The following is a 46,910-nucleotide window of genomic DNA, read 5'->3' on the forward strand; positions in this document are numbered from 1 at the left end:
TCTTGCCGGGTTCCCGGGCCCGGGAACCCCGGGGGCGTCACACCTGCCGGACGGTGAACGTCTCACCGAGCGCGCCGCCCCGCCACAGGTCGTGGGCGGCCTCGGCCATCACGTCCAGGCCCTCCACGACGCTGCCCCACACGGTGCCGGGCACCCAGCCCGCGTCACCGTTGATCAGCAGGTTGTTGCGGCCGTAGAACAGCGCGAGGTCGACGACCTTGCGGTGCCCGGCGTGGCCGGTCTGCTCGCCGTAGCCGTAGCCGGGGTTGCCCAGGATGGTGTCGGTGAACGAGAAGTAGCACAGGTCGCCGGGGATCGGGGTGATCGTGGTGTTCTCCGGCGGCGGCTCCTGCTCGGCGAAGGCGGGCAGCAGGGTGTAGATCTCGTTGCGCGCGTACTTGGCGTGGTACACGTCGCCGGCGTGCGGCAGCGCGTCCCAGACGGCGGCGCAGGTGAGCGGGGCCAGGTCGTCCAGCAGCTTCACCGTGCACGAGACCGCCCGCTTGGCGAGGCCGACTTCGACGAACCGTTCGGTCATGGGATCTCCTCCGTGGGGTGAGGGGGGCCGTGCGGGGGCGGGGCGGGGGTGACGCGGGTGTCCGGCGGGGCCGGGCCCGGACGCGGTGCGGGGCGGGCGTCCCGGTCGGGCCTGCGGATCGGGCGTGCGGGTCAGGCGTCCAGCGCGACGTACTTCGTCTCCAGGAACTCCTCGATGCCGACGCGGCCGCCCTCGCGGCCGAGGCCGGACTGCTTGATGCCGCCGAAGGGCGCCGCGGGCGTGGAGACGACGCCCTTGTTGAGGCCGACCATGCCGGACTCCAGGCGCTCGGTGAACCACAGGGCGCGGCGCAGGTTCTCGGTGAAGACGTAGGAGACCAGGCCGTGCTCGGTGTCGTTGGCCAGCGCGAGCGCCTCCTCGTCGGTCTCGAACGGCACGACGGGGGCGACCGGGCCGAAGATCTCCTCGCGCAGCAGGCGGGCGGTCGCCGGCACGTCGGCCAGCACGGTCGGCGGGTAGAAGTAGCCGGGGCGGTCCTCGATCGGGGCGCCGCCGAGCACCGGCTTGGCGCCCTCGGCGACGGCGTCCTCGACGAGCCGGGCGACCTTGTCGCGGCCGGCGGCGTCGATGAGCGGGCCGACGACGACGTCCGGCTCCGTACCGCGGCCGACCTGCATGGCGCCGAGCCGGACCGCGAGGCGGGCGGTGAACTCGCCGGCCAGTGAGGCGTGCACGTACATCCGGTTCGCGGCGGTGCAGGCCTCACCGATGTTGCGCATCTTGGCGGCGGCGGCGCCGGCCACCGCCTTGTCGAGGTCGGCGTCCTCGCAGACCACGAGCGGGGCGTTGCCGCCCAGCTCCATGGAGGTGCGCAGCACCTGGTCGGCGCACTGCGCGAGCAGCAGCTTGCCGACCTTGGTGGAGCCGGTGAAGGACAGCTTGCGGATGCGGCCGTCGCGCAGCAGCGGCTCGCAGACCTCGCCGGGGCGGGTGGTGGTCAGCACGTTGAGCACGCCGGCGGGCAGGCCCGCGTCCTGAAGGATGCCGGCCAGCGCCAGCATGGACAGCGGCGTCTGGTGGGCCGGTTTGATGATCATCGTGCAGCCGGCCGCGATCGCCGGGCCGATCTTGCGGGTACCCATGGCCATCGGGAAGTTCCACGGGGTGATCAGCAGCGCCGGTCCGACCGGCTGGCGCATGGTCCAGATCCGGCCGTTGCCGTCCGGGGAGGTCTGCCAGCCGCCGTCGATCCGGACGGCCTCCTCGCAGAACCAGCGGAAGAACTCGGCGGCGTAGGCGATCTCGCCGCGCGACTCGGCGACGGGCTTGCCCATCTCCAGCGTCATCAGCAGCGCCAGGTCGTCCTGCCGGCGCATCAGCTCCTGGTAGGCGCGGTAGAGGATGTCGGCCCGCTCGCGGGGCGCGACGGCGGCCCAGCCGGGCTGGGCGGCGTGCGCGGCGTCCAGGGCGTCGAGCGCGTCGGGGGTGCCGGCGTCCGGCAGCGAGCACAGCGGTTCGGCCAGCGAGGGGTCCTCGACCTGGAACTCGCGCGGCCCGTCCCCGGGCGCCGCCTGTGGGCGCCAACTCCCACCGATCAGGAGGCCCTTGGGGACCCGCTCGACGACATCGGTCTCGTTGTGGTCGGTCACGACCCTTTCCCCTGTCTCTTGCGGACAGTACCCGGCACCGCCATGCTTGCACGCGGAAGAGGTTGTCGACAATCCTACGATTTCGAGGAGACCCATGACCGCCTTGTCCCCGCAGCTCAAACAAGCCACCCCGGTGCTGGCGGAACGCGGTGAGGGCGTCCACCTGTACGGCGCCGACGGCCGCCGGTACCTGGACTTCACCGCCGGGATCGGCGTGACCAGCACCGGGCACTGCCATCCGCGGGTGGTGGCGGCGGCCCAGCGCCAGGTGGCCACCCTCATCCACGGCCAGTACACGACCGTCATGCACCGGCCGCTGCTGGAGCTGACCGACCGGCTGGGCGAGTTCCTGCCGCCCACCCTGGATTCGGTGTTCTACCTGAATTCGGGCAGCGAGGCGGTCGAGGCCGCGGTCCGGCTGGCCCGGCACGCCACCGGGCGGCAGAACATCGTGGCCTTCCACGGCGGATTCCACGGCCGCACCATGGGCGCCGGCGCGCTGACCACCTCGGCGAACAAGTTCCGCGCCGGGATCGGGCCGATGATGCCCGGTGTGGCGCTGGCGCCGTTCCCGACCGCGTTCCGCTACGGCTGGCCGCAGGAGCAGACCGTCGACTTCGCGCTGAACGAGCTGGACTACCTGCTGGCCACCGCCACGGCGCCGGACGACACGGCCGCCTTCATCGTGGAGCCGGTGCTCGGCGAGGGCGGCTACGTGCCGGCCGACGAGCGGTTCCTGCGCGGCCTGCGGGAGCGGGCCGACCGGATCGGGGCGCTGCTGATCCTCGACGAGGTGCAGACCGGGGTGGGCCGCACCGGCAGGTTCTGGGGGCACCAGCACTTCGTGCCGCAGGGTCCGCTGGCCGACATCCTGATCACCGCGAAGGGGCTGGCCTCCGGTTTCCCGCTGTCGGCGATCGCCGCGTCGCGCGACCTGATGGCGCAGGCCCGGCCGGGTTCGCAGGGCGGCACCTACGGCGGCAACGCGGTCGCCTGCGCGGCGGCGCTGGCCACGCTGGAGGTCGTGGCGCAGGAGAAGCTGGTGGAGAACGCCGCGGAGCAGGGCGACCGGCTGATCGCCGGGCTGCGGGCGGTGGCGGAGCGGAACAAGGCGATCGGTGACGTGCGCGGGCTGGGCCTGATGTGCGCCAGCGAGTTCGTCGACGCGGCCGGCAAGCCCGACCCGGCGACCGCCGCCCGCGCCCAGCAGGAGGCGTCCGCCCGCGGTCTGCTGCTGCTGACCTGCGGCGCGACCGGCAACGTGGTGCGGATGATCCCGCCGCTGGTGGTCGACGCCGGGCAGATCGACGAGGGCCTGGCCCTGTGGGAGGAGTCGGTGGAGGCCGCGGTGGCCACCGGCGCCTGACGGACGGCTCCCGGGGCGCCCGGCGGCATCGGCCGGCGCCCCGCGTCCGCCCGACCGGCCCGGCCGGCGTGAGCCCCGGTGGACGGCGTCCGCGGCGGCGTCGACCGGCGTGGACGGGCCCGCCCGGAACGGGTGGCGTGCGGGCATACGCCGAGGTGGGGAGCCCCGCGAGGCGGGCAAGCGGATGCCGGCGAAAGTGCCCGGGGGGCGTGGCGGCGCGGCGGCCGGGCGCTATCGTTGGGCGGGCCCGACTGCCGAGGGGGACACCGTGGCGCTGGAAGACCGGATGATCCCGCCCGCCTTCGCGATCACCTACGCCATGCGCGTACTGGAGACCGTCGACCGGCACGGCTCGGGGGTGACGCTCGATCAGCTCTCGCGTGAACTCGGCGTTGCGCGGGAGTACTTGACCCCGATGATCGACATGCTCCGGCACGAGGGCTATCTCACGTGCGAGGAGGGCGGGTTCGTGCTCGGCGACTCGGCGATCGTGCTGGGCGGCGGCGGGCGGCGCCAGGCGATCGGGGCCAAACTCCAGTCGGTGCTGGAGCAGTTGCGGGACGAGGTGGACGCGGCGGTCTACTTCGGGCGCTACGACAAGGGCGAGCTGCGGGTGCCGGCGGTGGCCGACTCCGAGGCAACCCCGCGGGTCAACGAATGGGTGGACTTCCGCTCCGCGGCGCACGCCACCGCGCTGGGCAAGTGCCTGCTGGCGCAGCTGGACCTCGACGGGCGGCGCGACCACCTCACCCGGCACCGCACGCCGCGGTTCACCTCCAAGACGATCACCAGCGCGAAGACGCTGTTCGACACCCTCGACAGCCAGCCGCCGACCGCGCCCTGCCTGGACCTTCAGGAGTACGCGCTGGGCACGGTGTGCGCGGCGGTGCCGGTGACGGTCGGCAGCATGGTCGGGTGCCTGGCGGTGTCGATGCCGCTGGACCAGGTGCACCGGCTGCGCGCCGCCGCCGATCTGCTCAACAGACGCTGCGGGCCGGTCATGTTGTCGCACGCCATCCGGTGACGTGCGAACCGACCGGCCCGCTCACGTAGTCGACCTGCCGTCGGATCAGCAGGAGCCGTCGTCGGTCCACACGCCGGAGCCGCCGGTGGAGGGCGCCTCGCCCTGGGTCCACCACTTCGCGGTCCACACGTGCCCGTTGTACGACACCTGGTTGCCGGCGGTGTAGACGGCCGTCGCGCTGTAGGCGGCCACCGTGCAGGTGCCGCCGCCCGGCGGGGGGCTGGTCGGCGGAGGGGTCGGGGAGCTGGGCGGGGTGGCGCCGGCGAACTGGGTCGCGAACTTGGTGAAGTCGTAGGCGCCCTGGGTGACGCTGCTGCACGTGCCGGACGTGGTGCCGTTGTTGTCCGGCGGGCTGCACTCGCGGTCGCGGTTGACCGACCAGAAGGTGTAGCGCGCCATGTGGTTGGACTCGGCGAAGTTCAGCACCGTCTGGAAGTCGGCCTGGTAGAAGTACTCGCCGGAGTCCGAGCGGCCGTTCATGCCGGAGTAGCCCTCGTGGGCGTAGGCGGTGGCCGCGTCCCAGCCGAAGGTGGTCTGGAGGATCTGGTTGAACGCGGTCAGCGCCGCGGTCTGCGAGGCGGCGCCGGAGAAGCCGCCGTCGAACGGCATGATGGAGAAGTTGTTGGGCGTGAAGCCCAGCGACTTGGCCTCGTCCAGCATCTGGGTGCCGAACCAGCCGGTGCCGGCCGCGGTGCCCGGGGTGGTCACCGAGATGTACAGGCCCGGGTTGCTCTGCTGGAGGATCTGCGCGGCGCCGAGCTCGTTGGCGATCGCCGCGGTGTTCTCGTACTCCGGCTCTTCGAGGTCGAAGTCGATGGCGTGCAAGCCGTACTTGGTGACGACCTGCTGGTACGCGGCGGCGGTGGCCGAGGCGCTGCCGCACTCCTGGCCGAGCTTGGTGCCGCCGTAGCCGCCGACCGAGACCGACACGTCGCCGCCCTTGGCCCGGATGGCGTTGATGACGGACGTCACCTGGGTGTCGGAGGAGACCGCGTCGGTGCCGCCCCAGGTCGGCGTGCAGCCGCCGCCGGTCGGGGCGAGGATGAAGGCCAGCTGGAACGCCTTCATGCCGGTGGCGTCCATCACCGAGCCGGCGTCCGGCGGGTCGTTGTCCAGCGGCATCAGGTAGGGCGCGGCGGCGTACCAGTTGTCGCCCAGCGCGGCCGCCTTGGTGACGGTGGTGCCGGCGTGCGGTGCGGCGCCGGCGAACGCGTGCGGGGTGGCGGCGGTCGCCGAGGCGGCGCCCATGGCGGCCAGCGCGAGTGCCGCCGTGGACACCGCGGCGGCCAGCGGCCGGAGTCTGCGGAACGTTTCGCGGGACAACGGTCCTCCTGAACGGGGATCGGAGGCGGACCGGCCGAGCCGGACCACGGGAGCAAGTGGTACAGACCAATGCCCCACAGGGTGGCCGCGTGACGCGACCACGTCAATACATTGGACTGGACCAACTCCGGCCAACTTTCCGCTCCCCGGCCCGCGCGGAGCCGGCGGCCGGCCCGGGCGCCGGGCGAGAACCGGGCGGGCGGCCGGTCGGTTCCGCCCCTGCTTGAGAGACCTCCGAGCCCGACCGGTCACCGTGGTGTCAGCATCCGGTTGACGAAAGGCAGACAGCCATGACCACCACGCCCGACGTTGCGGCGGAACAGGCCGCCGCGATGCTGGAGCTGGCACGCGCCTACCACCGCACGGTCACGGCGCCGAAGCCGTTCGAACCCGGTGTCACCCCGATCAACCCGGCGGGCGCGGTCTTCGACGAGGACGACCGGGCCGCGCTGGTCGAGGCCGCGATGGAGATGCGGATCACCGCCGGCCGCAGCACCCGCTCCTTCGAGGCCGCCTTCGCCCGGCGCTTCAAGCTGCGCAAGGCCCACCTGACCAACTCCGGCTCGTCCGCCAACCTGCTGGCCGTCACCGCGCTGACCTCGCACCGCCTGGAGGACCGGCGGCTGCGCCCGGGCGACGAGGTCATCACGGTGGCGCCCGGCTTCCCCACCACCGTCAACCCGATCGTGCAGAACGGCCTGGTGCCGGTCTTCATCGACGTGGAACTCGGTACGTACAACACCACGCCGGAGCGCATCAAGGAGGCGATCGGCCCGAAGACCAAGGCCGTCGTCATCGCGCACGCGCTGGGCAACCCGTTCGCCGCCGACGAGGTCGCGCGGCTGTGCGACGAGCACGACCTGCTGTTCGTCGAGGACAACTGCGACGCGGTCGGCTCCTCCATCGGCGACCGGCTCACCGGCACCTTCGGCGACCTGTCGACCGTCAGCTTCTACCCGGCGCACCACCTGGCGATGGGTGAGGGCGGCTGCGTGCTGACCGCCAACCTGGCGCTGGCCCGGATCGTGGAGTCACTGCGCGACTGGGGCCGCGACTGCTGGTGCGAGCCGGGCGAGGACGACAAGTGCCTCAAGCGCTTCGACCAGCGGATGGGCACCCTGCCGCACGGCTACGACCACAAGTACATCTTCTCGCACGTCGGCTACAACCTGAAGGCCACCGACCTGCAGGCCGCGCTGGGCTTCAGCCAGCTCAACAAGCTGGACGCCTTCTGCGCGGCCCGCCGGGCCAACTGGCAGACGCTGCGTGAGGGTCTGGACGGCGTGCCCGGCCTGCTGCTGCCGCGCCCGACCGCCGGCACCGACCCGAGCTGGTTCGGCTTCGCCATCACCGTGCAGCCGGACTCCGCCTACACCCGCAAGGAGCTGACCGACTTCCTGGAGTCGCGGCGGATCAACACCCGGCGGCTGTTCGCCGGCAACCTCACCCGGCACCCGGCCTACCTCGACAGCGAGTTCCGGGTGGTGGGCGACCTGGCCAACAGCGACGTCATCACCGACAGCACCTTCTGGATCGGCGTGCACCCGGCGCTGACCCCGGAGATGACCCAGTACATGATCGACAGCATCCGGGACTTCGCCGCCCGCAAGCGCTGACCGCTCGGCGGGCGTTGACCGTACACGGGGTCGACGCCCGCTTCGGCATGGGGCGTCGGTCGTGCCGTATCACCGCCACCGGCTGACGGCGGGACCAACGCCCTTGGTGACGCCGGGCGTTGGCGGCCTCGACTTCGCCGGTCACCGGGTGACCATGAGCTTCTTGACGGCGTAGTTGGTGCCGTGGGTGTCCATCGGGACCTGGTCGGCGGGGACGGCCAGGCGCAGGCCGGGGAAGCGGGCCAGCAGGCGGGGCAGGACGGTCGTCAGCTCGGCGCGGGCGATGTTCTGGCCCAGGCACTGGTGGACGCCGAAGCCGAAGGCCAGGTGGCGGCTCATCCGGCGGTCGAAGTCCGGGCTGTCGGGGTCGTCGAAGGCGCGCGGGTCGCGGTTGGCGGCCGGCATCGCGACCACCACGAGGTCGCCCCGGGCGATGTGCTGCCCGGCGAACTCCAGGTCCTCCAGGGCGACCCGGCCGAGCCCGAACTGCACGATGGTCAGGTAGCGCAGCAGTTCCTCGACCGCCTGCCCGGTCTTCTCCGGGTGGGCGGCCAGGTCCGCGCGCTGCTCGGGGTGGGTGAGCAGGGTGAAGACCGACAGGCCCATCATCGCGGCGGTGGTGTCGTGCCCGGCGAACAGCAGCAGCACGCCCATGCCGATGAGTTCGTCGTCGGTCAGGAAGCCGTCCTCGCCGTCGGCGACCGCGATCAGCTCGGCCAGCAGCCCGTCGGCGGCGCCGGTGCGGCGCTTGTCGGCGACCAGCCGGGTGATGTAGTCGATCAGCCACCGGGCGCCGCGGTCGCGCTCGGCCCGGCTGTTGGCCATGTCCATCATCGCCTCGGTGGCGTGGTGGAAGCCGTCACGGTCCGCGTAGGGCACCCCGAGCAGTTCGCAGATCACCAGGCACGGCACCGGCAGCGCCATGGCCTGCACGAAGTCGAAGGTGGCGGGCCCGGCCGCGATGGCGTCCAGGTGCTCGTCGACGATCCGGTCGATGTACGGCTGGAGGGTCCGCCGCACGCTCTTCGGGGTGAACCGCCCGGCCAGCAGCCGGCGGTAACGGCCGTGGTCCGGCTCGTCCATCATCACGAAGGTCGGGTTGAACGGTGCCTCCTCACCCGCCTCGGAGACCTCGCCCTCGGGTGTGTCGTGCCGGGGGCGGCGGGCGCTCAGCCGCGGGTCGGCGAAGACCGCGCTGCCCTCCTCGAACCGGGTGACCAGCCAGCCGGAGGTGCCGTTGGGGAAACGGACCCGGGTGACCGGCTGCTCCTCGCGCAGCCGGTGGTACTCCAGCGGCGGGTCGAGCGGGGCGGCACGGTGGACGGGCATCGCCGGAAGCGTCTCGGTCATCGTTGCTCCGTGGGGGTGGTGGGGGCGGTGTCGGTGTTCGGGTCGGTGGCGGTGCTGGCGGCGGTGTCGGTGCTGGCGGTGCTGGGAGCGGCGTCAGCGGTGGTGGCCGCGTCGGCGGTGCCGGTGCCGGTGCCGGCTGCGTCGGGCGTGGCCGCGGCGTGGTCGGCCAGGGCGGCGGTGACACCCTGGTGAGTGGCGGTGGCGTCGCACCAGCCGACGTACAGGGCGAGGTGCAGCACCGCCTCCCGCAGCTGCGGGGCGGTCAACTCCCCGCTGTCCAGGGCGCCGGCGGCCTGGATACGGATCAGGTCGGCGCGGCCGGTGGCGGCGGCCACGCCCAGGGTGAGCAGCCGCCGGTCGCGCACCGACAGGTCCGGGCGGCTCCAGACGTCGGCGAACAGGTAGTCCACGGTCTGGGTGGTGAAGGGGTCGGCCGGCTCCCCGAGGCCGCCGAGACCGGGGTAGACCCGGTCCATCATCGCCAGACCGCGCTCGCGCCGGTCCGCCGGCAGGGCGGAGGAGGGCTCCGCGGGCCCGGGTGCGGTCGGCGGTGCGGTCGGGTCGACGGACCCGGGCGCGGTCGGCGGTGCGGCCGGGCCGGCGGACTGGGGCGTGGCTGGCGGTGCGGCCGGGGCGACGGACCCGGGCGTGGTCGGCGGTGCGGCCGGGCCGGCGGACTGGGGCGTGGCTGGCGGTGCGGCCGGGGCGACGGACCCGGGCGTGGTCGGCGGTGCGGACCCGGGCGCGGCTGGCGGTGTCGCCGGGTCGGCGGCGGCGTCCGGCAGGCCGAGGGTGTGCCGGACGCGGTCGCGGGTGACGTCCACCAGGGGGACGCCGACGCCCAGGTCACCGGCGAGTTCGCGGGCCGCGTCGAGGTCCTTGCGCATCAACACCTCGATGCGCCCCGCGAGTTCGGCGGGCAGGCCGTCGCGCCGCATGCGCAGCAGCTGGAGCAGCGTGGCACCCTCGGGGTCGGCGGCGTCGATGACGCCGGCCAGCGTGCCGGGGTCCACCCCGGCCGCCCGCACCAGGGCGGCCGCCTCGGCGACGGTGCGCCAGCCGCCGTAGGTGATGACGTTGCGGGCGATCTTGGTGGCCATGCCGGCGCCGGTCGGACCGCAGTGCACGATCTTCCTGGCCCAGCCGTCGAGGACCGGCCGCGCCGCCTCGACGACGCGCTCGTCGCCGCCGACGATGGCGACCATGCCGTGCTCGGCGGCCCGGTCGCCCGGGGTGACGCCGCAGTCCAGGAACCCGGCGCCCGACGCGGCGCAGGCGGCGGCCAGTTCCCGCACCACGGGCAGCGCGACGGTGCTCAGCAGCACCACCGTCAGGCCGGGATGGGCGGCGGACAGCAGGCCGTCGGCACCGGTGATCACCTGCCGCGCCTGGTCGGCGTCGAGCACGGCGACCATGACCACGTCACTGCTCCGGGCGACCTCGGCCGGCGAGGCCAGTGGCCCGGGCACTCCGGCGAGCGCCCCTGCGGCGTCCGGGCGGATGTCGTACACCTGCGGCACCAGCCCGCCGCGCGCCAGGCTGACGGCGACCCCGCCCCCGATCGCGCCCAGACCGACGACCCCGGCCCGCGGGACGGCGGTTGCGGGGTGCGGGTCGCCGGCGCCGGCGCCGGCTGCGGGGTGCGGGCCGTCGGCTGCGGCACCGGATTCGGCTGCGGCTGCGGCTGCGGCTGCGGGGTGCGGAAGGCCGGCTCCGGCGGCGGCTCCGGCTCCGGGACGCGGACCGTCCCCTCCGGGACGCGGGCGATCGGCTCCGGGCCCTGCCTCACCGGCCGCGAGGCCGCCGGCTCCGGCCCCTGGTGGGTTGCCTTCGGACATCACGCGGTGCCTCCCGGAAGCGAGGGGATGTAGTTGCCTCAGTCACCTAACTAAGTTCACTGATGACGTTAGACCTCCGCCGTTCACGTCGTCCACCCGGTGGGGAACCGGATCAAGCCACGCTGCGGGCGCCCCGAATCACCGCATAACGGCGGGAGTTGACGCATGGTCGGCGCCGGCCGGGCCACGGCGGGCGGCCGGAGGTCAGCGTTCCGCGGCCGGAACCGGCGCTTGCGGGTCGAGGACCGTGGCGTGGATGACCCGGAGCACGCCGGGGTCGCCGTGCTCGGCCAGCGCGGCCCTGGCGGCGGCGTCGCCCGGCAGCAGGGAGCCGAGGAGTCCGTCGGCCAGCCCGAGGAGGAGCCGCTCCTCCTCCAGGTCGGGCGAGAGCGTGTGGCTGAGCGAGACGATGCCGTGCAGGCCGGCCCACAGGGTGTGCGCAGCCTGCTCGACCGGCAGCGACACCGTGAGCCCGGCGTCCCGGCAGCACGCCAGCGCCTGGCGCAGGCTGCCCGACACCAGCCGGGCCGGGTGGCGGCGGATGCGTTCCGCGTCGACGGCGGGCTGGCGCACCTCGTACATCAGCCGGTAGTGGCCCGGGTCGACCAGCGCGAACCGGCAGTAGGCGTGCACCTGGGCCCGCAGCCGGCCGGCCGGTCCGCCGGCCTCCGCCGCCGCGTCGGCGGCCCGCATCAGGGCGGCCAGTTCGGCGTACTTGCCCTCCAGTGCCGCCCACACCAGCTCGGCCTTGTCCGGGAAGTGCAGGTAGATGCTGGGGGCCGCGACGCCGGCCTCCCGGGCGACCGCGCGGATCGTCAGCTTCTCGGCGCTGCCCCACTCCACCAGCAGCCGGTCCACCGCCGCGAGGATCTCGGTCCGCAACCGCTCGCCCTGGCCCCGGCGGCTGCGGGGCCGCCCGGCGGCGGACGGTGTCGGCTGCTCACCCATGACCGGTCCCCCATCGCTTTGGCGACGATGCTAGCCGCCGGCCCGCGGTGCCGTCGGCACGGCGGCGGGGGTACGGCGGCGGCACCGGGAGCGACGGGCCCGCGGGGGCCACGGCTCCGCGGGTCTGCGGGGCCGCGGGTCTGCGGGGCTACGGGCCGGCGGACTCACGGGGCCACGGGCGGCGGGTCAACGGCCCGCGGACTCACGGGTCCACGGGCTCACCGGCTCACCGGCTCGCCGGCTCACCGGCTCAGGAAGTCCGCCGGCTCACGGCGCGGAGTCGGGGACATCGGGGCTGATGGCGTAGGCGTGTTCGGGCGACATGCCGTAAGGCGTCGGCGCGGTGGTGATCCGGCCGGTGGCCGTCGCACCGATGAGGGTGTCCGCCGTGCCGACCTGCGCGCACTTCCCGGTGTCGCCGCCGTTCTGCTGGCTGGCGCCGCCGAGGGCCGCCGCGGTGTCGACCGGCGCCGGGGTGCCCCGGTGGCCGGGGAAGGCGGTGCCGGTGGGCCAGTCGGCGCCGACCAGCAGGGTGAACCCGGCGCCGGTGCCCTGCTTGAGGGCGGCGGACGGCAGGCCGAGGGCGCCGGCCACGGCCTTGGCCTGCGGCTGCTGTCCGGCCGGGTAGGTCAGCGTGGTGGTGGACGCCGAGGGGCCGTTGCCGGCGGTGGACGCCGGGCTGAAGCCGTCGGCGACCAGGGCCGTGCGGATGCCGCCCGCGCGGCCGGGTGCCAACGTGCCGTTCTCCACGTGGACCGCGATGCCGCCGGTGGGTATCGCGGTGGCGGACGCGGCGGCGGCGGACTTGCCGCCGCCGGCGGTGGTCAGCGACTGGTCGTCGGCGATGGCCTTGAACAGCGTCTGCGCGTTGGGAGCGGCGAGCAGCCGGCCGCTCTCATCGGGGTCCGGGTCGTCGTAGGTCTGCATGGTGGTGAACGTGATGCGGTCGGCCGGCACCTTGTTGACGTCCTGGGCCAGGCCGGTCAGCTTGCCGATGCTGCCGATGCCGTTCGGCCCGCCGTCCACCGTCAGCGACTTGGTGGCGGCGGTCGCCAGCTTCCACACGGCGGCGGGGTCGGTCAGGGTGCCGGCGCTCTTGAGCTTGTTGATCAGGCTGGTGAGGTACCGGTGCTGCGCCACCGTGCGGCCGGTGTCCGTACCGCCGCCGAACCCGTGCCGGGTCCGCAGGAACTCCAGGGCCGCGACGCCCTGGAGGGTGTGGCCGCCGCTCTTGAGCTTCAGGTGCGAGTAGGGGTCGTAGATGTTGTGGTCGACGCAGATGTGCACCCCGCCGACCGCGTCGGCCATGTTCACCACGCCGGAGAAGTCGACCATCATGAAGTGGTCGATGGGGATGCCGGTCAGCTGCTGGACCGCAAGCACGCTGCATCCGGGGCTGTAGCCGAGCGCCGAGTTGATCATGTCGGTGCGCGGGCCGACGCTGGTGTGGTTGTCGTCGTCGGTGCAGGCCGGCAGCGCCGTCTCCAGGTCGCGCGGGATGCTGAGCACCGTCGCGTTGGAGCGGTCGGCGGAGATGTGCAGGACCATCTCGACGTCCGCGCGGGCCCCGCCGTCGCCGCCCTGGCAGGCGCCGCCGATCGCGCAGTCGGCCTTGTCGGTGCGGGAGTCCGAGCCGATCACCAGGATGTTGATCGGGGTACGGCCGAAGGCGTCGGCCTTCTCGTGGAGCGTGTCGCCGCCCTTGCCCGCGTACAGGTCGTCGGACTTGATGTTGCCGTTGAGCTTCTCGTACGCCCACACGCCGCCGACGCCGGCCACCACGACCACGAAGCCGGTGACCAGCCCGGCGATCTTCAGCCCCCGGCGGCGACCCCGGCGGCCCCGGCGCCCGGGGGCGAAGTCGCGCTGGTCGCCCGGCGCGCCGCTCCCGCGTGACGCGGACCGGTCCCGCGGGGTGTGGGACGGCTTCGCCATGGTCACTTCCTCGGAACACGAGCCCGGGGGCTCCCTGACGACAAAAGTCAGGGCCTAGGACTTCGCGGACGGTGATTCGGTTGCACGACACACGCACATGCCGACCATTTCTCCATGCGACCTTCACGCCGTGAAGGTTTCATCCCCGCCCGGCGCGTCGGCGCGGCGCGGCTCCGTCACGGCGTCGGATCCGACCGCGTCGGCGTCACGACGTCACTTCGTCAGGTACGTCCGCGGTCTCGGCGTCACGACGTCACGGCGTCAGGTACGTCCGCGGTCTCGGCGCGAACCCCGCCGCCCGGTACGCGGCGTCGATCAGCTCCATGGTGGCCACCGCGTCGTCGGCGCCGGTCGGCAGTGCGGCGCCGTCGCGCAAGTGGGCGGTGAGGGCGGCCAGTTGGTGGGCGAAGGACGCGGTCCGGCCCAGGTGTTCGGTGCGTTCGCCGGCGGCGGTGCGGATCGTGAGGCGGTCGTCACGCTGCGGGAGGACGAAGTTGTGGACGAACGCCTCGCCCAGGGAGCCGGTGACCCGCAAGGTCATCAGGTCGTCGGGGGCGGCCATGTGGCAGCGGACGGCGGCCGTCGCGCCGCCGGGGTAGACCAGGTCGGCCGCCAGCCACTCGTCGACACCGGGGGCGCCGGCCCGTTCGCCACCCCGGGCCGCGGCGACCGCCGGCTCACCGCCGCCGAACCGGGCCAGCGAACGGGCCGCGTGCAGGCCGTAGCAGCCCACGTCCATCACCGCGCCGCCGGCCAGCTCCAGCGACCAGCGCGGGTCACCGTCCGGGCAGCGACCGCTGAGCACGGCCTCGACGTGCCGCAGTCCGCCCAGTTCACCGCTGTCCAGCACGGCGCGCAGCCGCTCGTTGACCGGGTGGTAGTACGAGTGCAGCGCCTCCATCACCACCACCCCGGCCCGCGCGGCGGCGTCGCGGACCTCGGCGGCCTCGGCGGCGTCGCTCGCCGACGGCTTCTCGGTCAGCACGTGCTTGCCGGCGGCGATCGCGGCGAGGTTCCACGGGCCGTGCAGGCCGTTGGGCAGCGGGTTGTAGACGACCTCGACGTCCGGGTCGGCCAGCACGCCGGCGTAGGAGTCGTGGACCCGTGCCACGCCGTACTCGGCCGCGAACGCCTCGGCCCGGCGGCGGTCCCGGGCCGCGACCGCGACCAGCCGGTGCCCGGCGTCACGGGCCGGGCCGGCGAGCGCGGCACCGGTGATCCGGGCGGCTCCCAGCACTCCGAAACGCAGCGGCCGCTCCACCGTGGTCATCTCCTCACGTCCGGGACGCCCTGCGGGGACGTCCTGCGCCGAGCAGCCTGGCAGACGGGGGCCGGGCACCGCGAGGCGGCCGGGCCGAGTCCGGGGCGATCGGTTCGACGGGGCCGGTGACGTTCCTACCGGGCCGGCGTCGGAAGCGGTGACCGTTCCGAGCGGGCCGGTGACGGGGGTCGGGGTGCGGGGTTCGGGGCGCGGAGGTCGGGGCGCGGGGTGCGGTCGTCCGGCCAACGCGCGTGCACCGGGGCGCTGTTGGAGGGGCGGGCGGGGACGGACGCGCCGCCCGGGCTCGTCGGCGTACCGAAGTCAGGCTGTCGGCAGGCCCGTTGCGTACGCCGCGCGGCACGACGGCCCGCGGCGGCCGTCGTTCAGGCGCCGCGTCCCGCCGGGCCGCTCCACTCGTCCTCCAGCACCGAGTACGTCACCGAGTCCCGCCACGCACCGTTGACGAACACGTGCTCACGGATGCGGCCCTCCTGCGTCATGCCCGCCCGCAGCAGCGTCCTGGCCGACGCGGTGTTCAGCGGCGCCCGCGCGGCCCACAGCCGGTGCAGGCCCAACTCGTCGAAGGCCAGGGCGCACAGCAGGTGCACCGTCTCCGTGCCGAGGCCGGCGCCCCAGGTGTCGGGGCGCAGCGCGAAGCCGATCGTCGCCGCGCGCTGCTGGTGCGGGTCCAGCGCCAGCCGGGCGAACCCCACCACGTCGGCGGCGGCGCCGGCCCGCGTGACGGCGACGGCGTACTCCGAACGCGGCCGGGCCGCCGCCGAGGCGATCGACCGCGCGACGATCTCCTCGACCTGCCGCGGCGTGCGCGGTGCGAAACTCAGGTGCCGGGTCGCCTCGGCGTCGCCGTATATCGCGAGCACGGCCGCCGCGTCCTCGTCGGTGAACTCGCGCAACTGGAGCCGGGGTCCGGCGATGTCGACGGGATGCATGCGCCGGACCCTACCCGCCGCGGCGGCTACCTCGGCAGGGCGGCGGCCGGGGTCGCGGTGAACGCCTCGATCTCGCCGCGGACCGCGCGCGCCTCGGCCGCGTCGAGCCAGCGGGGGTCGCGCAGGGCGGTGTGGATCTGGCGGACCGAGGCGACGACACCGTTGATGCGCTGCTCGGCGGGCAGGTCCAGCACCGGCCGCAGCGCGTCCGCCACCCCGTCGAGCGTGCCGGCCCTGACCCGGGCGAGCGCGAGGTCGGTCTGGGAGCCGGCCTGGTCGCCGAAGGCCCACTCCTGCGGGGTGGCCTGCTCGTAGGCGGTCACCGCGGCCCGGGCGGCCCGCTCGGCGTCGGGCGCGTGCGGCAGCCAGGCCAGGGTGTCGGCGGCGTAGTACAGCCGGCGCGGTTCGGAGAACGTCATGATGCCGCTGAAGTCGTCGAGGTCGTCGCGGGTGACGGCGGCGCGGGCCTCCTCGGCGCGGTGGATCGAGGCGCGGGCGGTGTCGGCGTCCCCGAGGGCGGCGCTGGCGCGGGCGTGCAGGCCGGCCAGCCAGACGGCGGTCGTGCCGGTGGTGGGCATGCCGGTGCCCAGCGCCGCGTAGTGCGCGGCGTCCTGGTGGCGGCCGGCCCAGTAGGTGATGAGCGACTGGAGTCCGCGCACCCAGGCGCGCATCGCGGGGTGGTCGGCGTTGTCGGCGCAGACGTAGGCGGTCCTGGCCTGCGTCATGGCGGAGTAGGTGTCGCCCAGGTCGTGACTGGCCTTGGCGAGCATGCCGGAGGTGATCGCGGACAGCAGGTACAACTCCCGTGCCTGGCGCGGCTGGACGCGGCCCTGTTCCAGCAGCCGGAAGGACAGGTCCTGCATCTCGACCAGGTCACCGAGCAGGGTGGTCAGCGGTGTGCACGGGTAGGCGACGGTCAACCGCCGTACCTCCTGCTGGAGTTGGTCCAGCGTCTCGCGTCCGACACTGCTGCCTTCCGTCATCGCGCTGAATCGGAACGCACGACGAGCCGCCATGACGACCTGCCTTTCTATGGTGTCCCGGCCGGCGGCCTCGCCGGCCCGGGGACGGGCGGTGAACTCGGCACTGGACAGGGCGCGTCGGTCCACCGGCGGAACGACGTGCCGTAACGGTGTGACGGGTCGGGGCCGTGGTGGCGCCCGCCGGGCGGCGGGCGCCAGGAGCGCGTCGACCGGTTCGCCGAACATCGCCTCCAGCACCCGGCACAGCGCCGGATACGGCCGGGTCTTGATCTCACCGCCGTACCAGCGCTCGAACTGCCGCTTGGAGACGGTCAGTCCCTCCAGCGCGGGGTCGCCCTCGCGCTCGGCCAGTTCGTTCGCCGCGCGCTCGAACTGGCGCCGGAAGGTCTCGAACACCTGCCAGTGACGGCTGGTGACCAACGCCCGGAGCATGGTGGGTGGTTGAGCCATCGCGTCCCCCACAGTGGGTTGTGGATCAACTCGTCGAGCCCGACCGTAGTGCGAACCGCCCAGGTCAGGGCAGGTGATTCACCCTTCCGGCGGCAGACGGCGGTGCAGACGGCGTCACCATGACGGTACCCACGGCGGGCGGTCGTCCACCCCGGACGAAGACGTCGGCATCCGCGTCGTTGCGCCGCCCCTGACGAACCGTCACGCTCGAATCCGCATCTCCACGAAGCGATGAGGCGGTGATCCACCGTGCCGGACGAGGCCATCAGGACACGGCAGTCGAGCGGCACGCGGGCCGGCACGGGGCCCGCGCCGGCCGCCGCCCCCCGGCACCGCCGGCGCTCCTTCGCCCACCGCGGGGAGTCGGTCGCCGAGGCGCGGCGCTTCGCCGACGAGACGCTGGCCGGCTGGGGCGTGACCGACCGGCTGGACGACATGCGGCTGTGCCTGTCGGAGATCGCCACGAACGCGGTGGTCCACGTGGCGCCTCCGGCGGTCGGGGGGACTTCGGCGGTCGGGGCGGTCCCGGCGGTCGGGGGAGGCGGGGCGTCTTCAGTGGTCGGGGCGATCGGGGCGGGCGGGGTGGCCGGCTTCACCGTCACGTTGATCCGCGACGCCGCCGGCGTGCTGGTCGAGGTGCGCGACGCCGGTGACGGCCGACCGGTCCGGCACCGCCCCGGCGCGCAGGACACCTGCGGCCGCGGCCTGCTCCTGGTCGGCGCGCTCGCCGACGGCTGGGGCGTACGGCAGGACCCCGCCGGCAAGACGGTCTGGCTCCGCTTCGCGCTCGCTCCGGAGGGGTGAGCCTCCGGCGGGGTGGTCCTCCGGCGGGGTGGTCCTTCGGCGGGGTGGTCCTTCGGCGGGGTGGTCCTCCGGCGGAGGAACGGTTGGCGGCGGAGGCGGCGCGGTCGACGGAGGCATGTGGGCGGCACCGCGATCCCGGAGGCAGGCACGGTCGGCGGAGGAACGGTCGGCGGCGCGATCCGCGAGGATGGCGGTCATGGACGACCGCCCCGCTCCCGCACCGCCCGCCACCGCCGCCATGACGCTGCTCGTCGGCGCCGTCATCGTGCACGACCGGGAGCGCGAGCGCGTCCTGCTGCTGCGGCGGGGCGCCGGTGCGCGGTTCGCGGCCGGGCTGTGGGACCTGCCGTCCGGCAAGAGCGATCCCGGCGAACCGGTCACGACGACGGCCGTGCGGGAGCTGTACGAGGAGACCGGCGTCGTCGTGGCGCCGGAGTCGCTGCGGCTGGCGCACGTCATCCACGGCGCGTGGGGCGTGGAGTCGCCGAACGGCTTCCTGACCGTCGTCCTCGCCACCGACACGTGGACCGGCGAACCGGTCAACCGCGAACCGGGGAAACACGCACGGGTCGCATGGGTGCGCACCGACTCCGTCCCGGAGGAGTTCGTCCCCTCGACGGGCGCGGTCCTGCGGGAGTACCTCACCGGTGCGGACCCGGGGGTGCGTTTGCAGGGGTGGGACCGGCGGGGGTGAGGACCGCGGGGGTGGGACCGGCCGGGGTGACGTCGGCCGGGGTGACGTCGGCCGGGGTGACGTCGGCCGGGGTGACGTCGGCCGGGGTGGCCCGGGCCGGCAAGCACGGCGGCTACCGGCGCGGTCCGGCACCCGTGACGGTGCCGGGCGGCCGGTAGGCTCCGCGGCGAGCCGCCCGTACCGACCCCAAAAGGATCGTCCCTGTGCGCGACATCGCCGTCTTCAGTGGCAGTGCCCATCCGGAACTCGCGGCGGAGGTCTGCTCCCATCTGGGGGTGCCGCTGCACCCGGTGCGGGTCAGCCGGTTCGCCAACGACTGCCTGGAGGTGCAGCTCCAGGCGAACTGCCGCGAGCGCGACGTCTACCTGATCCAGCCGCTGGTCGCCCCGGTGCAGGAGAACCTCGTCGAGCTGCTGCTCATGCTGGACGCCGCGCGCGGCGCCTCCGCGGCCCGCACCACGGTCGTCATGCCGCACTACGCCTACGCCCGGTCCGACAAGAAGGACGCGCCGCGCATCTCCATCGGCGGCCGGCTGGTGGCCGACCTGATGGTGGCGGCGGGGGCCAGCCGGGTACTGGCGATGACGCTGCACTCCCCGCAGGTGCACGGCTTCTTCAGCGTCCCCGTCGACCACCTGCACGCGCTGCGCGAACTGGCGGCGCACTTCCGGCACTCCGACCTGTCCAACGCGGTCGTCGTCTCCCCCGACCTGGGCAACGCCAAGGAGGCCGCCGCGTTCGCCCGCATGCTGGGGGTGCCGGTGGCGGCCGGCGCCAAGCAGCGGTTCAGCGACGACCGGGTCAGCATCGCCTCGGTCATCGGCGAGGTCGCCGGGCGGGACGTCATCGTGCTGGACGACGAGATCGCCAAGGGCAGCACGGTCCTCGAACTCCTGGAACGCCTGCGGGAGTTGGGCGTCGCCTCGGTACGGGTGGCCTGCACGCACGGGTTGTTCTCCTCCGGTGCGCTGGGCCGGCTCGGCGCGCAGCCGGAGGTGCGGGAGATCGTCTGCACCAACACCGTGCCGGTGCCCGCCGACGACCGCACCGACAAGCTGACCGTGCTGTCGATCGCGCCGGCGCTGGCCGAGGCGATGCGCCGCATCCACAACGGCGAGTCGGTCAGCGCGCTGTTCGACGAGAACTGACCGGGCGATCCGGCCGCCCGGCGACCCGCGTTCGTCGCGTGGGCCTCCGGCGGGGACGAATCGTAGATGCCGCCCGGTGTGACCGGCCTCCACGAAGCAGCCCCGCACGGCCGTCCCCATCGCCGCCCCCGATCACCACTGTCAGCGTTCCGACCCCCGCCGCCCTCACCCCCGCCGCACCGGCCACCATCAGCACCCTCACCCCCGCCGCACCGGCCACCGGTGCCGTCGCCCTGCTCCGGCCCACCCGGCGCACCGCTCGGCGCGCGCCGGCCTCCGCCCGGTCCTGAGCACCCCTGACCATGGGATAAACTTCTTCTCGTCGGTGAGCGCCGCTAGCTCAACAGGCAGAGCAGCTGACTCTTAATCAGCGGGTTCGGGGTTCAAGTCCCTGGCGGCGCACCACACGGAAGGCCCCCCGGTTCACCGGGGGGCCTTCGTGCTGCCCGGTCCCTGCCCGGCCCGTCACCGCGCCAGCCGGCCCAGCAGGCTGGACGCCGCGGTGATGCCGGCGAGGGCGGCCACAAGCAGGACGCCGAAGTCGAGCAGCAGGTGGGCGTGGGTGCCCAGCAGCAGGCCGCGCAGCGCGTCGACCTCGTAGCTGAGCGGGTTGATGCGGCTGAGGACCTGGAGCCAGCCGGGCATCACCGCGACCGGGTAGAGGGCGTTCGACGCGAAGAACAACGGCATCGTGATCGCTTGTCCAATGCCCATCAGCCGGTCGCGGGTCAGCACGATGCCGGCGATCGACATCGACAGGCAGGAGAAGAACGCCGAGCCGAGGATGACGGCCACGACGACGCCGAGCAGCTTGAGCGGGTTCCAGGTCAGCGAGACGCCGAGGATCGCGGCGAGCACCACCACGACCACCGCCTGGATGACCGACTTCACCCCGGCCGCGAACGCCTTGCCGGTGATGAGCGCGGCCCGCGGGGTCGGGGTGACCAGGAGTTTCGTCAGGACGCCGGCGTCGCGTTCCCAGATGATCATGATGCCGTAGAAGATGGCGATGAACATCGCGGACTGCGCGATGATGCCCGGCGCCAGGTAGTCGAGGTACGGCACGCCGGGCGTCGGGATGGCGTGGATGCGGGTGAACGTCTCGCCGAAGATCAGCAGCCACAGCGCCGGCTGCACCGCCCGGGTGTACAGCTCGGTGCGGTCGTGGCGCAGCTTCTGGAGTTCGACCAGGCACATCGCCCAGGCCCGCGCGGCCGGCACCCGCCAGCCGGAACGGGGGGTGGGCGGGGTCAGCAGCAGGTCGAGCTGGTCGACGGGCCGGGCGGTGGTGGCGTCAGCCGACCCGGGTCGCGGTGCGGCGGGTGCTTCGGACACTGCGGAAATCCCCTCCCTCATCGCCGAGCCCACTGCCGGCGACGTCGCGGAAGACGTCCTCCAGGGTCGGCTCGGAGTCGTCGGCGCGGCGTTCGCGCAGGTCGGCCTTGAGTTCGCCGGGCGTGCCGAGCGCGCGGATACGGCCCCGGTGCATGAGCGCGACCCGGTCGCAGTACTGGTCGGCCTCGTCCATGTAGTGCGTGGTGACCAGCACCGTCATGCCGGTGGCCCGGCGGACCGCGTCGATGTGCTCCCAGACGCTGGTGCGCGCGATCGGGTCCAGGCCGATGGTCGGCTCGTCGAGCATCAGCAGGCGCGGCGCGCTGACCAGGGCCTGCGCGAGTTCGAGGCGGCGGACCATGCCACCGGAGTACGTCTTGGCCAGCCGGTCGGCGGACTCCAGCAGGTCCACCGCCTCCAGCGCCTGCTGGACCCGGGCGGCCCGTTCCTTACGGGAGACGTCGAAGACCCGGGCGAACAGCGTGACGTTCTCCCGCCCGGTGAGCCCGCCGTCGGCGGACAGCTGCTGGGGGACGTAGCCGAGCAGGCGGCGCACGGCCATCGCCTCCTTCGCCGCGTCGTGGCCGAAGACGGTGACCTTGCCGGACGGCACCGGCAGCAGCGTCGTCATGCAGCGGATCACGGTGGTCTTGCCGGCACCGTTCGGCCCGAGCAGCCCGAAGACCTCACCGGCGCCGACCCGCAGGTCGACCCGGTCGACGGCCCGGGTCTCCCCGAAGACGTACGACAGGCCCGCACAGACGACGGCGTCGGGCGAGCCGGGGGCGGGGCGCTCCGCGGGGGTGGCGGGGCGCTCCGCGGGGGTGGCGCCGGTACGGGTGGCGCCGGTACGGGTGGCGTCCGCGGCGGTCGGGGTGGCAGCGTCCGCACCGGTCGGGGTGAGGCTGCCGGGGTCGGCGCCGGCTTCCGTTTCCGCGCCGGTGGGGTTCCCGTTCGCGCCGCCGCCGGCGTTCTCGTTCGCGTTCGCGCCGCCGCCGGCGTTCCCGTTCACGCCCGCGCCGACGTCGGCGTTCGCGTCGGCGCGGGGGCGCTCTTCGTCGCTCATGTCCCCTCCACTTCCTCGTGCAGGCGCTGCGCGAGCCTGCGCAACGCGGGCAACGCGGCCGCCAGGAGCGCCTGGTCGGCGCCGGACATCGCGGCCACCTGGCGGGCGACGAGTTCGCCGCGCCGGGCACGCCAGTCGGCCAGCCGGGCCAGCCCGTCCGCCGTGGGGCGCAGCAGCGCGGAACGCCGGTCGCCCGGGTCGGTCCCGCGGCTCAGCAACCCGGCGGCGGTGAGCTGGTTGACCAGCGTCGAGACGGAGTTCCCGGCGAGGTACAGCTCCTTGGCCGCCGCCGAGACACCGATCCCCGGCCGTTCCGCGACCAGCGCCAGCAGCTCGGTCTGCGCGCCGCGCAGCCGGGGCCCGGCCACGTCGCGGCGAACCCGCCGCCGCACCAGCCGCTGAATGCCGGCCAGCACCTCCGCGAGCCCACTGGGAAGCTCCGCCGTCGTCACATCTTCACGTTAACTCTTTGTCCGAGGTAATGACCAGAGCTCCGCTGCCGGACCCCACCGGAGGCACGCCTCGGGACCGGGCACCGGGCTCCCACCTGCGGTGAAGCCGATGCGGCTCCCGGGCCTCCCCCTCAGCGGTGCGCCCCTCCAGGCCGCCGCTCTCCGGCAGCCACCGAGTACCCCGCAGGCCCTCGCCGCCGCGCACCCATTCCGCCGCCGCGTCCTCCCCGTTCCCCGACCCCTCCGGCGCTCCCCCATCCAACGTGGTACCGCACGCGGCCGAGTTGGGCGAGGCCCCTCCGCGCCGACGGCGGACCGCTCACCAGTGGGTCGGACGGTTCCCGGTGCCACGGTTTGCGCGCCGGAGGCACGACATGACACCTCCGGAGACGCGGCGACGCCCCGCCCGGAGTGTTCCGGGCGGGGCTGCCGTTCCACGCTTTGACGGTCGGGTTCCCTGGACCTGGAATCAGCCCTGGTCCAGCATCGCGTCCAGTTCGTCATCGACCGACCGGACACGGTGGCCGAGCTCCGGGAAGTCCACGTTCACCTGCTCCCACCCTCCTTCGCAGATGTCACCCACGCCGCTGCACGGCGCGTTCTCCGCGCGGTAACCGAACATCAGCTGTTTCCAGCCTCCTTCGCAGATGTCGCCCAGGCCACCACACGTCGCCCTCACCGCGCCCGGCCGCACGGGGCCTGCCGGGCCCCGCTCCCCCCTGGGTCCGGCCGGACCCGCGGGACCGGCCGGACCAGCCGGACCAACGCGTCCACGGCCTGCCGGACCGGCGGGGCCCATCGGGCCGCGTTCACCCCGGCCCACCGGACCGACCGGACCCATCGGGCCGCGTTCGCCCCGGCCCACCGGACCCGCCGGGCCCCGTTCGCCCCTACCGACCGGCCCCACCGGACCGCGAGGACCCCTCGGCCCCCGTTCACCCCGGCCCACCGGACCCACCGGACCGCGAGGGCCCCTCGGGCCGGGAGGGCCGTCATGGCCGTTTCTTCCCGGCAGCCCGGGGAGGCCGTGCCCGGGGTGCGGGATTCCCCCGTGGTGGTGCGGGATTCCCCCGTGGTGGTGCGGCATCCCGCCGTGGTGGTGGGGCATCCCGCCGTGATGACGCGGCTCACCGAAGTGGTGCGTCCCCGCGTGGTGGTGAACGCCTCCGTGGTGATGAGGCTCCCCGTAGTGGTGCGTCCCCTCGTGGTGGCGAGGCTCTCCGTAAGGGTGCGTCCCCTCGTGGTGAGGAACATCCCAGTGGGGGCGGGGCTCGCCGTCGTGACGGGTTCCCACGTGGTGGCTGTCATTGGCGGCGGCCGGGCCTTCGAACGCGGCGACGGCACCCGACAGCGCGACGAGGAGAGCAATCATGGCACCGCTGCCCCGCCTGACGGCGCGCTTGGAGCGCCGGGCATCGGAGGATTGGCCTTGGCGACGAGGGTTCATACGTTGCTCCAGTCCGCCGTTGATCGATTGGTTGATCCGATATTTCCTTAATGTTTTACAATCAGACGAACGCCTCGCCGGAATAATCACCGCAATGGACGCAAGCCCGCACGGAAATCTGATACGACGTGCGATTCCTTCGTATGCGAGGCATGAGAACACCTGCCTGCGCCGTTGCCCGGCGGGCAGGGCAGGGTGGGAAACGGTGGCAGCAGGGCGTTTCCCCCGGACCTCGCCCGGCAGGAGAACGCCGCCCACCATGCGGCCCTGAGGGGGCATCACCGCTCGCCCCGCCGCCCGGCCGCCCGGCCGCCCGGCCGCCCGGCCGCCCGGCCGCCCGGCCGCCCGCAGCGGAATCGCGTTGCGGGATTTCCGGGAACCGGCTGTTCACGGTGCACGGCTCCGTTTACCCTGCTTGCCCTGCTTTCCTCGCCGCACCGACCGCGATGAATTCCGCGCGAGTACCGGGGAATCCGCAATGGCATGAGCGCGTTGGGGGAATTCCGCACGGCAAGTCCCGTCCACGCGGACGCATATTGGTCACCCGGCCGGGCAACTGCCGTCCCCGTTACGCCCTTTCGGATATGCCGCAGCTCATCGCGACGAATACGGCCGGCGGATCACTCCTCCGCCTCCGCCCCCGCCTCCTCCTCGTCGGACGGTCCCTCCCCCGTCCTCGCGGCCAGCGTCACCCCGACGGCCACCGCCAGTGCGCAGATCACGCCGGCGCAGGGAACGGCGGCGCGGCCGGTGAACGTCACCGCCAGCACGGCGACCGACGTCACCGGCAGAACCGCCTGCTGGAGCGGGCCGCGCTTGTAGTGGCGGGCGTGCAGCAGCCAGAGGGTGAGCAGGTAGACGGCCGTGGGGACGGTCACCGCGGCGGAGGCGGCGGTGACGTCGAGCCGCGTGGCGCCGACCGCCTGCTCGACGGAGACCTCGATGCCGGCGCCGATCGCGGCGGCGGAGGCGAAGACGGCGTAGTGCCCGTAACCCCAGGGGATCGCCTGCCGGTTGGAGCGCAGGTGACCGTGGATCGGCACCGCGAAGTAGATCCACCAGGCAGCGAAGACGATGAGCAGTCCGCCGGCCGCGATCGGCAGCAGGCGGTCCAGCGCGTCGTGCTCGTCCAGCGCGGACTGCACCGCCAGCGTGGCCGCCGACACCGTCTCGCCCAGCACGATCAGGGTGAACAGCCCGTACCGTTCCGCGATGTGCTCCGGGTGCCAGGGGGTGGTGTGACCGCGTTCCGCCAGCAGCGGAACCGACAGTTCGGCGACGATCAGCACCACGAAGCAGACCGGCTGCCAGCGGCCGGCCGGCACCCACAGCAGGCCCACCCAGCCCAACTGGCACGCCACCACCCCGGCCGCGTAGACCAGCGCCGTCCGCCGCGCCGGACCGTTCGCGGCGCGAGCCGCCCGCAGCCACTGGAACGTCAGCGCCAGTCGCATGATCACGTAACCGATGACCGAGATCAGCCAGTCACTCCGGTCGAACGCGCTCGGCACCCCGGCCGCGAAGACCAGCACCCCGGCGATCTGCACCAGCGTCGCGACCCGGTACGGCACGTCGTCGGTGTCGTAGGCGGAGGCGAACCAGGAGAAGTTCATCCAGGCCCACCAGATCCCGAAGAACGTGAAGACGTAGCCGGCGGCCCCGTGCCCGGCGTGGTCCTCGGCCAGCGCGTGCACCAGCCGGGAGCCGGCCTGCGCCACGGCGACCACGAAGCACAGGTCGAACAGGAGCTCCAGCGGGGTGGCCGCCCGGTGCGGCTCGTCCCGGCGGCGGGGGGTCATGCGGCGCAGCGTCGAGGCGGTCATGCGGGCCACTCTCGACCACCGCACCCACCGGGAGCACCCCCGGCACGCCGCACCCGGCCGCCGGTCCGGTCTCCTCGAACCCGGCTCTCCGGAAAACCGTTGACTACTCGTTGACACTCACAACGGTATTCCGAACAGGCACACCGGTCCGCTGCCCGCCGCACGGACCCGACGCGATGACCGAGAGGCTCGAACCGGCACACCGGCCGGCTGCCCGCCGCTCGAAGGGCGCGTCAGGCGTCGGGGCCGACCAGGGGGATCAGGTCGGCGATGGAGTCGACGACGCGGGAGGGGCGGAACGGGAAGCGGTCGATCTCCTCCGGGCTGGTCAGGCCGGTGAGGACGAGGAACGTCTCCATGCCGGCCTCCAGACCGGCCTGCACGTCGGTGTCCATCCGGTCGCCGATCATGGCGGAGGTCTCGGAGTGCGCGCCGATGGCGTTCAGTCCGGCGCGCATCATCAGCGGGTTGGGCTTGCCGACGAAGTACGGGTCCTTGCCGGTGGCCTTGGTGATCAGCGCGGCGACCGAACCGGTGGCCGGCAGCGCGCCCTCCGCCGACGGGCCGGTGTGGTCGGGGTTGGTGGCGATGAACCGGGCGCCGTCGTTGATCAGCCGGATCGCCCGGGTCAGCGCCTCGAAGCTGTAGGTGCGGGTCTCGCCGAGCACCACGTAGTCGGGTTCGGCGTCGGTCAGCACGTATCCGATGTCGTGCAGCGCGGTGGTCAGCCCGGCCTCGCCGATGACGTAGGCGGTGCCGCCGGGGCGCTGTTCGTCGAGGAACCGGGCGGTGGCCAGCGCGGACGTCCAGATGTTGGCCACCGGGACGTCCAGGCCCATCCGGGCCAGCCGGGCGTGCAGGTCGCGCGGGGTGTAGATCGAGTTGTTGGTCAGCACCAGGAACGGCTTGCCCGACTCGCGCAGCCGGCGCAGGAACTCGTCCGCGCCCGGGATCGGTACGCCCTCGTGGGTCAGCACCCCGTCCATGTCGGTCAGCCAGGACTCGATCGGCTTGCGCTCGGGCACGGAGGGGTCTCCTTCGACGGCGGAACGCGGACGTGGTGACGGTCGCGCTCCCCAGCGTAGTACGGGACCGCCGGTCAGTCCCGGGGGCGCCGGGCTCCGACGACCAGCGCGGTGCCCAGCGCGATCAGGGCGGCCGCCGCCGCGCCGGTGGCGAACAGCGCGCCGTCCGGGCGGCCGGAGCCGGCGCCGGTGTCGGCCAGCGTCGGCGGTGCCGGGACGATGTCGAACGGGTAGTGGTTGGACTCCGCGACCCACGAGCCGTCCTGCCCGCGGCGCTGCATGGTGGTCGCCGACGCCACCACCCGGTCCGCCGGTGCGCTCGGCGCGAACCACAGCTGGAGGCGCACGGTGACCGTGGCACCGGCCGGGATCGTCAGGCCGGGACCGTTCTGGCCGCCGGGGATGCCGACGAACTCGCCGCGGTCCGTGCTCTCGAACGGCACCGCCCGCCAGTCGCCGCCGGGCGGCCGGTAGCGCAGGGTGAACTGGTCGCCGGTCAGCGTGCCGTCCCGGTCGACCAGGATGACCAAGGGGTGGACGTCCCGGCAGGCGCCGTCGGTGGTGTTGGTCAGGTCCAGCGCGAAGCCGTCCGCCTCCAGCCCCGGCGCGTACCCCGAAGGCCCGTCGTGCAGGCGGGAGTCGATGGGGAAGCCGCGGGCCGCCGGGTTCCCGCACACCGGCGCGCGATCGGCCGGCGGCGCGGCGGAGTTGCCCGGCGCCGGGGCGGCGGCGGTCAGCAGCGGAACGGTGGCGGCGATGACGGCGGTGGCGGCGAGGGCGAGGGCGCGGCGGGGGTGCATGGGCGGAACCTTCGGCGTCGGCGGTGCGGCGCCGGACCGGCCGGGCGGGCGGCACGGCGGGACCGGACGGACACACCGGACGGGATGGACACACCGAATGTCGCATCAGCCGATCATCACAACACCGCGCCGCTCCCTCAGCCCCCCGCGATCCCAGCCGAACAGCCCAACGAACCCCACCGCTCAGCCTCAAGTCCCCGGCCCGGACCCCGGACCCCGAACCCGGCCCCCGCACGCGGCGTGTCACCCCTCCGAGGACGGGACCGCCCGGAGGGGGCCGGGATCACTCTCCCGGCCCCACGTCACCGGCCGGAGCACCACCGGCCCTCACGCCACCGCCCGCCACTCCGCCGCCCGGAACGCCACCCGCCCGGAACGCCACCCCACCGGCCGACGCGCCACCCCCACCGGCAAACGCGCCACGCCCCACCCCTCCCCACTCAGCCGATCAACGCCCGTCCCCCCAGCGGCAGTTGCCCCGGAATCGCGGCCCACCAGGCGTGCAGCGCGTCCTGGTCCATCGCCGCCCAGTCGGGGGTGTCGAGGACCTGCGCGGTGCCCAGGCCGCGGCCGAGGGCCACCATCGCGCGGCCGATCGGGGCGCGGCGTACGTCGTAGGCGAGCAGGGCCGCGTCGAGGTCGTCGGTGCCGGACAGCGCGGCCTCCAGCGCGATCGCGTCCTGGAGGGCCTTCACCGCGCCGCCGCCGGTGTGCGGGCGCACGACGGCGGCCGCGTCCCCCGCCAGCGCGAGCCGGCCGGCGGCGAACGAGCCGGACTGGAGGTCGTAGATCGGCTGGACGAAGATCTCGGGCGCCGGGGTCAGCCGGACCAACTCGGCCCAGTAGGGCGGCAGTTCATCAATGAGGAGATCGAGGTGGGCCAGCAGGTCGGCGGTGACGGTGCCGGGCGGCAGGCTGGTGGGGTCGGCCGGGTCGAGCACGGCGGACGCCGGGGGCCGGGAGTACAGCGCCCAGTTGACGACCTGCTCGCCGCCGTCCCGGTCCGGGATGAGGAAGACCATCGCGTGGCCGCCGGGGAAGCCGATCATCGCCGCGTCCCCGTCGCGCCACCCGGTCTCGCGCGGCGGCATCAGCCGGGCCGGCGCGATCCCGCGCCACAGCAGGTAGCCGGCCCACTGCGGCCGTACGCCGGGGAACATCGCCTCGCGCACCACCGACCGGTAGCCGTCGGCGCCGACCACCAGGTCGAACCGTTCGGCCGTGCCGTCGGCGAGCGCCACCCGGGCGCCGTCCGTGCCGGCGGTGACCGCGGCGACCGGGGTGTCGCGGCGGTAGTCCACCCGCTCCGGCACCCGGTCGCGCAACGCCCGCCACAGCAAACCCCAGTTGTAGGCGCGGAAGGAGAACTCCATCGCACCGACCGCCCGGCCGGTGCGGCTGCCGTCCGCGGTGAACCAGGCGCGCCGGTCCAGCCGTACGTACTGCGCGTCGTCGCCGAGGTAGCCGGCGCCGGCCAGTTCCTCGTAGAGGTCGGCGCGCACCCCGACCCCCACCCCGCGGTCCTCCAGCCGGCCGGGGGTGCGTTCGAAGACGACCACCTCCGCCGCGCCCGCCCGGTGCGCCGCCATGGCCACCGCACATCCCGCGATGCTGCCGCCGACCACCGCGACCCGTCCGCCCCGCATGTCCCGCCCCCTGAACCGTCCTCGTGGCCGCGCCCGCCGGACGGCCCTGACCGCCCGGCCCCGCGGCCGCCTTGCCGACGCCGGGGAGCCCCGGCGCCCCGGGCGGCCCCCACCACCCGAAGATCACGAACTCCCCGAAAGCCCGTCAGCCTGACAGAGAGTCAAGCGTTGACCAAATCCTGCCGCTGGCGGCCGAGTTGCTCGATCTCCAGCTCCACCACGTCGCCCGCCCGCAGGAACGGCCGGGGCTCCGGCCGCCCCCACGCCACCCCGGCCGGCGTACCGGTGTTGATGACGTCGCCGGGGCGCAGCGTCATGAACCGGCTGATGTACCGCACCACTTCGGCGACCGGGAAGATCTGGTCGGCGGTGCGGCCGTCCTGCATGAGGGTGCCGTTGACCCAGGTGCGCAGCCGCAGCGCCTGCGGGTCGGGGATCTCGTCGGCGGTGACCAGCCAGGGGCCGAGCGGGTTGAACGTCTCGCAGTTCTTGCCCTTGTCCCACTGGCCGCCGCGTTCGTTCTGGAACGCGCGTTCGCTGACGTCGTGCGACAGCGCGTAGCCGGCGACGGCCGCCATCGCCTCGGCGTGCGAGTCCAGGTAGCGGGCGGTGCGGCCGATGACGACGGCCAGTTCGCACTCCCAGTCGGTCTTGACCGACCCGCGCGGCACCAGGACGGTGTCGTGCGGGCCGACCACGGTGTCCGGCGCCTTCATGAACAGCACCGGTTCCGCCGGCGCGGCGGCCCCGACCTCGGCCGCGTGGTCGTGGTAGTTCAGCCCGACGCAGACGATCTTGCCGATCCGGGCCAGCGGCGGCCCGACCCGTTCGGCGGCGTCCAGCACGGGCAGCGTGCCGGACGCGGCGGCCTCGCGCAGCCGGGCGAGCGCGGCGTCGTCCGCCAGCAGGCCGCCGTCGATGTCGGCGACCAGGCCGGACAGGTCACGCCGGGTGCCGCCGGCGTCCAGCAACGCCGGCCGCTCCGCACCGGCCGGTCCGACACGCAGCAGCTTCATGCGGGCTCCCTCGTCCGGCTCACCGGCTCATCCGGTTCGCCTTCACGTTCACGTTCATATGCATGTTCACGGTCGCGGTCGCGTCCGGCGGCGTGGGACGGCCGGACGGCCACCTCCATGATCCCCCGCGGACCGCGGCGCCGGCGTCCGCCACGGCCCGGCACCCGGCCTCACCCGCCGACCAGCCGGGAGACCGCGTAGATCACCAGCCCGGCCAGCGCGCCGACCACCGTGCCGTTGATCCGGATGAACTGGAGGTCGCGGCCGACGTGTGCCTCGATCTTGCGGGAGGTCTGCTCGGCGTCCCAGCCGGCCACCGTTTCCGAGATCAACGAGGTGATCTCGTCGCGGTAGGTGGTGACCACGTAGACCGCGGCCTCCTCCACCCAGCCGTCGACCTTGGCGCGCAGCGCCGGGTCGGCGGCCATCCGGGCGCCGAGGCCCAGCAGCGAGGCCCGCACCCGCAGCCGCAGTTGGCTGCGGTCGTCGTCGGCGGCGCTGACCACGGTCGAACGCACCGCGTTCCAGGTGGAGTTGATCAGGTCCTGCACCTCGTCGCGGGCCAGCAGGTCGCGCTTGAGGCGTTCCACCCGCTCGCGGGTGTCGGGGTCGGTGCGCAACTCGCCGGCGAAGTCGCCGAGGAAGCGGTCCAGCGCCTGCCGGGCCGGGTGCTGGGGCATGTCGCGCATCTCGCGGACGAAGCGCACGAGTTCGCGGTAGACGCGTTCGCCGATGCGGCGGTCCACGAACCGCGGGGTCCAGCCGGGGGCGCCGCCCTGCACGGCGTGCATGACGGAGTCGTCGTGCGCCACCAGCCAGTCGTAGCCGCGGGCGCACACCAGGTCGACGATCCGGTGGTGGCCGCCGTCGGTGACGATCCGCTCCAGCGTCCGGCCCAGGCCCGGCGCGATCTCCACGCCCTCCGCACGCCGGGTGATCGCCTCGCCGACCACCGCCCGTACGTCGGAGTCGCGCATGACGGTCAGCGCGCCGCGCAGCGCGGCCGCCGCCTGCTCGGTGACCCGGTCGGCGTGGTCGGGCTCGGCCAGCCACGCGCCGGCCCGCGCGCCGATGCCGACCGCCCGCAGCCGGGTGCGGACCACCTGGGCGGACAGGAAGTTCTCGCCGACGAAGTCGCCCAGCGAGCGGCCCAGCACGTCCTTCTTCGTCGGGATGATCGCGGTGTGCGGGATCGGCAGCCCCAGCGGCCGCTTGAACAGCGCGGTCACCGCGAACCAGTCGGCCAGCGCGCCGACCATGCCCGCCTCCGCGGCGGCCGCCACGTAGCCGCTCCAGGCGCCGGCGCCGGAGGCTCCGGCCCACTTCGCCAGCGCGTAGACCACGGTCGCGGTCAGCAGGAACCCGGTCGCGATCAGCTTCATCCGCCGCACGCCACGCCGCCGTTCCTCGTCGGCCGCGGTCAGCGCCATCCCCCGCCCGAACCGGTTCCCCGCGGGGGCGGCCGGCGCGCCCGGCTCCGGGTCGGGTGGGCCGCCGGGGCCGGGGTCCGAGGACGGCGAGCTGTCCGGGGCCGGATCGGGCGACGTACCGCCCGGGCCCGAGGACGGCGTACCGCCCGAAGCCGAAGCCGACGCCTGCCGCGCGCCGCCCGGGTCCGAAGCCGAAGCCGACCGCGTGCCCCCTGAAGCCGACGACGCACCACCGCCCGGTCGTGGGTCGCGCCCGGCGTCCCGTGCGCCGCCGGCCTTCCGTGGGTCGTGCCCGGCCTTCCGTGCGCCGCCGGGGCCGGTGGCCCCTGGTTCCGCGTCCGTCACCGCGTTCCTCCGTTCACCGTGCCCCGGAGTGACCGGGCGCGTACCATCCGTCGATCGTCGCGGGACCGGCCGGACTCCGGGGTGACGAAATGATCACCATCCGGCCCGGAAAGATCACCATCCGGAAAAATATCCCTTCGATTCCCCGAACGGGGGAACGAACCGGCCCCCGCCGCCGTCTTCATCGCCGGAGACCGTGATGAAGCCGGCGAAGAAGCCGGTGACGAAGCCCCTGACACAGGCCATGACGCAGACCGTGACGCAGACGATGACGACCGGCGATGCCGGCGACACCAGTGACGATGTCGCCGAGCCGGGCCACCGGGCGGACCCCGCACGGTCCATGGGATCATGGCAACCGGCCCGGACCGGTGGGCGGGGAGCCCTGGTAACTCCCTGATTCCGACCCCGAGAATCCCTGAGCGGTGCGTCGCGGCACAGCCCGAGCGCGTTTTCCCGCTCAACGGGATCCACCGGTTCCGTCCGCTCGAACACCCGAGGAGAAGGCGCCGCATGACCCGCACGTCCGGTTATGCCCTGCTCGCCGCCGTGACGGCGGCCGTCGTCGCGATCTGCGCCGCCATCGTGCTGGGCGTCGGCACCGGCGGCGGCGCCGCCGTCGAGGCGGCCCGGCCGCACACCTCCGCCACCGCGGCCACCGGCGCCGCGCCCGCGGAACCCGCCGACTCCGGCGACTGGGTCGGCACCTGGGCCACCGCGCCCACCGCCGCCGAACCCGGCACCCCGAACGGCCTGCCCGGCCTGTCGGTGCGCAACGTGGTGCACGCCTCCGCCGGTGGCACCGCCGCCCGGGTCGTGCTGTCCAACCTGTTCGGCACCGTGCCGCTGGTCCTCACCCACGTCACGCTCGGCGTGGCGGCCGGCCCCGGCGACCCGGACGCAGTGCCCGGCGCCATCACCACCCTCACCTTCGGCGGCCGGGACGCCATCAGCATCCCCATCGGGCACGACGTCACCTCCGACGCCGTGCGGCTGCGGGTGCCCGCCGAGTCCGACCTGCTGATCAGCACCTACACCCCGTACGCCTCGGGCCCGGTCACCTTCCACCCGCACGCCCGGCAGACCTCCTACGTCGCGCGCGGCGACCACACCGGCGACACCGACGGCACCGCGTTCACCGGCCAGGACCCGTACTGGCGGTACGTCACCGGCGTCGACGTGTGGACCGACGACGCACGCGGCTCGGTCGTCACGCTGGGCGACTCCATCACCGACGGCATGACGTCCACCATGGGCGCCAACCACCGCTGGCCCGACTACCTCGCCGAACGCCTCCAGGCCAGCCGGAACGGCCCGCGCCTCGGCGTCCTCAACGAGGGCATCAGCGGCAACCGGCTGCTGACGAACGCGCCGGCCGGCACCCTGTGGGGACCTAACACGCTGTCGCGGCTGGACCGTGACGCGCTGTCGGCCCCCGGGGTGCGCACGCTGGTCGTCGACATCGGCATCAACGACATCCTGGAAGCCCCGCAGCGCAGCACCGCCGCCCAGATCGTCGCCGGTCTGCGGCAGATCACCCGGGAGGCGCACGCGCACGGCGTCCGGGTGGTCGGCGCCACCCTCACCCCGTTCGGCGGCCACGTCGGCTGGACCGCGCGGCTGAACCTGGAACGCGAACAGGTCAACGCCGCCATCCGGGCCGGCCACGTCTACGACGCCTACGTCGACTTCGACCAGGCGCTGCGCGATCCGGCCGCCCCGTACCGCCTGCTGCCGCGCTACGACTCCGGCGACCACCTGCACCCCAGCGACGCCGGCTACCGCGCCATGGCCGACGCCGTCCCGCTGCCCCTGCTGACCGGCCCCGCCCCGGCCGGCGTCTGACCCACCCCGGGCCCGGCACCGCGGGGCACCTCCGATCCACCGCACCGTCGGCCCGCTCACCGCTCCGCGCCAGCCGCGCCGCCGAGCCGCCGCACCGCCCATCCACCGCACCGCCGGCCGGAACACCGTCCGCCGGCCCGCGTTCACAGCGACGCCCGGTCCCCGTACAGCCGGGCGATGACCTCCTCGATGGCCGGTTCGCGGACCGACAGGTCCACCAGGGGGTACCGGGCGGCGACCTCGGCGACCAGGGGTGCGGCGCTGGCCGAGGCGGGGAAGGACAGCCACTGGCGGGGGCCCTCGACGCGGACGGTGCGGGCGCCGGGGACGTCGACGGCGGGCAGTTCGCGGGCGAAGTCGACCACCAGGACGCGTTCGCTGGCGCCCACCGCGTGCAGGCCGGCCAGGTCGCCGTCGTGCACCAGGCGGCCGTGGTCGATGACCATCACCCGTTCGCACAACTGCTCGATGTCGGTGAGGTCGTGCGTGGTCAGCAGTACCGTCGTGGCACCGGCCGCCTTCACCTCCGCCAGGAACTGCCGCACCTTCGCCTTGCTGATGACGTCCAGACCGATGGTCGGCTCGTCGAGGTAGAGCACCTCCGGGTCGTGCAGCAGTGCCGCCGCGATGTCGCCGCGCATCCGCTGGCCCAGCGACAGCTGACGCACCGGCACCTCCAGCAGCGGCCCGAGGTCCAGCAGGTCCACGCAGCGGTCCAGGTTGGCGCGGAACCGGGCCGGCTCCACCCGGTACATGCGGCGCACCAGGTCGTAGGAGTCGCGCAGCGGCAGGTCCCACCACAGCGTGGTGCGCTGCCCGAAGACCACGCCGATGCGCCGCGCCAGCCGGGTCCGCTCCCGCGACGGATCGATCCCGGCCACCCGCACGCTGCCCCCGCTGGGCACCAGGATGCCGGTGAGCATCTTGATCGTGGTGGACTTGCCCGCGCCGTTCGGCCCGATGTAGCCCACCGTCTCGCCCCGGGCGACCTCGAAGGAGATCCCGTCGACCGCCCGCACCTCCCGCCGCTCCCGGCGCAGCAGCCCGGTCCTGCGGTACACGTCGAAGACCTTGCACACCCCGTCCAGCCGGATCACCGCGTCACCGGTGCCCCCGGTGCCGTCACGTACCTCGGTACGACCCATCATCAGCTCCCCGTGCTCCGGTACGACCGCAGACCCGCCTGCCACGCCACCGCGGCCGCCGCGCACACCGCGGCGGCCACCAGCGGCGACACCCAGTCCACCCACCGCGGCAGCCCCAGCGGCTGGGGCGTGCCCAGGATCAGCGTGGCGGGCAGCCAGTTGACGAAGGCGAGCGGAACGACGAACGTCGCCCCGCGCACCAGTTCCTTCGCGAACACCGTCGGCGGGTACTGCGTCAGCGCGTTGCCGCCGTAGGTGAACGAGTTCTGCACCTCCGAGGCGTCCCCGAAGCGGAACTGGAACGCCGCGCCCAGGGTGAAGACCGCCGAGAAGATCGCCGCGCCGCTGACCAGCATCACCGGCAGCAGCAGCACCGTGCCCGGTGTCCACGCCACGTCCAGCCGCGACAGCGACCAGGCCAGCACCAGCGCCGCCTGACTGACCCGGCCCAGCCGCCGCAGCGCGAACCGGTCCGCCGCGACCTGCACGAACACCGGCACCGGCCGCACCAGCATGGCGTCCAGCGTGCCGTCGCGTACCCGCTGGCCCAGCCCGTCCATGCTGCCCAGCAGCAGGTCCGCCAGTCCGATCGCCATCCCCGAGGTGCCGTACAGGAACGCGGTCTGCGCCAGCGAGAAACCGCCCAGCCGGGTGGTGTGCCCGAAGATGATCGCCACCGCCGCGAAGTCCAGCGCCGTCAACGCACCGTTGCCGAACGTCATCATCACGAAGGACAACCGGTACGCCAGCGCCGAACGCGTCCACATCCCGACGATCAGGCCGTACGCCCGCAGCCCGTCCGCCGGCCGCCGCCACGCCGGCTCCTCCGGCGGCACCGGCTCCCCCGGCGGAAACGGCCGCACCGGCCGCCCCGCCCGCGGCACCCCCGCGTCAGCCACCCTGGACCACCACCTTGCGCGTCGCCACCGACTGCATCAGCCGCCCGGCGCCCAGCAGCACCGCCGCCCACGCCGCCTGGAACGCCAGCCGGCCCAGCACCCCGGCCGCACCGCCCGCCCGGCCCAGGAAGACGTCGGCCGGCACCTGGAGCAGCGCCGACCACGGCAGCACCCGCGCCGCCGTCCCCAGCGCGCCGGGGAAGACGGTCAGCGGCAGCACCATCCCGGAGAAGAACAACGCCACCAGGTTCGACAGGATCACCACCCCGGCGCCGTCCAGCAGCCAGAACGCGACCAGCGCCACCAGGTACCGCACCGCGAAACTCACCACCACCCCCAGCGCCACCGCCACCAGGAACGCCAGCCACACCAGCGGCGACGACGGCCACGCCAGCGGGAACAGCAGCGCCGCCACCGCCATCGGCAGCACCCCGCGCCCCACGACCTGGAACGCCGCCCGGCCCAGGTCCGTCGCCAGCCACCACCCCTGAAGGTCCACCGGGCGGTACAGGTCGATCGCCACGTCACCCGTACGGATGCGGTTGATCAGCTCCGTCTCGCACCCGCCGCCCATCAGCGCCGTCGTCGTCAGCAGCGCCTGGCCCAGCCAGACGAACGTCACCGCCTGCGTCTCGTCGTAACCGCCCAGATGCGGCCGCACCCGCCACAGCGCGATGTAGGTGTACGCCATGATCATGCCGAAGACGGCATTGGTGAACACCCCCGCCAGCGTCGCCACCCGGTACGTCGCGTACCGCCGGAAGCCGCCCGCGAGCACGGCTCGGTACACCCCCACGCCATGCCCCTCCGTCCCCCGGAACCCTCGCCGGAACCCGCTTCGCCGAAAGCGCGCCAGCCTAGGAGAGCCGACGACGGCGCGGCCACCGGTTTTTCCGCCGTTCCGGTCAAAGGACCAGCCGTTAGCCGCCGCCCGGGGGGCCGTCGTGATGCCCGTCAACGCGACGGATGAAACAGTGATTTCCGGTCATATGACGCGTCGAACAGTTCCCGGACACCGCAGGCAGCCACCGGACCGCACCCCCGACCGCACCGCCGCCGGACGCGGCGGCCGAGGAGCCCGAACCGACATGAGCAGCGACGATCCGCCCCCACCGCCCGCCCGGCCCCCGAGCCCGGAACCCGGCCGGGCCGACCGGCCCGCCCGCCGCGCGGCCCGCCGCGCCGCCCGCCGGCGCCACGGCTGGCGGCGGCTCGTGCCCACCTGGCGGATCGTCACCGGCGGCCTGCTGCTCGCCGCCCTGCTGCTCGGCGGCGCGTTCGCCGCCGGATACCTGCTGGTCGGCATCCCCGCCGCCAACGCCACCGCAACCGCCCAGAGCAACGTCTACCTCTACGCCGACGGCCGCACCCAGATCGCCAGCAGCGGCGCGGTCAACCGGGAGAACATCCCGCTGCGCGAGGTCCCCGCGACCATGCAGCGCGCCGCGCTGGCCGCCGAGGACCGCGACTTCTACCACGAGGACGCCATCGACCCGCGCGCCATGCTACGGGCCGGCTGGAACACCGTCAGCGGCAAGGGCAAGCAGTCCGGCTCCACCATCACCCAGCAGTACGTCAAGAACTACTACCTCAACCAGGAGCAGACCGTCAGCCGCAAGGTCGAGGAGTTCTTCATCTCCCTCAAGCTCGACCACGAACACACCAAGGACGACATCCTCCAGGGCTACCTCAACACCAGCTACTTCGGCCGCAACGCCTACGGCATCCAGGCCGCCGCCCAGGCCTACTACCACCTCGACGCCGCCCACCTCGACACCGCCCGCGCCGCCTACCTCGCCTCGCTGCTCAACGCCCCCAGCGCCTACGACGTCGTCGCCAACCCGCAGAACCGCGACCGCGCCGTCGCCCGCTGGAACTACGTGCTGGACGGCATGGTCAAGGAACACTGGCTCGCCCCGGCCGCCCGCGCCCGCATGCGCTTCCCCGCCCCGGACCAGGTCCACGTCCCGCCGGGGCTGTCCGGCCAGCGCGGCTACCTCGTCGAAGCCGTCCGCGCCTACCTGCTCGACCACCACGTCCTCGCCGAGAACTCCCTGGACTCCGGCGGCTACCGCATCACCACCACCATCGACAAACCCCGCCAGGACGCCTTCTCCGCCGCCGCCCGCGCCCAACTGCTCAACCGGCTGCGCACCACCGGCCCCGACCGCTACGTCCGGGTCGGCGGCGCCTCCGTCGACCCCGCCACCGGCCACGTCGTCGCCCTGTACGGCGGCGTGGACTACACCCGGCAGTTCGTCGACAACGCCACCCGGCGCGACTACCAGGTCGGCTCCACCTTCAAGCCCTACGTCTTCGCCGCCGCCGTCCAGCACCACGCCCGCACCCAGGACGGCCGGATCATCAACCCCGGCACCCACTACGACGGCGCCAACCACCGCCCCGTCGACGGCGCCCGGATCGCCTTCGCCCCCGCCAACGAGGACAACCGCTCCTACGGCGACATCACCGTCTCCGACGCCACCAACAAGTCCGTCAACGCCGTCTACGCCCAGATGGCCCAGGACGTCGGCCCCGCCAACGTCGAGGACACCGCCGTCGCCCTCGGCATCCCGCCCGGCACCCCCAGCCTCAGCCCCTACCCCTCCATCGCGCTCGGCGTCGCCACCGCCAGCCCGCTGGACATGGCCCAGGGCTACGCCACCCTCGACAACCACGGCGTCTACCGGCCCGACATCCTCGTCACCCGCGTCGAACGCGACGGCCGCACCGTCAAGCTGCCCGACGGCACCCCGCAGCGCGCCATCTCCCGCGAGGCGGCCGACACCACCACCGCCATGCTGGAGGACGTCGTCGACGCCCCCGACGGCACCGGCACCGCCGCCCAGGACGCCGACCGCCCGGCCGCCGGCAAGACCGGCACCGCCGAGGACGACAAGGCCGCCTGGTTCGCCGGCTACACCCCCGACCTGGTCACCGTCGTCGCCGTCATGGGCCAGGACTCCACCACCGGCCGCCAGGAACCGCTCTACGGCGCCACCGGACTGGGCCGGGTCAACGGCGGCGGCTACCCCGCGCGGATCTGGGCCGACTACACCGCCGCCGCCCTCGGCGACCGCCCGTCGCAGGACTTCGACCTCGACATGATGCCCGGCGCCGACGACGGCTACGACGAACCCTGGGGCGGCGACGACCCCACCGACGGCCCCTCCGACGACCCCTCCGACACCCCCGGCGACGACACCACCCCCCGCCACCACCACCGCCCCACCGCACCGCCCACCGACGACCCCACCGGCGGCGACAACGGCGACGGCACCGGTGACGACAACGGTGACGACAACGGTGGCGACGGCCGCACCGGTGACGACTACGGCGGCGGCGACTACGGCGGGAACGGCGCCAACGGCGGGGACTCCTCCGGCGGCTACGGCGACGGCACGGGCGGCGACGACGGCTGACCCGCCGCGCCGCGCACGGCGGCGCGCCACGCACGAGGGGCGGGCGGCGGCCACCCGGCCACCACCCGCCCCCTCAGGCGGACACCGTCACAGACACGGACCCGTCACGCAAACGGACCCGTCAGCGATACGGGCCCGTCACCGACGCGGGCCCGTCACGGAAAAGAACCCGTCACAGATACAGGCCCGTGGAATCCTCCGAGCCACCCAGCCGCTCGGCGGCCACCGCGTGCAGGTCGCGCTCGCGCATCAACACGTACGCCACCCCCCGCACCTCGACCTCCGCGCGGTCCTCCGGGTCGTACAGCACCCGGTCACCGGTCTCCACGGTCCGGACGTTCTGCCCCACGGCGACCACCTCGGCCCACGCCAGACGGCGGCCCACCGCGGCCGTCGCGGGGATGAGGATGCCGCCGGTCGACCGCCGCTCCCCCTCCGGGATGTCGGTGCTCACCAGCACCCGGTCGTGCAGCATGCGGATCGGCAGCTTGTCGGAGGAGTTGTCGTCCCCACCGATGGACGTATGCGAGCTCACGGGCACGACGTTACCCGGCCCGGCGGCGGGCCCGGACCCCGGACCCGTCCGCCGGAACCCGGGACCGCGCCCGGGGCCGCGCCCGGCACACCGCCGGCGCGGCCGCTAGCGCCGCCTGCGCCGCGACGACAGGCTCGCGACCACCACGATCAGCGCCACCGCCGCGACCGCCACCGGCACCACCCGCTCCAGCCGCGGCGCACCGTCCGGGCCGACCAGCTGGCCCCGCACATTCGTCACCGCCCGGTTGACCGCCACGTAAGCGCGGCCCGCGCTGCGGTCCACCGCCTGGCGCACCGAGTCCTGCGCGACACCGACGATCGTCTTCGGATGCACCCGGACGCCGATCTCGTCCAGCGTCGCGGCAAGGTCCGCCCGCCTGCGGACGATGTCCGCCTCGATCTCCGCCGGAGTCCTGCTGTCCGACACCGCGCCGCCTCCGTCTCGTGCCGTCACCCCGGGGCCGAACACCCCTGGGCCGATATCCATACCGTTGTCCAAACCGTGCGGACAGTCTGTCAGCTCACCCCCCGCCTTGCCGCCCGGCACCCCGTCCCAACCCGTCTAGGCTCAACCCCTACATACCGTTCACGACACCCGCCGTCCCGCACGGCAAGGTCACAGGAGCAGCGACATGAGCGAACGCCTCAACCCCGGCGACACCGCCCCCGCCTTCACCCTCCCCGACGCCGACGGGAAACCGGTCTCGCTCGCCGACCACCACGGCCGCAAGGTCATCGTCTACTTCTACCCCGCCGCCCTCACCCCCGGCTGCACCAAGCAGGCCTGCGACTTCACCGACAACCTCGCCCTGCTCACCGGCGCCGGCTACGACGTCATCGGCGTCTCCCCCGACAAGCCGGACAAGCTCGCGAAGTTCCGCGACCAGGAGAACCTCAAGGTCACCCTGGTCGCCGACCCCGACAAGAAGGTGCTGGAGGCCTACGGCGCCTACGGCGAGAAGAAGCTCTACGGCAAGACGGTGACCGGCGTCATCCGCTCCACCGTCGTCGTCGACGAGAACGGCGCCGTCGAACGCGCCCTGTACAACGTGAAGGCCACCGGCCACGTGGCCAAAATCATCAAGGACCTCGGTCTGTAAAGACACTCTTCGGACAACCCGGGTTTACCTCCCCGCGAATTGCGCAGACGTTCCCCTTGCCGTAAGTGGAAGTAGGACGGACGAGAGGAATCCCCGCCGTGATGCCCGAGGACACGCCCGATCAGGCCGCGTACCGCCGGCACCGGACCCTGTTCGCCGCCATCGAGCGGCGCAGACACCCACGTCTGCGCCGCACCGACATCACCGTGACGGACGAGAGCGCCGTGCGCCGCGCCGTGAAGGCCGCGGCGCTCGGCAACGCCATGGAGTGGTTCGACTTCGGCATCTACAGCTATCTCGCCGTCACGCTCGGCAGAGTCTTCTTCCCGTCCGGGAACGCCACCGTCTCGCTGCTGTCCTCCTTCGCCACCTTCGCCGTCGCCTTCCTCGTCCGGCCCGTCGGCGGCGCGGTCTTCGGGCCGATCGGCGACCGCATCGGCCGCAAGAAGGTGCTGGCCGTCACCATGATCATGATGGCGATCGGCACCTTCGCCATCGGTCTGATCCCCAGCTACGCCGCGATCGGCTTCTGGTCGCCGACCCTGCTGATCCTCTTCCGCCTCGTCCAGGGCTTCTCCACCGGCGGCGAGTACGGCGGCGCCTCGACGTTCATCGCCGAGTACGCCCCCGACAAGCGCCGCGGTTTCTTCGGCAGCTTCCTGGAGTTCGGCACCCTGGCCGGCTACGTCGGCGCGTCCGGCCTGGTCGTCGTGCTCACCGCCACGCTCAGTGACAGTTCGATGCAGGCGTGGGCCTGGCGCATCCCCTTCCTGGTGGCCGGTCCGCTCGGCGCGGTCGGCCTCTACCTGCGGCTGCGGCTCGACGAGACGCCGGCGTTCCAGCGCCTGGAGGCCGAGACGCTGACCCGGGTACGGGCCACCGAGGCCGCGCACGGCACCGAGACCTCCGCCAAGGGCGAGTTCCGCGGCATCTTCGTCGAGCACTGGCGCCGCATGCTGCTGTGCGTCGCGCTGGTCGCGGCGTACAACGTGACCGACTACATGCTGCTGTCCTACATGCCGACGTACCTGTCCGACGAGCTGAAGTACAGCGTGACCAACGGCCTGGTCATCCTGCTCGCCGTGATGGCCCTGATGATGCTCGTCATCAACCAGGTCGGCCGGCTCAGCGACCGCTTCGGCCGGAAACCGCTGCTCATGGCCGGCATGCTCGGCTTCCTCGTGCTGTCCGCGCCGAGCCTGCTGCTGGTACGCCTCGGCGGCCCCTTCTGGGTCAGCCTGGGCATCCTGATGCTCGGCCTGTCCCTGGTCTGCCTGCTCGGCACCATGTCCGCGGCGCTCCCGGCGCTCTTCCCCACCCAGATCCGCTACGGCGCGCTGTCGATCGGCTACAACGTCTCCACCTCGCTGTTCGGCGGCACCACCCCGCTCGTCATCACCGCGCTGATCTCCCTCACCGGTACGAAGATGATGCCCGCGTACTACTGCATGTTCTTCGCCGTCATCGGCGTCATCGCGGTCGCCCTGATCCCCGAGACCGCCGGCAAGCCCCTCGACGGGTCGCCCCCGGCGGTCGGCACCAAGCAGGAGGCCGTCGACCTCGTCGAGGCCCAGACCCACGACCCGAAGTTCTGACCCTCCCCCGTCCCCACTCCCGGCGTGACCCGAGCCCCCTCCGGCTCGTTGATGTGTGCGAAGACGGCATACGTGAACGAACCGGAGGGGGTTCCGTCATGGGGACGCGGTATACGCGGGAGGGGCTGGCGGGGGCGGTGGCGGGGGCGCGCAGGGTGTCGGAGGTGATCACCGCCCTGGGCGGCGAGGTCACCGACGGCTCGCGCGCTTACGCCTGGCGGCTCATCCGCGCGTGGGGGATCGACGCCACGCATCTGGAACGGGAAGGGATGCGGCACACGGAGGAGCGACTGCGGAAGACGGTCGCGGCGTCGGTGAGCATCAATGAGACCGTGCGGCGCCTCGGCATCGACCCGGTCGGCGGGAACCAGGCGCACATCGGCCGGCGCATCGCCCGCCTGGGCATCCCCACCACGCACTTCACCGTCAGCGGCCGGCGTTCGCGGCGGTCCGCCGGACGCGATCTGCTCGTGCTCGATTCCCCGGACCGCGGGCGCCGGCCACCCGGCCGGCTGCGCACGGCACTGCTGGCGGCCGGGGTGCCCGAGGAGTGCGGGATGTGCGGGGTGGGACCGGTGTGGTGCGGCAAGGCGCTCCGCCTGGAGGTGGATCACGTCAGCGGCGACTGGTGGGACAACCGTCCGGAGAACCTGCGGTTGCTGTGCCCCAACTGCCACGCCACGACGGACACGTACCGGGGACGCAAACGCGCGGCGGTGGCCAGATGACACCGCGCAGGACGTACGCGCCGGTGGAACCGGAGGCGCTGCGCGCAGCCGTGGCCCGGTCGGTCAGCGTGGCCGGGCTGCTGCGCGAGTTGGGGTTGCCGGTCAGCACGGCGACCAGACGCCACATCAAGCGGTGCCTCACGTCGGCGGCCGTCCCGACGGACCACTTCACGGGTCAGGGGCACTACCGGGGCACCGTTTCACCGCACCGCTGGTCGGCGGAGACGATCCTTCGCCGGCTGGAGCCCGGCTCGGCACGCCGCAGGACACGGCTGCTCGACCGGGCACTGCGGGAGGTGGGCGTGCCGTACCGCTGCGGCGGCTGCGGACTCGGGAACAGCTGGCAGGGGCGGCGTCTCGTGCTGGAGATCGACCACGTCAACGGCGACAGGCTCGACAACCGCCGGGAGAACCTGCGGTACCTGTGCCCGTCGTGCCACAGCCAGACCATGAACTTCGCCCGGCGGCAACGGCAGCCGATACAATCGTGAGCGGGCCTGTACCCCAGCGGCTAGAGGGAGCGGTTTTAGGGACCGCGTGTCGTGGGTTCGAATCCCACCAGGCTCACTCACCACCAGGCCGGCCCCCGCACCTCGCGGGGGCCGGCCTTCGGCGTGGTCAGCGCAGCAACTGCGCCACCAGCGGCGCCAGTTCGCGGAACGCGATCCCCCGGTGGCTGATCGCGTTCTTCTGCTCCGCGGTCAGCTGCGCGCAGGTGACCGTGTGGCCCTCCGGCTGGAGGACCGGGTCGTAGCCGAAGCCGCTGGTGCCGGCCGGGGTGTGGCGCAGGGTGCCGCGCAGCCGGCCCTCGACGACGCGGGTGGTGCCGTCGGGCAGGGCGAGCGCCGCCGCGCAGGCGAAGTGCGCGGCGCGGTGCGGGGTGTCGATGTCGGCGAGCTGGGCGAGCAGCAGGCTGAGGTTGGCGGCGTCGTCGCCGTGCCGGCCGGCCCAGCGGGCGGAGAAGATGCCGGGGGCGCCGCCGAGGACGTCGACGCACAGGCCGGAGTCGTCGGCGACGGTCGGCAGCCCGGTGGCGGTGGCCAGCGCCTCCGCCTTCAGCAGCGCGTTCTCCGCGAAGGTGACGCCGGTCTCCTTGACGTCGGGGATGTGCGGGTACGCGTCGGCGCCGACGAGTTCGACGCCGAGTCCGGTGTCGGCGAGGATCGCGCGCAGTTCGGTGACCTTGTGCGCGTTGCGGGTGGCCAGGACAAGGCGCGGGGTGGGCACGGTCATCCCTTCGTGGGGCAGGCGGCGGTCAGTGCGGCGGAGCCGCGGGTGACCGGGGTGATGTCGGGGTGGCGGACGCCGTTGTCGAGGTCGTTCTTGACGTTGGAGACCGCCAGGGACAGGTCGCCGACGGCCTTGGTGGCGGCCGCGTCGCCGTTGGTGCGGCCGGCGATGTCGTCGAGGTGCTGCTGGATGCGGCGCAGCGCGGTCGCCGCGTCGCGCGGGTCGGCTGCGGCGGTGCCGATGGAGGAGCGCAGCGCGTCGACCTGGCCGGAGACGTCGTGGGCGACGGTGGGGCAGTCGGCGCTGGAGCCGTCGGAGCCGCAGCCGGTGAGCAGCGGGGCGGTGAGCAGGCCGGCCGCGGCGAGGGTGACGAGGCGGCGCACGGGTCAGTCCTGCCGGGGGGCGGCGAGGGCGGCGCGCTGGATGGCGTCGAGCTGCGCGGTGCCGCTGACGGCGAGGTCGAGCAGGGCGTCGAGTTCGGCGCGGTCGAAGGGGGCGCCTTCGGCGGTGCCCTGGACCTCGATGAAGCGGCCGTCGCCGGTGCACACGACGTTCATGTCGGTCTCGGCGCGGACGTCCTCCTCGTAGCGCAGGTCGAGCATGGGGACGCCGTCGATGATGCCGACGCTGACGGCGCTGACGGCGCCGGTGAGCGGCTGGGCCTTGGCCTTGATGACCTTGTGGTCGCGGGCCCAGTCGATGGCGTCGGCCAGGGCGACGTAGGCGCCGGTGATGGCGGCGGTGCGGGTGCCGCCGTCGGCCTGAAGGACGTCGCAGTCCAGCACGACGGTGTTCTCGCCGAGCGCCTTGGTGTCGACGACGGCGCGCAGCGAGCGGCCGATGAGGCGGGAGATCTCGTGGGTGCGGCCGCCGATCTTGCCGCGGACCGATTCGCGGTCGCCGCGGGTGTTGGTGGCGCGGGGCAGCATCGCGTACTCGGCGGTGACCCAGCCTTCGCCGCTGCCCCGGCGCCAGCGCGGGACGCCTTCGGTGAGGCTGGCGGTGCACAGTACGCGGGTGTCGCCGAACGAGACGAGGACGGAGCCTTCGGCGTGCTTGCTCCAGGCGCGTTCGATGGTGACGGGGCGGAGCTGTTCGGGGGTACGGCCGTCGATACGAGACATGCGGGGAGCCTATCCCGGTCGGCGCGGCGTCCTCCGCCGTGGTGGCGGGGGCGCCGCGCCGGGGTCAGACGTGGTAGACGGCTCCGGCGCGGGCGAGTTCGGCGGGGCCGCGGTAGGCGGCGCGGGCGTCGGCGAGCGCGGTCTTCGGGTCGGTCCACGGCGGGATGTGGGTGAGCACGAGGCGTTCGGCGCGGGCGCGGGCGGCGTACTCGCCGGCTTGGCGGCCGGTGAGGTGCAGGTCGGGGACGTCTTCCTTGCCGTGGGTGAAGGAGGCTTCGCACAGCAGGAGGTCGGCGCCGTCGGCGAGCCGGCCGAGGGCGTCGCAGGGGCCGGTGTCGCCGGAGTAGGTCAGCACGCGGCCGTCGTGTTCGACCCGGATGCCGTAGGCCTCGACGGGGTGGCTGACCTGGTCGACGGTGAGGTCGAAGGGGCCGACGCGCAGCCGGCCGGGGGTGAGGGTGCGGAAGTCGAAGACCTCGCTCATGCACTTGTCGTCGGGCAGGTCGCCGTGGGCGGTGACCAGGCGGGTCTCGGTGCCCCGGGGGCCGTGCACCGGGATGGGCGGGGCCATGCCGCCGTCGTGCCGGTAGTAGCGGGCGACGAAGTAGCCGCACATGTCGATGCAGTGGTCGGAGTGCAGGTGGCTCAGGACGATGGCGTCCAGGTCGTACAGGCCGCAGTGGCGCTGCAACTCGCCGAGGGCGCCGTTGCCCATGTCGAGGAGCAGCCGGAAGCCGTCGGCCTCGACGAGGTAGCTGGAGCAGGCCGATTCCGTGGAGGGGAACGATCCCGAGCAGCCGACGACGGTGAGCTTCATGCAGGAGCCTCCAGGGGTCCGGGGGGCTTGCGTGTTCGGTGGCGTGCGCCGGGGCCCGGTCGGGCGCGACGCGGGTGGCGGCGCGGTGCTGCCGGGCGGCGCCGTGCAGTCGAGGGTAAGGCGCGGGCGGGTCGGCGGGTCCTTCACGGGGCGCTGTTGTGGGCGGAATCACCAGTACGGGCGGGCGTGGCGGGTGAGGGGGTGAACGCGAGTGCGCCCCCGGCGGGCGGGCCGGGGGCGCGGGG

General features: G+C 73.7%; 44 protein-coding genes and 2 tRNA genes. 16 read left to right on the top strand and 30 right to left on the bottom strand.

All coding sequences use genetic code 11. The features are described 5' to 3' along the window. Positions 1–37 precede the first annotated feature (37 nt). Complete coding sequence (locus POF43_RS29265; RefSeq protein ID WP_282698806.1) at positions 38–538, bottom strand: DUF3830 family protein; 501 nt, start codon at positions 536–538, stop codon at positions 38–40. A gap of 131 nt (positions 539–669) precedes the next feature. Continuing rightward, positions 670–2,148, bottom strand: a complete 1,479-nt coding sequence (locus POF43_RS29270) for an NAD-dependent succinate-semialdehyde dehydrogenase (protein WP_271317665.1) — start codon at positions 2,146–2,148, stop codon at positions 670–672. 94 nt (positions 2,149–2,242) lie between these two features. Between POF43_RS29270 and POF43_RS29275 the strand changes: the two genes are divergently transcribed. Next, a complete protein-coding gene (locus POF43_RS29275; RefSeq protein ID WP_271325270.1) occupies positions 2,243–3,514 on the top strand; it encodes an aspartate aminotransferase family protein in 1,272 nt (423 codons plus the stop codon). Between the two features lie 268 nt (positions 3,515–3,782). Continuing rightward, on the top strand, positions 3,783–4,538 hold the full coding sequence (locus POF43_RS29280; protein ID WP_372516149.1) for an IclR family transcriptional regulator: 756 nt from the start codon (positions 3,783–3,785) through the stop codon (positions 4,536–4,538). A 45-nt stretch (positions 4,539–4,583) separates the two neighbouring features. Here POF43_RS29280 and POF43_RS29285 read toward each other — a convergent pair whose 3' ends face one another. Then, positions 4,584–5,786 carry a carbohydrate-binding protein gene (locus tag POF43_RS29285; protein ID WP_282698810.1) on the bottom strand — a complete coding sequence of 401 codons (1,203 nt, stop codon included), beginning with the start codon at positions 5,784–5,786 and terminating at the stop codon, positions 4,584–4,586. Between the two features lie 365 nt (positions 5,787–6,151). On the opposite strand from POF43_RS29285, the gene rfbH reads away from it, so the two are divergent. Beyond that, positions 6,152–7,477: a lipopolysaccharide biosynthesis protein RfbH gene (rfbH, locus tag POF43_RS29290; RefSeq protein ID WP_271317708.1), complete on the top strand. Its 1,326-nt coding sequence runs from the start codon at positions 6,152–6,154 to the stop codon at positions 7,475–7,477. Between the two features lie 141 nt (positions 7,478–7,618). Here rfbH and POF43_RS29295 read toward each other — a convergent pair whose 3' ends face one another. The 7 genes from POF43_RS29295 to POF43_RS29325 form a co-directional block, all read right to left on the bottom strand. Next, positions 7,619–8,827: a cytochrome P450 gene (locus POF43_RS29295; protein ID WP_271323889.1), complete on the bottom strand. Its 1,209-nt coding sequence runs from the start codon at positions 8,825–8,827 to the stop codon at positions 7,619–7,621. Further along, complete coding sequence (locus POF43_RS29300; RefSeq protein ID WP_372516152.1) at positions 8,824–10,398, bottom strand: NAD(P)-binding domain-containing protein; 1,575 nt, start codon at positions 10,396–10,398, stop codon at positions 8,824–8,826. The genes POF43_RS29295 and POF43_RS29300 overlap by 4 nt, the downstream gene beginning before the upstream one ends. A 471-nt stretch (positions 10,399–10,869) precedes the next feature. Next, entirely contained in the window at positions 10,870–11,613 is a 744-nt protein-coding gene (locus POF43_RS29305) for a TetR/AcrR family transcriptional regulator (RefSeq protein WP_271323891.1), read from the bottom strand. A gap of 267 nt (positions 11,614–11,880) precedes the next feature. After that, on the bottom strand, positions 11,881–13,548 hold the full coding sequence (locus tag POF43_RS29310) for an LCP family protein (RefSeq protein WP_271317001.1): 1,668 nt from the start codon (positions 13,546–13,548) through the stop codon (positions 11,881–11,883). A 253-nt stretch (positions 13,549–13,801) separates the two neighbouring features. Continuing rightward, positions 13,802–14,818: a Gfo/Idh/MocA family protein gene (locus POF43_RS29315; RefSeq protein ID WP_271317000.1), complete on the bottom strand. Its 1,017-nt coding sequence runs from the start codon at positions 14,816–14,818 to the stop codon at positions 13,802–13,804. A 374-nt stretch (positions 14,819–15,192) separates the two neighbouring features. Beyond that, positions 15,193–15,759 (bottom strand): GNAT family N-acetyltransferase, encoded by a 567-nt coding sequence (locus POF43_RS29320; RefSeq protein WP_271318274.1) that lies wholly within the window; start codon positions 15,757–15,759, stop codon positions 15,193–15,195. A 26-nt stretch (positions 15,760–15,785) separates the two neighbouring features. Beyond that, positions 15,786–17,162: an NsdA family TPR-like regulatory protein gene (locus POF43_RS29325; protein WP_271318275.1), complete on the bottom strand. Its 1,377-nt coding sequence runs from the start codon at positions 17,160–17,162 to the stop codon at positions 15,786–15,788. A 279-nt stretch (positions 17,163–17,441) separates the two neighbouring features. Between POF43_RS29325 and POF43_RS29330 the strand changes: the two genes are divergently transcribed. The 5 genes from POF43_RS29330 to POF43_RS29350 all read left to right on the top strand — a co-directional run bounded on the left by POF43_RS29330 (position 17,442) and on the right by POF43_RS29350 (position 20,243). Next, positions 17,442–17,996: an ATP-binding protein gene (locus POF43_RS29330; RefSeq protein WP_282704847.1), complete on the top strand. Its 555-nt coding sequence runs from the start codon at positions 17,442–17,444 to the stop codon at positions 17,994–17,996. Positions 17,997–18,192: 196 nt separating this feature from the next. Further along, positions 18,193–18,690: an NUDIX domain-containing protein gene (locus POF43_RS29335; RefSeq protein ID WP_372516150.1), complete on the top strand. Its 498-nt coding sequence runs from the start codon at positions 18,193–18,195 to the stop codon at positions 18,688–18,690. An 11-nt stretch (positions 18,691–18,701) separates the two neighbouring features. Further along, positions 18,702–18,848 carry a hypothetical protein gene (locus POF43_RS29340; protein WP_282704849.1) on the top strand — a complete coding sequence of 49 codons (147 nt, stop codon included), beginning with the start codon at positions 18,702–18,704 and terminating at the stop codon, positions 18,846–18,848. Between the two features lie 45 nt (positions 18,849–18,893). Further along, positions 18,894–19,838, top strand: a complete 945-nt coding sequence (locus POF43_RS29345; RefSeq protein WP_271318739.1) for a ribose-phosphate diphosphokinase — start codon at positions 18,894–18,896, stop codon at positions 19,836–19,838. 329 nt (positions 19,839–20,167) lie between these two features. Beyond that, positions 20,168–20,243, top strand: a tRNA-Lys gene (locus POF43_RS29350). Positions 20,244–20,303: 60 nt separating this feature from the next. On the opposite strand, the gene POF43_RS29355 is transcribed toward POF43_RS29350, so the two are convergent. From POF43_RS29355 to POF43_RS29370, 4 genes are all read right to left on the bottom strand, one after another. After that, positions 20,304–21,173 carry an ABC transporter permease gene (locus tag POF43_RS29355; protein WP_271318207.1) on the bottom strand — a complete coding sequence of 290 codons (870 nt, stop codon included), beginning with the start codon at positions 21,171–21,173 and terminating at the stop codon, positions 20,304–20,306. Beyond that, positions 21,133–21,924, bottom strand: coding sequence for an ATP-binding cassette domain-containing protein (locus POF43_RS29360; protein WP_282704854.1), 792 nt, complete (start codon positions 21,922–21,924; stop codon positions 21,133–21,135). Before POF43_RS29360 ends, POF43_RS29355 begins: the two co-directional genes overlap by 41 nt. A 311-nt stretch (positions 21,925–22,235) precedes the next feature. Then, positions 22,236–22,691: a MarR family winged helix-turn-helix transcriptional regulator gene (locus POF43_RS29365; RefSeq protein WP_271318208.1), complete on the bottom strand. Its 456-nt coding sequence runs from the start codon at positions 22,689–22,691 to the stop codon at positions 22,236–22,238. Positions 22,692–23,160: 469 nt separating this feature from the next. After that, positions 23,161–23,313 carry a hypothetical protein gene (locus POF43_RS29370; RefSeq protein ID WP_271325852.1) on the bottom strand — a complete coding sequence of 51 codons (153 nt, stop codon included), beginning with the start codon at positions 23,311–23,313 and terminating at the stop codon, positions 23,161–23,163. 495 nt (positions 23,314–23,808) lie between these two features. Between POF43_RS29370 and POF43_RS29375 the strand changes: the two genes are divergently transcribed. Further along, positions 23,809–24,189 carry a hypothetical protein gene (locus tag POF43_RS29375; protein WP_271325853.1) on the top strand — a complete coding sequence of 127 codons (381 nt, stop codon included), beginning with the start codon at positions 23,809–23,811 and terminating at the stop codon, positions 24,187–24,189. A 569-nt stretch (positions 24,190–24,758) separates the two neighbouring features. Here the strand turns inward: POF43_RS29375 and POF43_RS29380 are convergent. The 7 genes from POF43_RS29380 to POF43_RS29410 all read right to left on the bottom strand — a co-directional run bounded on the left by POF43_RS29380 (position 24,759) and on the right by POF43_RS29410 (position 32,568). Next, positions 24,759–25,961, bottom strand: a complete 1,203-nt coding sequence (locus tag POF43_RS29380) for a low temperature requirement protein A (RefSeq protein ID WP_282704850.1) — start codon at positions 25,959–25,961, stop codon at positions 24,759–24,761. Between the two features lie 233 nt (positions 25,962–26,194). Next, positions 26,195–26,986 (bottom strand): HAD-IIA family hydrolase, encoded by a 792-nt coding sequence (locus tag POF43_RS29385; protein ID WP_271317274.1) that lies wholly within the window; start codon positions 26,984–26,986, stop codon positions 26,195–26,197. Positions 26,987–27,060: 74 nt separating this feature from the next. Next, positions 27,061–27,786 carry a hypothetical protein gene (locus tag POF43_RS29390; RefSeq protein WP_271324174.1) on the bottom strand — a complete coding sequence of 242 codons (726 nt, stop codon included), beginning with the start codon at positions 27,784–27,786 and terminating at the stop codon, positions 27,061–27,063. 440 nt (positions 27,787–28,226) lie between these two features. Beyond that, complete coding sequence (locus POF43_RS29395; protein ID WP_282704851.1) at positions 28,227–29,432, bottom strand: FAD-dependent monooxygenase; 1,206 nt, start codon at positions 29,430–29,432, stop codon at positions 28,227–28,229. 161 nt (positions 29,433–29,593) lie between these two features. Next, positions 29,594–30,448 (bottom strand): fumarylacetoacetate hydrolase family protein, encoded by an 855-nt coding sequence (locus tag POF43_RS29400; protein ID WP_271316254.1) that lies wholly within the window; start codon positions 30,446–30,448, stop codon positions 29,594–29,596. 170 nt (positions 30,449–30,618) lie between these two features. After that, positions 30,619–32,223, bottom strand: a complete 1,605-nt coding sequence (locus tag POF43_RS29405; protein ID WP_372516151.1) for a DUF445 domain-containing protein — start codon at positions 32,221–32,223, stop codon at positions 30,619–30,621. A gap of 114 nt (positions 32,224–32,337) precedes the next feature. Then, entirely contained in the window at positions 32,338–32,568 is a 231-nt protein-coding gene (locus tag POF43_RS29410; protein WP_282704852.1) for a hypothetical protein, read from the bottom strand. Positions 32,569–32,736: 168 nt separating this feature from the next. On the opposite strand from POF43_RS29410, the gene POF43_RS29415 reads away from it, so the two are divergent. Continuing rightward, positions 32,737–34,068, top strand: coding sequence for an SGNH/GDSL hydrolase family protein (locus tag POF43_RS29415; RefSeq protein WP_271316257.1), 1,332 nt, complete (start codon positions 32,737–32,739; stop codon positions 34,066–34,068). A gap of 143 nt (positions 34,069–34,211) precedes the next feature. On the opposite strand, the gene POF43_RS29420 is transcribed toward POF43_RS29415, so the two are convergent. The 3 genes from POF43_RS29420 to POF43_RS29430 form a co-directional block, all read right to left on the bottom strand. After that, positions 34,212–35,216: an ABC transporter ATP-binding protein gene (locus POF43_RS29420; protein WP_271324427.1), complete on the bottom strand. Its 1,005-nt coding sequence runs from the start codon at positions 35,214–35,216 to the stop codon at positions 34,212–34,214. After that, positions 35,216–35,980 (bottom strand): ABC transporter permease, encoded by a 765-nt coding sequence (locus POF43_RS29425; RefSeq protein ID WP_271324428.1) that lies wholly within the window; start codon positions 35,978–35,980, stop codon positions 35,216–35,218. The genes POF43_RS29420 and POF43_RS29425 overlap by 1 nt, the downstream gene beginning before the upstream one ends. A gap of 124 nt (positions 35,981–36,104) precedes the next feature. Next, entirely contained in the window at positions 36,105–36,908 is an 804-nt protein-coding gene (locus POF43_RS29430; protein WP_271316258.1) for an ABC transporter permease, read from the bottom strand. Between the two features lie 292 nt (positions 36,909–37,200). Between POF43_RS29430 and POF43_RS29435 the strand changes: the two genes are divergently transcribed. Continuing rightward, the gene (locus POF43_RS29435) at positions 37,201–39,534 is read left to right on the top strand and encodes a transglycosylase domain-containing protein (protein WP_282704853.1); all 2,334 of its coding nucleotides are present in this window, start codon (positions 37,201–37,203) and stop codon (positions 39,532–39,534) included. A 172-nt stretch (positions 39,535–39,706) separates the two neighbouring features. Here POF43_RS29435 and POF43_RS29440 read toward each other — a convergent pair whose 3' ends face one another. Next, positions 39,707–40,009 (bottom strand): GroES family chaperonin, encoded by a 303-nt coding sequence (locus POF43_RS29440; RefSeq protein ID WP_271317941.1) that lies wholly within the window; start codon positions 40,007–40,009, stop codon positions 39,707–39,709. A gap of 165 nt (positions 40,010–40,174) precedes the next feature. After that, the gene (locus tag POF43_RS29445; protein ID WP_271317939.1) at positions 40,175–40,498 is read right to left on the bottom strand and encodes a DUF3618 domain-containing protein; all 324 of its coding nucleotides are present in this window, start codon (positions 40,496–40,498) and stop codon (positions 40,175–40,177) included. A 205-nt stretch (positions 40,499–40,703) separates the two neighbouring features. Here POF43_RS29445 and bcp point away from each other — a divergent pair, with 205 nt between their 5' ends. The 5 genes from bcp to POF43_RS29470 all read left to right on the top strand — a co-directional run bounded on the left by bcp (position 40,704) and on the right by POF43_RS29470 (position 44,061). After that, positions 40,704–41,171, top strand: coding sequence for a thioredoxin-dependent thiol peroxidase (gene bcp, locus POF43_RS29450; RefSeq protein ID WP_271317938.1), 468 nt, complete (start codon positions 40,704–40,706; stop codon positions 41,169–41,171). A 101-nt stretch (positions 41,172–41,272) separates the two neighbouring features. Then, positions 41,273–42,766, top strand: coding sequence for an MFS transporter (locus POF43_RS29455; RefSeq protein ID WP_271325441.1), 1,494 nt, complete (start codon positions 41,273–41,275; stop codon positions 42,764–42,766). Positions 42,767–42,864: 98 nt separating this feature from the next. Beyond that, on the top strand, positions 42,865–43,494 hold the full coding sequence (locus tag POF43_RS29460; protein WP_282698977.1) for an HNH endonuclease family protein: 630 nt from the start codon (positions 42,865–42,867) through the stop codon (positions 43,492–43,494). After that, on the top strand, positions 43,491–43,985 hold the full coding sequence (locus POF43_RS29465) for an HNH endonuclease signature motif containing protein (protein ID WP_271317786.1): 495 nt from the start codon (positions 43,491–43,493) through the stop codon (positions 43,983–43,985). The genes POF43_RS29460 and POF43_RS29465 overlap by 4 nt, the downstream gene beginning before the upstream one ends. 2 nt (positions 43,986–43,987) lie before the next feature. Further along, positions 43,988–44,061 (top strand) — tRNA-Leu (locus POF43_RS29470). A gap of 51 nt (positions 44,062–44,112) precedes the next feature. Here the strand turns inward: POF43_RS29470 and rdgB are convergent. The 4 genes from rdgB to POF43_RS29490 all read right to left on the bottom strand — a co-directional run bounded on the left by rdgB (position 44,113) and on the right by POF43_RS29490 (position 46,665). Next, positions 44,113–44,727, bottom strand: coding sequence for an RdgB/HAM1 family non-canonical purine NTP pyrophosphatase (rdgB, locus tag POF43_RS29475; protein WP_271325313.1), 615 nt, complete (start codon positions 44,725–44,727; stop codon positions 44,113–44,115). Further along, positions 44,724–45,107: a hypothetical protein gene (locus tag POF43_RS29480; protein ID WP_271317788.1), complete on the bottom strand. Its 384-nt coding sequence runs from the start codon at positions 45,105–45,107 to the stop codon at positions 44,724–44,726. Before POF43_RS29480 ends, rdgB begins: the two co-directional genes overlap by 4 nt. Before the next feature lie 3 nt (positions 45,108–45,110). Next, positions 45,111–45,848, bottom strand: a complete 738-nt coding sequence (gene rph, locus POF43_RS29485) for a ribonuclease PH (protein WP_271325314.1) — start codon at positions 45,846–45,848, stop codon at positions 45,111–45,113. Between the two features lie 64 nt (positions 45,849–45,912). Further along, positions 45,913–46,665: an MBL fold metallo-hydrolase gene (locus tag POF43_RS29490; protein WP_271317790.1), complete on the bottom strand. Its 753-nt coding sequence runs from the start codon at positions 46,663–46,665 to the stop codon at positions 45,913–45,915. Between the last annotated feature and the right edge of the window lie 245 nt (positions 46,666–46,910).

Source organism: Streptantibioticus silvisoli (assembly GCF_027947535.2).
GTDB classification, from domain to species: Bacteria; Actinomycetota; Actinomycetes; order Streptomycetales; family Streptomycetaceae; genus Streptantibioticus_C; species Streptantibioticus_C silvisoli.

Bases quoted from the DNA above. Each gene is read 5' to 3' on its own strand.
- POF43_RS29310 (WP_271317001.1), bottom strand. From the start codon at position 13,548: ATGGCGAAGCCGTCCCACACCCCGCGGGACCGGTCCGCGTCACGCGGG.
- POF43_RS29420 (WP_271324427.1), bottom strand. From the start codon at position 35,216: ATGATGGGTCGTACCGAGGTACGTGACGGCACCGGGGGCACCGGTGAC.
- POF43_RS29490 (WP_271317790.1), bottom strand. From the start codon at position 46,665: ATGAAGCTCACCGTCGTCGGCTGCTCGGGATCGTTCCCCTCCACGGAA.
- rfbH (WP_271317708.1), top strand. From the start codon at position 6,152: ATGACCACCACGCCCGACGTTGCGGCGGAACAGGCCGCCGCGATGCTG.
- POF43_RS29295 (WP_271323889.1), bottom strand. From the start codon at position 8,827: ATGACCGAGACGCTTCCGGCGATGCCCGTCCACCGTGCCGCCCCGCTC.
- POF43_RS29460 (WP_282698977.1), top strand. From the start codon at position 42,865: ATGGGGACGCGGTATACGCGGGAGGGGCTGGCGGGGGCGGTGGCGGGG.
- POF43_RS29305 (WP_271323891.1), bottom strand. From the start codon at position 11,613: ATGGGTGAGCAGCCGACACCGTCCGCCGCCGGGCGGCCCCGCAGCCGC.
- POF43_RS29370 (WP_271325852.1), bottom strand. From the start codon at position 23,313: ATGTTCGGTTACCGCGCGGAGAACGCGCCGTGCAGCGGCGTGGGTGAC.
- POF43_RS29390 (WP_271324174.1), bottom strand. From the start codon at position 27,786: ATGCACCCCCGCCGCGCCCTCGCCCTCGCCGCCACCGCCGTCATCGCC.
- POF43_RS29435 (WP_282704853.1), top strand. From the start codon at position 37,201: ATGAGCAGCGACGATCCGCCCCCACCGCCCGCCCGGCCCCCGAGCCCG.
- bcp (WP_271317938.1), top strand. From the start codon at position 40,704: ATGAGCGAACGCCTCAACCCCGGCGACACCGCCCCCGCCTTCACCCTC.
- POF43_RS29380 (WP_282704850.1), bottom strand. From the start codon at position 25,961: ATGACCGCCTCGACGCTGCGCCGCATGACCCCCCGCCGCCGGGACGAG.
- POF43_RS29425 (WP_271324428.1), bottom strand. From the start codon at position 35,980: ATGTGGACGCGTTCGGCGCTGGCGTACCGGTTGTCCTTCGTGATGATG.
- POF43_RS29440 (WP_271317941.1), bottom strand. From the start codon at position 40,009: ATGCTGCACGACCGGGTGCTGGTGAGCACCGACATCCCGGAGGGGGAG.
- POF43_RS29395 (WP_282704851.1), bottom strand. From the start codon at position 29,432: ATGCGGGGCGGACGGGTCGCGGTGGTCGGCGGCAGCATCGCGGGATGT.
- POF43_RS29465 (WP_271317786.1), top strand. From the start codon at position 43,491: ATGACACCGCGCAGGACGTACGCGCCGGTGGAACCGGAGGCGCTGCGC.
- POF43_RS29415 (WP_271316257.1), top strand. From the start codon at position 32,737: ATGACCCGCACGTCCGGTTATGCCCTGCTCGCCGCCGTGACGGCGGCC.
- POF43_RS29455 (WP_271325441.1), top strand. From the start codon at position 41,273: ATGCCCGAGGACACGCCCGATCAGGCCGCGTACCGCCGGCACCGGACC.
- rph (WP_271325314.1), bottom strand. From the start codon at position 45,848: ATGTCTCGTATCGACGGCCGTACCCCCGAACAGCTCCGCCCCGTCACC.
- rdgB (WP_271325313.1), bottom strand. From the start codon at position 44,727: ATGACCGTGCCCACCCCGCGCCTTGTCCTGGCCACCCGCAACGCGCAC.
- POF43_RS29315 (WP_271317000.1), bottom strand. From the start codon at position 14,818: ATGACCACGGTGGAGCGGCCGCTGCGTTTCGGAGTGCTGGGAGCCGCC.
- POF43_RS29335 (WP_372516150.1), top strand. From the start codon at position 18,193: ATGGACGACCGCCCCGCTCCCGCACCGCCCGCCACCGCCGCCATGACG.
- POF43_RS29400 (WP_271316254.1), bottom strand. From the start codon at position 30,448: ATGAAGCTGCTGCGTGTCGGACCGGCCGGTGCGGAGCGGCCGGCGTTG.
- POF43_RS29275 (WP_271325270.1), top strand. From the start codon at position 2,243: ATGACCGCCTTGTCCCCGCAGCTCAAACAAGCCACCCCGGTGCTGGCG.
- POF43_RS29320 (WP_271318274.1), bottom strand. From the start codon at position 15,759: ATGCATCCCGTCGACATCGCCGGACCCCGGCTCCAGTTGCGCGAGTTC.
- POF43_RS29285 (WP_282698810.1), bottom strand. From the start codon at position 5,786: ATGGGCGCCGCCTCGGCGACCGCCGCCACCCCGCACGCGTTCGCCGGC.
- POF43_RS29375 (WP_271325853.1), top strand. From the start codon at position 23,809: ATGACGCGGCTCACCGAAGTGGTGCGTCCCCGCGTGGTGGTGAACGCC.
- POF43_RS29265 (WP_282698806.1), bottom strand. From the start codon at position 538: ATGACCGAACGGTTCGTCGAAGTCGGCCTCGCCAAGCGGGCGGTCTCG.
- POF43_RS29410 (WP_282704852.1), bottom strand. From the start codon at position 32,568: ATGGACCGTGCGGGGTCCGCCCGGTGGCCCGGCTCGGCGACATCGTCA.